The organism is Zwartia vadi (assembly GCF_030410375.1).
GTDB lineage: Bacteria > Pseudomonadota > Gammaproteobacteria > Burkholderiales > Burkholderiaceae_B > Zwartia > Zwartia vadi.
The window spans coordinates 1-57671 of the sequence record NZ_JAUHHE010000008.1; the positions used below are offsets into that span (position 1 = coordinate 1).

A 57671-nucleotide genomic window follows, 5' to 3' on the forward strand; every position below is an offset into this window, starting at 1 on the left:
ATCTAGGTAAATTAGACTCTATGGTTAAGTGCTTCAGTACTAATATTTAACGAAGATAAATGGTAGAAGGATTGCTCAATATGTTCCCATCAGACTTTGTGTATGAGTTTTTTACCTTGTTGGTGATCCTTGATCCGATCGCGACTGTGCCAGTGTTTTTGGCCGTCACGTATGGATTGAAATGGCGTGAAGCTCTCAAGGTCGCCTTGACTGCATTGACAGTCGCGTTTGTGATCCTCACGGCTTTTATATTTTTAGGTCTGGAGTTTTTAAAAGTACTAGATATCCCCACGTCATCGTTTCAGCTTGCCGGCTCTTTTATTTTGTTCACATTGGGCTTGAGCATGGTGACAGGAAAAATGCACGAAGAAATCTCAAAAATGCCGCCTGACGCCTCGATTCTTGAGCGCTCGGTCTATCCACTCGCCATGCCGTCAATCGCTGGAGCGGGCGCGATTTTGACGGTTGTGATGCTCAGTGATAACAATGCACGCGTGATGGCGGAACAATTGCAGACAACCTTCGTGGTGCTGTTGTGCTTGTCCATCCACCTTGCCACATTCATGGCGGGAGGTTTGATCATCCGCTATGTCGGCATGATCGGCATTCAGATCACTACACGCGTATTTGGTTTGATGATTTGCAGTATCGCGGTATCGGGAATGGTGATCGCGATTAAAGAGAGTTTTGGTTTATAGCTTTTAGTGGGTTGCTTTCTATGAGAAGATTTAAAACACATACCGCTTGCCTACAGCCGTTGGCGCTAAAACCTGATCACCAAACGCATGAGACATTGCTGCGATTGCACGCCAGCCTGTGCAGTGACCTGCGCCGATGAGTTTGAGTCCAAACTGTTTCAGACCCTCGACAGTATCAGGGATGATCGCTTCATTCGCGCCTGATAAATGAAACCCACCAAATACCGCATGGATAGGTGTATCGGGAAACCGCTCTTTCGCATCAAGAAGAACATTGATGACCCCCGCATGTGAACATGCAGTAAAAATCACAAGTCCTTTATCTTTGACTTTTACACCGAGCCAACGCTCATCAAGCAGTAGCTCATCTTTTTCCCATTGACCTTGCGCATTTTTCCGGACTTGGCCGGGGAGTCCGCGTTCGTAGGTCGTACGGCGCGGAATTTCCCCACTGACTGCAAACATATTTTCAAGAAAAGAAACAGATTCGCGATGTAATGAAACTTGCGCACCTGCGGCGGTAAGTTGTTCAACGCTGGGTATATCGATCATTTCACGATATTTGCCGTTAGGCAGAGTGGCCGCGCGTTTGTAGAACATATCAGGATGTCCGTAAAACGGTATGGATTGACCCCCGTTTTTTTGCCGGATTGTATTCAATGCCAGCAGCAGTGCACCCGCGTGATCCCAATGCCCATGAGACAACACGACAGATTGAACCTTTCCGAGATCGGCACCCAGGCGACTGACGTTTCGTTCAAACGCATAGTCCTCTGGTCCGGTATCGAACAAGACGGTGCGTTCATCTGTACCTTTGCGCGCAGTAATGAGGCATGACAATCCATGTGCGGCGCAACATAAACAAATCCCCGCCATCATTTGCCCGCCTCTGCTAAACAAGCCCATTGCTTCGCTTGTGACTCCAGGGGGAGTCGTTGAAAGCATGTCAGTGGTATTGTCGACCAGAATCTGCACGTCTAGGGCATCAACAGTATCGAGCAGCATGTCAAAACTCCATAGGCTTTAGATGATATGAAGGAGTTTATAGAAAAACAATATTTTTTTGGCTAAATCTCGTAGATAATCAGCAGTACAGATTAGAAAAATATAAGCAAATCTCCATGACACTATTTTGGAAATTGAATGAAATCAGTCACGATTAAACCTTTGAATGCCAGAGATTTCGCGCCATTTGGTGATGTGATCGAGATGCCCAGTCAACCTGGACGTATTTATTTTCAGGAGAGTTTGGGTAATTTGCGGCCGCATGCATCGGCTTCTTTGTCGACCACACTCAAGGAGCCGAATCGAGATTTGCCAATCGAGATCAATTTGCTGGAGCGTCACGAGTTTTCTTCCCAGTCCTTCATGCCAGCTCATGTGAAAACTTGGTTGATCGTCGTGGCCCCCCATGCCGCTGATGGCAAGCCGGATCTGGATCGTGTCGAGGCATTTTTGGCGGATGGTAGCCAAGGCGTCACGTACAAACCCAATACTTGGCATCATGGATTGACCGTGTTTGGCGAGACTGCGAGATTTAATATTTTTATGTGGAGAGACAATACTTCGGGTGATGAAGAGTTTGTTTCTGTCACGCCTTTCATTGTGAAGCAGCCGTAGTCATTCCACTCGAGTTGAGTCGAGTCCAATCCGCACCCTTCAGGAGTATGCATGAGCTGGCAACCCGAACGAGATTTTGTTGGATACGCGAATACTCCTCCTGATCCCAAGTGGCCGAACGGGGCGCGGCTTGCTGTTAACTTCGTCATCAATTATGAGGAAGGGTCAGAGCCCTCTATTCAGGATGGTGAGGCAATGACTGAAACGGGTTTGACAGAGGCCCATGGATCTAATCAAGTCAAAGTAGGGCGCGACTTAGCAGCAGAAGGGATGTTCGAGTATGGCAGCCGCGTGGGATTTTGGCGACTGGTTCGCTTGTTCGAAGAACGTAAGCTGCCATTGACAGTCTTTGGTTGCGCATTGGCGCTTGAGCGTAATCCGCTAGCCGCGGAGAAGATCAGGCAGATGGGATACGACGTATGTTGCCATGGCTGGAGATGGATCAAACATTTCGAGCTCACTGAGGAACAAGAGCGCGAGCATATCCGTCTGGCGATCGCATCACTTAAGAAAACCATAGGCGAACGACCGCTTGGCTGGTATTGCAGGTACGGCCCCAGTGTCAATACTCGCAGGCTGATCGCCGAAGAGGGAGGATTTTTATACGACTCCGATTCCTATGCGGACGAGTTGCCCTTTTGGCAGACCGTTGAAGGAAAGCCGCATCTTGTCGTGCCGTATTCACTCACAAACAATGATGGCAAGTACGCTAACGTGGCCGGGACGTCTGAAGCGTGGTTTAGTTTTGTGAAAGATGCCTTTGACATGTTGTATGAAGAGGGACGAACGCACCCAAAGATGATGTCAGTCGGGCTGCATATGCGACTGATCGGCCATCCTGCGCGCGCAGCAGGGTTACGCCGTTTGCTTGATTACATCATGACAAAAAAAGACGTCTGGGTGACACGTAGAATCGATATTGCAAACCATTGGATGAATACCCATCCTTACTCTGGTATCAATACTAAAAACCATTGACTTAATTTAATCTCTCTCCTAATCTCCAAGTTGCAAAAAAATATTAGGAGACAGATTATGGTCAGTTTTAAAAAGCTTTTGTCCACAAGTTTAATGACGCTTGGACTCTCGGCAGTTGGTTTATCGACTGCTTTTGCTCAGTCGGACTTTCCAAATAAACCGATCAGACTGGTTGTGCCTTTTGCGCCAGGTGGAGTCACAGACACAAGCGCCCGCATTGTCGCTGAGCACATGGGTAAGCGCCTTGGCAAGCAAATGATTGTTGACAATCGTCCTGGGGCCTCTGGCAATATTGGGACTGGGCAGGTTGTTCGCGCCGACCCAGATGGCTATACATTGCTCTTGGGTTTTGACGGCACAATGGTCATCAATCCCCACGTGTTTGCCAATATTCCCTTTGATACGCTCAAGGATTTTGCGCCGGTGGGCAAGATTGGCGATGCGATCTTGATTATGGTTGCTCATCCATCCGTACAGGCGAACAACCTGAATGAGGTGATTGCCCTGTCCAAAAAAACGCCCGGGGGCTTAAGCTACGGGACATCGGGTCCAGGCAGCACACCCCATATCATGGGTGAAAGCTTGAACGTCAGGACAGGCTCCAATTTGGTACACGTCGCCTACAAGGGCGGCGGCCCCGCCATGATTGATCTCCAGGGCGGCAATATTCCAATTGTCATCACCGCTGTCGCAGGTGCCTTGCCTCACATTCAGGCAGGTCGTATCAAGGGCATCGGAGTTTCCAGTGCCCAACGCGCTTCCTCGCTCCCTGATTTGCCTACATTTATCGAGCAAGGTCAAAAGGACTTTATTTTGAACTCCTGGGTTGGCATTCTTGCGCCTCAGAAGACGCCTGCTCCGATCATTGATAAGTTGAATACAACTCTCAATGAAGTGTTGCGTGATCCTGAAGTGGTCGAGCGCCTGCAGAAGCTTGGCGTCACACCGATGCCAGGAACGCCTGCTCAATTCGGCGCTGCGCTCAAAGCTGACTTGGAAGAGTTCGGTAAAGTGGTGAAGGCAGCAAAAATTAGCCAAAACTAAATATTTCAAGCACCAGCGGTGTTAAAGCTTCGACGTGACTGGCCAAGGATTGACCCAAAGCTGCTCAGCAGCTTTGGGGCTTTTTGTTCTAGCCAGATCAGTGACGCAAGTGAGGATTGCGGGGTGATCGGCGGGCCGATCAAGCGACTGCATGGCAAGGGAGTCGTGATGGGTTCCGCCCTCACAGTTTCGACGCTGGGCGCGGCGGATAACTTGGCGCCTTATGCTGCGCTCAAGCTTGCCAGACCTGGCGATGTCGTTGTGATCGCGAGTAAGTGCTGTGATTCGAGTGCCTTGATCGGCGACAATCTGGCGGGGTTGATGAAGAATGCTGGAGTTCTAGGCGTCATCACGGATGGACTGGTGCGTGATGCCGTAGGCCTGGATGCCGCAGGATTACCCGTTCATGCGCGAGGATATTCTCCAAAAGCTCCGACCAAGCAAGGGCCTGGCACTGTCGGCTTACCGGTTCAGATCGCTGGCATCACTATAGAGGCTGGTGACTTCGTGATCGCCGATGAGGACGGTATTGTGTGCGTGACGCCTGCAAGACTGTCGGGGATGCTGGAAAAATTAACCAATATTCAGCTGAAAGACCAGATAAAAACAAAATTCATTCAATCAGGTGGAACACTGCCTCCTGACCTCGATGCATTGCTCGATCATATCGGTGTGGAATGGCAAGAGACGTAAATGATGCAAAAACTCATTATTGAAGTGCGCGTGAATGAATACACCATGCGACATGAAAATCCCCATGTCCCTTGGAGTGCTAAAGAACTCGGTGTCACTGCACAACAAATTGAAGGCTCGGGTGCGAGCATGGTGCACTTTCATATGAGAAAGTCTGATGGCGCACCTGCTCACGGTATTGAGGCTTATGAAGAGGCGGTCACCGCGATCAGAGCGCATTCTAGATTGCTTATCAATCCTACGCTTGGCCAAATTACGGTTGGTGGAAGCTCAGACAGGATTGCACATTTGGAGCACTTTAAGGACCGGCCTGAATTGCTCCCCGAAATTTGTGGCATTGATCCGGGTTCAACCAATATCGATACGTATGACGCAGCGTCAAAATCATTTAAGACGCTGGATAAAGTCTATGTGAACTCCCATGAAACACTGCAACTATTTGCGCAGCGATTCAAGGCGATGGGGATTAAGCCAGCACTCGCATGTTGGAGTATTCCTTTTTTACGTACGAGTGCAGCCTTGATTGACATGGGCTTGATTGATCCGCCACCTTATTTCACATTTATTTGTACAGAAGGCGGCGTAATGGGCGGACATCCAGCCACGCCAGACGGATTGCGTGCCTATATGGATCACTTGCCGAACAAAACTCAACCAGTTTGGTCGGTCTGTTGCAAGAGCGGAAACTTGTTGCCTCTTGCAATGACGGCTATTGAGCAAGGTGGTCATATCGCAATCGGCATCGGAGACTATGCGTATCCGGAGCTTGGTTATCCAACGAACGCGGCGTTGGTGGACGAGGTCGTTAAGCTTGCGAGACTAGTTGGCAGAGAGGTTGCCTCTCCAGAGGAAGCACGCAAAATTCTCGCGATTAAAAAACCCTCCAGTTGATTAAACTGGAGGGTTTGTCGACACCACACTGCATCTACATATCAGCGTGTTTGCGGTCGAACTCCCAGACTGCTTCAAAGCCCATGAGCTGGCTGAATTTCTTGAAGTCATAGAGTTGTTTCAAGACGGACTGCGAGGAGCCTTCTTTGAGAAGCGTTCCATACACTTGCTCAAGAATTTGACCAACCGCTAAAAATGCTGTGGCAGGGTGGATGGCGATTTTGAAGCCCATTTTCTCAAGATCTGCCTTCGAATGCACAGGCGTTTTACCACCCTCTACAACATTGATGAGTAGTGGTTTTTTGAAGCTTTTGCCAATGGTGACCATTTCCTCTGTCGACTCAGGGGCCTCAACAAACAAAATATCCGCACCGGCTTCGGCAAATGCATGCGCACGATCCAGGGCTTCATTCAGGCCATGAGAGGCGCGAGAATCCGTGCGCGCAACGATCAAGAAATCGTCATGACGACGGGCTTCGACCGCGACCTTGATTTTATTAACCATGTCCTTGAGCGGCACGACGCGACGTCCTGGCGTGTGGCCACATTTTTTAGGAAACTCCTGGTCCTCAAGCTGAATACCTGCCACACCTGCAGCCTCATAACCTTTGACTGTGTGAGCAACATTCAATAAGCCACCATAGCCCGTATCGGCGTCTGCAATGAGAGGTGTCTGACAGCCTTGGGCGATCGTGCCCGCGCGATTGAGCATTTCCGTATAAGACGCCAGCCCAGCATCTGGAAGGCCCAAATACGAAGCCACCACGCCATAACCAGTCATATAGAGGACATCAAAGCCCATTGAGTCTGCAAACTTGGCTGAAATCATATCGAATACGCCAGGGGCGACAATCAGTCCTGGCTCGGAAAAGCGTTGTTTCAAGCGTTTGCGTTTGTCTGCTGCGTCAAGCATTTTTTGAAGTCTCCTGTGGGGCCGATAAGGATCAGCATGGGTTCAATCAAATCACACCAGTTTCTTTGAGTTGCTGGAGCTCGTGATCGGAAAGCATTAGTCTACCTTGATAAATCTCTGCATTATGCGCACCGAGTGCTGGTCCAAGAGAATTCACACGACCAGGTGTTTCCGACAGCCTTGGTACAACGTTCGGGATTGCTTGTTCGCCTGCACGTTCATCATTAAAAAACAAAATATTTTCTCTTGCTGCGTATTGAGGGTCTTCGAAGATCTCGTCAATCCGGTAAACAGGACCACAGGGCACTTGAAAGGCCTCGCAGATATCGATCAGTTCGCCTCGAGTGTGGGATTGCGTCCATGCAGCGACTGTGGCATCAACCTGTGCACGATCAGCATCGCGTTGTTTAACAAATCCCCAGCGATCAGGCAAAGCAAGCTCTGGTTGCCCCATTGCTTGCGCAAGACGCTCAAAGATTTTGTCGCTTGTGCAAGCAATAGCAAGCCATTTTTTATCAGCTGTTGGATAGTGGTTGTGTGGGACGACATTGACTGTCCCGGAGCCCATGCGTTCTCGAACGAAACCACTTCGATGAAAGGCGGGCGCCAGTTCGTCCAGAATCCTGAAGATGGGTTCGTACAGGCCAATGTCGATCATCTGACCAGTGTTGGTTTTCCGCAGAGCTTCAAGCGCGACCATGACGCCGAAGGCACCAAATACGCCTGCCAGATAATCGGGAAGCGTTGCGGAGCCGGGTGTGACAGGCGGCTGATCTGGAAAGCCTGCCAGATAAGAGAGGCCTCCAAATGCGTTCCCGATACGACCAAAGCCGGGCCGGTGTTTATAGGGTCCCGTTTGTCCATAGCCCGAGATACGCAGCATGATGAGCTTTGGATTGGCTGTTTTTAAAACGTCCCAACCCAACCCCCATTTTTCGAGCGTACCCGGCTGAAAGTTTTCAATGAGCACATCGGTGTCCGCCAACAGACGCTTAAAGATCTCGGCTCCCTGAGGCTTGCGCAAGTCCAACGTGATCGATTTTTTATTTCGCGCCTCGGACAACCAAGGCAAAGAGTCTCCACATTCAGTTAGAGTACCGAACTTTCGGAGTGGATCGCCTCCACCTGGTAGCTCGAGTTTAATGACCTCTGCACCAAACTCACCAAGTTGAACAGCGCAAAAAGGACCTGCGATAAAGGTCGAGATATCAACGACCCGCAAGCCAGATAAGGCCTGCGGTGTGGAGTTCATACTCATCACGATAGGGTCATGTTTGTCTTATTTCTTTTTAAGCGAAGTGAAATATGCCAAGGCCTCTTTTGAGGTGAGTAGGTCTGCATATTTTTGACCCATGTCAAAGATGCTGGCGTTATGCGGACCTTCTGCGCGATCACCCACGCAATCAGTCACGACCATTGGTCTCAATCCGTAGGCTGAGGCATCGATCGTGCTGGCGCGTACGCAACCGCTTGTGGTGCATCCTGTAATAAACAAGGTATCCGCACCGACAAAGCTGAGCCAAGAGGCAAGGTTGGTTCCAAAGAAGGCCGAGCTATGACGCTTGAGCGAAACCCACTCACCCTTTTTAGGTTTCACGCTATCCACGAACTGAGCATTTTTGGAGTCTGGTGAAAGTTTTTTAAGCGAGGGCACCTTGATTGCGAAAGTGCCAATATCGACACCCTCGCAGTCGGAGGCAAAGCGAACATGTGCCACGGGAATCTTGGCTGAACGGGCACCTTTCAAAAGCTTGGCTGTATTAGCGATTGCTTCGTTGATGTTGAATCCGCCCAGCACATCCGCGCTTGAAAAGCCTACTTGAAAATCGATGATCAGTAATGCCGATTGACGTCCAAAACCGATCTTTTGACCGAAGTGCTGTTTTTTATAAATATCGAGATCCGACATGAAAACTCCTCAAGCTTTTGAATGAAATAAACAACCTGTCTGTTAGCGAATCGCAAACAGTGTGATGGCAGGGAAAGCAATAAGAAGACCAACGATAATGATCTCCATGATGAAAAATGGCATGATGCCTTGAAAAATTTCACGAACCGTTATTTGCGGATTCGTCGTGGCCACGACGAACACATTCAAGCCAACAGGCGGTGTGATGCAGCCGATCTCGGTCATTTTCACAACAAGAATGCCGAACAACACGGGGTCGATACCTGCTTGCTTGACGATGGGAAATACGACAGGCATGGTTAAAAGAATCATCGACGCTGCGTCGACAAAACATCCCAGGATCAGGAAAGGTATCAACAGGCAGATCAGTAAAATGACCGGATGAAGGTCGAGTCCGATTGCCCATGCCGCAAGGCTTTGGGGTAATTGAGTGGTCGCCAGCGCCGCACTGAATACTCCTGCACCGATAATCAGAAAGAAAATTGATGCGGTGCTTGCCCCTGAGGCTTGAAGCCCACCTTTGATTTCAGCCCAGCTCGTGCCTCGGTAGATGGCGATACCAAGCGCGACAAACGCACCAATCCCGGCCGCTTCGCTGGCTGTCGCGATGCCGGTATAGAGTGTTCCCATGACAGCAATGAAAATCAAAAGAATTTCCCAAGAGGAAAAAGTGATTTTCAGGCGCTCGCGGTAACCCATGCGCGGTTGCACAGTCAGCGTTTTCATCGATGGATCGCGCTTGACCATCACCCAAATGCCGATCGCGTAGACAAGGATTGTCAACAGTCCTGGTACGACACCTGCAATAAAGAGTTCCGGAATGGGCGTCTCGGTGGCGATCGAATACAGTACCATGATCGTTGAGGGCGGTATCAGTACACCGAGTGTGCCACCTACGGCGACACAGGCACCCGACAGCTTTTTCGAATAGCCTGCTTTGAGTAGCTCAGGGATGGCGATTTTAGAAACTGTTGCCGCCGTGGCGATCGAGGAGCCTGATACGGTCGCAAACGCTCCGCATGCGACGACAGCTGAGGTAGCGAGTCCTCCTGTGAAGTGACCAATCCATGCTCTGGCAGCCTGGAATCCCTTTGCAGAGATTCCCGCCGAGTAGGCCATGTGCCCCATGAATAAAAATAGGGGGATCACGATGAAAGCGAACTCCGCAGAGATCGAATAAGGCAAGGTACCCAGCAAATAGTCGGCCGAGCGCCAACCATTCATGGCTAGGATGCCAATCAAGCCTGCGGAGAGTAGTGACAAGGCGATGGGAAAACCTAACGCCAGGAGCCCGAACAGGCCCAGTACTAAATACGTTCCTTGCTCGGTCGGACTCATAGTCTACTCTCGCCTAATTCATCACGGATTTCAGTTTCGAGATCCACGGCATAGGGATGCTCGCCCTTAATAGCAAACTCAATCACTAGCATGATGGTCTGAATAACAAGGATGGTGAAGCCCAGCGCGACAAGTGTACGGCTGGGCCATAGGGGAATTTCAACCATGCCAATCGCGACTTCTTCACGTGTGAATGAGTAAATGGCGCTCCTCCAGGTGAACCACGCGAGCATGGTGATCACGGCCAACTGTAGCGCGAGCAAGGCCGAAGCGACCAAGGTGTCAAGCCACTTTGGAAAGGCATCTGCCACGATTGAGACGCGAAAGTTTTCCCTCAAGGCTAGGGTGGAGGGCAGACCAAAAAAAATCAGCGCTAATAAAAGCAGAACGCTGATTTCCAAAACCCCCCAAATCGCGACACCCGCCATGCCTCGCAGCATGGCGTCGGCGACCACCCCAATCATGAGCGCGATGATTAAAAGACCCGTAAACCGAGCGAGCGCTTTACAGATACGGCTCGATCGCTCGGTCAAGCGGATCAGTTGGTCGCGGCAGCTCATTTGCCTTTCTTCGCCATGTAGCGGTCAACGCCCGTCACGTATGGATACTCTTTTTCATACTTGCGGACCAGGGCAATGTAACTGTCAACGAGTTGCTGACCGTTTGCACCGTTGCGTGCAGCCTTGTCCAGATACTTCTTCAGGACTGCTTCATTGGTGGCATCGCGCCAGCGTTTTTCCTCTGCGGCATCCATCGTTGAGACCTGAACTTTGGTGGACTTCAGCAGAATATCGACTGATTTGTCAGCTTCCTTGCTCTGTTCGCTCACATAAAACATGAGGGCATCGTTAGCCGAGCTTGTGAAAATATCCTTAAGCGGCTTGGGGAATGAGTTCCACTTTTGTAGATTGATACCCGTCACCACTGTCGCAAAGATACCCATACGCGCCGCGTTAGTCAGATAGTTGACCATATTGGGCAAGCCATCCATGACGCCTTGCTCAAAGGGCGTTGTCGAAATCGCATCAACTCCGCCACGCGACAACAGATCGATCGCATCGGTGTAGGGAACCGTGACTGCCGTCGCGCCAAGGGAGGTCAAGACCTCAGCAGGACCGAGCAGCGTACGGATACGCATGCCCTTCAGGTCTGCAGCCGTGCTGACTTTTTTCATACTCCAAAGAACGTTTTCCGCGGCGGGCAGGCTAAGCAGCATGTGGACATCGTTCTTTTGAAATTCTTTTTGTACGGCGGGATTGGTGTTGTACCAATCGCGAAACGCCATACTCGCTGCACCCGGATTTTCAGTGATGAAGGGTAAGGTGATGTCTGAGATTGGATATTCACGTGGATTAAAAGCGGCTGGTACCGAGAAGCCGATATCGACCACGCCGCGACTGATGCCTGGGAAAACATCGGTCGCTTTGAGCAGCACACCGCCGTAGAACCATTCAAACGTGACTTTGCCGCCGGTCTTTTTGGTGACCTGATCAAAGTAATGTTGTTGTACGCGGCTAAACAAGGAGGTCGCAGGATAATTCGACGCGACCTTGAGCTTCATCGGCTTAAAGTCCTGGGCAACGACTGGTGTGCTAGCAAGTAGTCCGCCAATCAGGAGGGATGCTAGGAAATTTCTCTTTTTCATTTGGGTCAGCTCCTTAATAATTAATTTATGTACTCAAGGACTGCAAAAAACAAACTTCTATCGTGTCGAAAATTATTTAGCTTGTAGGAAAGACAGGCTCGCGAAGGTGGTGATCGGTCACTTGCTGAAATGCATGACCGAGTCTTAGCACCGTTTCCTCCGCAAATGGCGCCGCAGCGAGTTCCATTGAAAGAGGCATGCCGTTTTGGGTAAATCCACAGGGCAGTGCAAGTGCAGGTGTGCCCGCTGCTGCAAACACACAAGTGAACTTTGGAATCGCACGTATCGCATTGCCGTAATCCATGCCGGCGGCTTCGGGTGCTGGAAATGGAACAGTGGGATGCAACATGGCATCAACCGATTGCCACACGCGCTCTAGACGCAGTTGAAAATTTTCAATCCAGCGTAATGCTTCGGCATACTGTGCACCCGTGACACTTTTACCAATGTCATAGCGAATCAAGAGGTCTTGACCGTAATCTTTACGTCTGAGAGCCAGCTGTTCATGGTGTACGGCGTAGGCATCGGCCAGAATGATCCGAAATCCCAGCATCTGTTGCGCATTCTCAACGTCACCGAGATCGATATCGACAATTTCAACACCAAGCTCGCGATAGATGCCGATGGCTTTATCTAAACTGGTTTTTAAATCAGGGTGAATGTCGTCAAAGAACCATCTTTTCATGACGCCAATACGCATGCCTTTGACCGGATCGTTTAGCCGACGCATCACTGCAGGTACGGGTCGATCGATCGAGAAAGCATCGCTCGGATCGTGACCGGCAATGACTTCAAAGGTGCGCGCCACATCAGAAACACGTCGCGCCAACGGACCTAAGCTATCAAAGCGCGCGCTAACGGCCACGCTGCCACTGCGTGAAATGCGTCCGATTGTGGGCCGCAAACCAGCTAAACCATTGAATGCCGCCGGGATCCGAATAGATCCGCCCGTGTCACTGCCAATTGAAACAACGCTCATGCCTGCTGCGACCGAGGCGCCTGAGCCGCCGCTTGAGCCACCCGCAAAACATTTCAAATTCCATGGGTTCTTGACAGGACCAAAGTGTTGACTCTGACTCGTGGGCCCAAAAACCCATTCATGCAAATTGGCCTTGCCTGTCAAGATCGACCCTTCCTTTAACAAGCGATCAACAATGAATGCGTTACGCTTGGGTCGATTGTCTTTTAAGATGACAGAGGCAGCTGTCGTAGCTGTGCCCACCCAATCGATATTGTCTTTGAGTGAGACAGTGACTCCACCCAACAGGCCAGTCCATTCGCCTCGCTCTGTCAGCGCATCCATGCGCTGAGCGGACCTCAAGGCTTCGGATGCCGTCACGGTCAGCATGGCATTGAGCACGGGATTCCAGCGCTCTATCTGAGACAAAGCGTATTGAGCCCGATTTTGTGCTGTGTGTGTCACCGCTGCAATCCCCTGATTGAATAACCGACAATTGAGATTCAGATTGTTGGTCTTCAGCTCTCTATCTTTTCATCGTCCCATACTTTCTGAGGCATTGGCAAGCCTTCAAACGTTTCAGGCGGTATCGGACGATCGACCTTTACGGATAAACCTTCTAGCACCCACATCAACTGCCTGGCGTGTTGCGCGCTGTGCCATACGGTTCTTTCCAGAAACTGATGCTGGTTTTGATCACCATAATACACATCGGCTTTTTGTTTCCAGCCAAATTGTTTGCCTGGACCATCAAACCAAGCCGCGACATTTTTTTGAACGTCACGAATATAGCGAAGTATTTCCTCCCGACCGTTGACTTCTGGAGCAGGGAAGCGGTTGTACGATTCAAAGGTCAAGGGAATGCCAGCTTTTTCTTCTAAGAACGCATCTGCATTGTTGAAAATATGATAGACCAGATCGGTGTAGCTTCTTGGCCGGTTAGGCAGCATGGCGTGCAATGCCGAGTCGGGAAGTTGTTGATAGAAACGTTCAGAGGACTCTAAAACCAACATCAGACGACGTTTCAATTCATCAACCGGCAGCATGGTGAGATTGACGCCTTTGATGCCGACCAGATCCGCCACATCTTTAAGGACTTGTCCGTTCGCCCAGTTTTTTCCTTTGGTCACAATCGGCACTTGGCGTAGACCGAACTCGGCGAGTTCCTCAAACGCTTTGGGATCGCCCAGTACGTTGCGAGACTCGAACGGAATGTCGTAGCGGGTTAAAAACTCTTTCGTTCTGAGGCAGCTCGTACAGCCAGGTTGCCAGTAAACACGAATGACTTCTGTTGCGACACTCATTTGTAGTCTCCATCTAAGTCTTGATTAGAGTGAATTTTGTGTCATTATGTCTGAAACACTGTGAAGCCAGCATTCTTCATTTGCGAGGCTGCCTTCACCAACCAAGAGCGCGGGTTTCTACCAGAAGGGGTTAAAAAAATGTCCAAGCTTGATCCACTATCGCTCAAGCTTTACATCTCTGTGGTAACTGAAAAGTCGATCGCTGCAGCGGCGCTTCGACACCACATCGCAGCTACCGCAGTCAGCAAACGCATCAGTGACTTAGAAGAAAGTCTGAACACCGTTCTTCTGCATCGCACCAATCGAGGAGTCGAGCCAACAGATGCCGGCAATGCATTATTTTCTCTGGCGCAGTCTGCCTTGAACGAACTCGAAGGCATCCCGTTGTTGATGCGAAATTTCTGTTCGGGCGGGCAAGGCATTGTTCGGATTTGCGCTAGTACATCAGCGGTCGCACAATTTTTGACTGAGGATTTGTTGTCTTTTTTAAAAGTAAATCCGGGCATTCAATTCCATATCGACGAGCGTACCAGCGATACAGTGCTACAGGCTGTGCGTGATAATGCAGTTGACATAGGCGTGTTTACAAATGCGATCGCACCAGAAGGCGTATGTAGCATTCCCTACGGTGAGGATCGGCTGGTGTTGATTTGTCCAACTGGACACCCGCTTTCAGAGCGTGACAGCTGGCGTTTCGAACAAACATTGGATCATGATTTCATTAGTTGGTATGGCGGGAGTGCCATTAATAAACAGCTGAACACCGCAGCCCTCATGACACAGTCTCAGTGGCGTTTGCGCATGCGAGTGAGTAGTTTTGATACGCTTTGCAGAATGGTGTCCGAGGGAATCGGAGTGGGTATTTTGCCGGCTTTTGCTGCGCAGCAGCGTAGCAAGGTCTTTCCAATTAAAGTCTGTCAGCTTGAAGATGAATGGGCGGTTCGCAAGTTCAGGATTGCATATCGGGATAAGGCCTCTCTCGGCGCAGCTGCGAAGTCGTTGCTCGATTTTTTTCTTAACCAAGACTTTGTCCGGACAAGGTGATAAACTTTACAAAAAAATCACCACAACCATCCAAGCAGGAACGAGACAATGGAAATTCTTGAAGTCGGTCCCAAGCGTTACCGCGCCAGTTACGGTCGTTACCTCGAGGACTTCGAGGTCGGAGCGACCTACGAGCACCGCCCTGGACGCACCATTACAGAAACGGACAATATTCATTTCTCATTGTTGACAATGAATATGCATCCGATGCATTGCGATCATCATTTCGCGGCAAAAAGCGAGTTTGGTCAGCCTTTGGTCAATAGTGCATTTACTCTGGCTGTTGTTGTGGGCATGACGGTGAATGATGTGAGCGGCAAGGCGATCGCAAACCTTGGGTGGAAAGACATTAATTTGCTCGCACCCGTTTTTGCTGGTGATACGTTGTACGCGGAATCAGAAGTGTTGGAAAAACGAGAGTCCAAGAGTCGTCCAACACAAGGCATCGTGACCGTACGTACACGCGGATTCAAGCAGGATGGAACAGAGGTGATCAACTTCATCCGTTCTGCGCTCGTCCCCAAGCGAGGCCATGGTGTAGGTGATGCTTAGTCTTCCGGACGCTTGATTACACCCCCCCCGATACGTTGGAGTGAGACATGAAAAACGATCTGAACCAGGCGGTGGTAGCGACCACGTCGATTTCCGAACAGCTTGCTGCCTTTGCGGCAGGCTTTGACAAGCAAGCCATACCAGAGGCGGTACGCGAGCGTGCGCGACATTTAATGCTCGACTCTCTGGGCATCGCCTTTGCGTCGCGAGCGTATGACTTTGCTGAGAAAGCGATGGCTGGCATTCGGGATTTGAACGAAGGCGGTCAATCCATGGTGATTGGCACAGCAGAAAAGCTTGATACGCGCAATGCCATCATGATGAATGGCATTTTGATTCATGGTCTGGACTTTGACGATACGCATGCCAAAGGCGTGATTCATGCGACCGCGTCTGTGCTGCCTACTGTGCTGGCTGTGGCGGCAAAGTATGACCGCAAGGGCGCAGATTTAGTGACGGCTTATATTCTCGGTGTTGAAATCGCCACTCGCTTGGGAGCTGTTGCAAAGGGCGGGTTTCATCAAGTGGGCTTTCATCCCACTGGCTTGATCGGCACCTTTGGTTGCACTGTTGCAGCGGGATATTTGATGGGTCTGACTGAAGCTCAATACGTGGACGCCTTGGGTTTGGCTCTCTCTGTTGGCTCCGGCAGTCTGGAATTTTTAAATGATGGTGCCTGGAATAAGCGTCTGCATCCTGGTTGGGCGGGCGCCGCAGGTGTTACTGCCGCGACGATGGCTAAGCATGGTTATCGAGGTACCCGGATGGCCTTAGAGGGACGCTTCGGTTTGTATCGCAGTCATTTGCCTGTCGAACAAGATTACGATCTTGCTCTGGCGACGGCTGACCTGGGTCATGTATGGGAAGTTATCAATGTCTCAGTCAAACCACTGCCTGCCTGTCATTTCACGCATGCCGCAATCGACGCAGCGATCAGGATTCATGGTCAAGGCATCGCGTTTGAAGACATTGCTCGCGTCGATGTTTTGGTACCGGCCGAAGTCGTTAAGACTGTGTGTGAACCTGAGGTGCAGAAACGTAATCCGGCCAATTCCTACGAGGCGCAATTCAGTATCCCTTATCTTGTGGGAACCGGGTTAATCAAAGGAAGACTCACACTTGAGGATATCGAGGCTCCCGCCTTGTTTGATCCGCAAGTGTTGGATCTTGCCAGCCGGACTTTCTATCGCAATGATCCGGATACTTCCTTTCCGAAATATTACGATGGTGAAGTCATCGTGACGCTTAAAAATGGAAAAGTCGTACGTGAACGCGAAGCAGTCAATAGGGGTGCGGTGGATCGTCCCCTCACAGCCGATGACATTATTCAAAAATTCCGTCAAAACGCGGCTAGAGAGCTTGGTTCGGAGCGTGTCGTCGCAATTGAACAAGCCGTACTCGGTATGGAAGCACATTCTGCCCGACAGCTGGCTGAAGTTCTTGGGCGCTGAGGTTCAGGCGCATTATCACGCATCAATTTAATAAAGGATCAACACTGTGCAGCACAATCATCAACAGAGTGACACGGGCGATAACGAGGAAGCGCTAATTTTGGATAGCGTGGAAAGGTTTTTGATGCAAGAGGTCAAGCCATACGCTCAAAAACTCGAACATGACGATATATATCCTGCTGAGATTGTCGAGAAAATGAAGGGCATGGGTTTGTTCGGTTGCTTGATTGAGACCGAATATGGCGGATTGGGTTTGTCGACTGTTACCTACGCAAAGATTATTGAAAAAATCTCTACGGTATGGATGTCGGTTGCCGGCATCATTAACTCGCATTTGATCATGGCGATGTGTGTGCAGCGCTGCGGCACTCCCGAGCAAAAAGCTTACTGGTTGCCTAAGTTCGCAACGGGCGAGTTGCGAGGTGGAATCGCCTTGACTGAGCCGGATTGCGGGACGGATTTGCAAGCCATTCGCACGGTCGCGAAATTGACGGGTGATCACTACGTCGTCAACGGTACCAAGATGTGGATCAGTAACGGTATATACGGAAACTGTTTTGCGCTACTTGTTAAAACAGATCCGACAGCCAATCCCCGTCATCGCGGCATGAGCTTGTTGATTGCGGAAAAGGGGGATGGATTCACTGTCAGCCGCAAACTTGAAAAACTTGGTTATAAGGGCATCGACTCTGCTGAGTTGGTCTTCAATGATTACAAGGTTGCAAAAGACAGGCTGATCGGTGGGGTCGAAGGCAAAGGCCTGCAAATGATCCTGGGCGGACTCGAACTTGGCCGTATCAACGTCGCCGCCCGTGGTGTTGGCTTGGCACAAGCCGCGCTCGACGAATCCGTGCGTTACTCACAAATTCGCAAAACGTTTGGTAAACCGATTTGTGAACACCAAGCCATACAGCTCAAGCTAGGTGATATGGCTACCCGTACTGAAGCGGCAAGATTACTCACCATGACAGCTGCCCAGGCATACGATCGGGGCGCACGCTGCGATATGGAAGCCGGAATGGCAAAACTCTTTGCCACCGAAGCTGCGGTCGAAAACAGTTCCGATGCCATGCGTATCCATGGAGGCTATGGTTACTCCAAGGAATATATTGTGGAACGCTTGTATCGCGATGCGCCGCTGCTGGTCATCGGTGAAGGAACCAATGAAATGCAGCGCATCATTATCGCCAAGCAATTGATTGAAAGGAACCCTGCATGACAATGCCGCTGATTGGTTTACGCATTATCGCCATCGAGCAGTATGGTGCGGGACCGTTTGGCACTCAGCACCTTGCGGACTTGGGCGCGGAGGTCATCAAGATCGAAAATCCTCATGACGGTGGAGACGTCGGTCGCAATGTCGGCCCACATTTCTTTGGTCAAGAAAATAGTCATTTTTTTCAAGCCTTCAATCGAAATAAGAAAAGCATCAAACTTGATTTGAAACATCCAGAAGGCAAGGCTGTTCTCCATGCTCTTGTCAAAGATGCTGACGCAGTCTTTAACAACTTGCGCGGCGACTTGCCTGAAAAAATGGGGTTGACTTACAGTGCGCTGAAACATATCAGACCTGATGTTGTTTGCGCCCATTTGTCGGCTTATGGCAGAGAAGGTCAGCGTGCGAGTTGGCCCGGGTACGACTATCTCATGCAAGCAGAGGCAGGTTACTTGTCGTTGACAGGTGAGCCAGATGGTCCGCCTGCTCGCTTTGGCTTGTCAATGATCGACCTGATGACAGGCACAACCGCAGCTTTGGCCTTAGTATCCGCTGTGCTTGGTGCGCGGAAAGTTGGTTATGGACGCGACATAGATGTGAGTCTTTTTGATGTGGCCATGCATAACCTCGCATACTTGGCCACCTGGTATTTAAACGGCGGTCATGTCACAGGTCGAGCACCTCGCTCGGCTCATCCATCCCTTGTGCCAAGCCAGCTCTATCAGACACAGGATGGCTGGATTTTCATCATGTGTAATAAAGAAAAGTTCTGGCCGATCCTCGCTGAAAAAATGGGTCATCCTGAGTGGTCTATGCGTCCAGAGTTTAAAACTTTCAAGGACCGACTCACTAATCGGACACTCTTTAATGAGACGCTTGAGGCTGTGTTTGTCACGGATACAACCAATAACTGGATGAAAAAATTCGAAGGGGTTGTACCTGCCGCGCCAGTCTATGACGTCGCTCAAGCCCTGGACAATCCTTTTGTTCACTCGCGGCAAGGAGTGGTCAATGCGACATCGCCAGACGGTTTGTCCATTGCCGGTTTGGCGGCGCCCATTCGCTGTCCGGGAGAAGTCGCACCCACGCACGCAGCACCTGGACTCGGTGAGCACACTCAAGAACTGCTTAAGCAGGCTGGATTTTCAGAGCAGCAGATTCAGTTCCTTCGGGAGCATGCTGTTATATGAGTTCTGTATTATGAGTTCTCTAGCCAGTGCAAATCTTGGCACTAAACCTCGCTATGTTCAGTTGGCAACGACTTTGATGCGCGAAATCGAATCGGGTCGCTATCCAATCGGCGGACTCTTACCAACAGAGTTTGAGCTGTGCGATCAATTTGGTGTGTCGCGATTCACTGTACGTGAAGCAGTCAAGCTTCTTGTTCAGCAGGGCCTTGTGGTCAGACAGGCTGGCGTGGGGAGTCGCGTGCAGTCTGCTCCAGTGGATGCGCGCTACACACAAACGATGTCTGGTTTGGCGGATTTGCAGCAGTATGTGGACGAGACAACTCTAGTCGTTGAGAGTAAGCAGATCATAGAACTCACCGTGAAACGTGCCGAGCAATTGCGAGTCTCCCCCAAAGAGACCTGGCTGCATGTTGAAGGTATGCGATTTGCGCGAAATGAACGATTACCCATTTGTCATACAGAGGTTTTTATTGCCCCGCATTTGAGATCGGTTACTGGCATTCACTCCCGTACAAAACAACCTATTTACGCGATTCTTGAAAAGGAGTTTGGCGTCAAAATATCGAAGGTTGAGCAAGAGATTGGGGCAATCACCTTGAATCCTAAGATGGTTGAACGCTTAAAGACTTCAGCCCGCGCACCGGCGCTTTGGGTCTGTCGACGCTACTTTGACGAACGTGGCGACTTGATTGAGCAAGCACACAACACGCATCCCGCAGATCGATTTACTTATAGAGAGGTGTTCCAAAGAGATCATACGGTTCTTTGAAAAAATATTGAACGAAGTGACCAAAGAAGGGGCATACCTTCGGTTTAAGCAGCAAATAAAACGATAAAACCACAAAACTATATAACCACAAAATTACGGAGACACATATGACTACTAAACACCTCGCCCCTCAGCAATCGCGTCGTCAACTCCTCGCTTTGAGCTGCGCACTTGCGCTCGCTGGCGTATTCACGGCAATGCCCTCTGTTACGCACGCTCAAACAGAAAACTGGCCAAACAAGCCGATTCGTATCATCGTGCCGTACTCTGCCGGCGGAGGCACTGACATCATCGCACGTCGATTGGCGCAAGGTTTAGGTCCCTTGCTCAAGCAAAATGTCATTGTCGAAAACAAGCCGGGTGCCAACGGGATTATCGGTACGGACGTTGTGGCAAAGTCCGAGCCTGATGGCCATACTTTTGTGATTGTGGTGTCCACACACTTAATCAATCCCATCGTCACCAAAAATATGCCATACGACACGTTCAAGGATCTTGCTGGCGTGACGGTTGTGGCTGATTCGCCTTTGATATTTGTCACGTCTTCCCAGTTTCCCGCCAAGACGATGGCAGAGTTCACCAAGGCGATGCGAGAAAAGCCAAAGACATATTCTTATGGCAGCTCTGAAAATATGACCAAACTTGTTGGTGCGATGTACGCAAACGCACAAGGTCTAGATATGGTGAGCGTGTCCTACAAAGGCGGGGCGCCGTTGATGACTGATGTGGTTTCAGGCGTCACGACAGTTGGTGTGACGAGCATTCTGACAGCACGTAACTTGATGAATGCGGGTCGTTTGACGCCCCTCGCGGTGACAAGCGCGAAACGCTCCGCAGCTGTTCCGGATGTCCCCACGATGCAAGAGTCGGGCCTGAAGGATTTTGACATCACCATGAGCTATGCGATGTATGCGCAGGGAAAAACACCCATGAAGCTCCTCGAAGCGATGCAAAAGGCGGTGAATCAAGTCGCGCATTCTCCCGACATGAAAGCCGCGCTTGCCGACCAAGCAGCCTGGCCTGTTGCGCAGCCTGTTCCTGAATTTCACGAGCGTATCAAACGCGAATCTGCATTCTTACAAGACCTGGCTAAACGTATCAATCTCCAGGGCGATTAAATCATTGCATCAAGGAAATGAATATGACACAGACACACACATCCCCGCTTGGCTGGAAACGGGCGACTTTGGAAAATGACCATTCGTGGGTTCATCATCTGACTGAGCAAGAAATTGAAGACCTCGAAGCAGGTTTACGCCATGTTTTAAAGCTTGGCAAAAATGAGTTCGAGCTCTCTGCTTCAGATTTTCCTGTGACACCTGTCACGGAAAAATTACTTGCCCAGACGATGGACGCCACCCAAACGGGCTTTGGGTTGTGTGTGCTGCGCGGTTTCCCTGTTGCGCGCTGGACTAAAGAAGAAATGCGCACTCTGTTTTGGTGCATGGGCTTGCATTTTGGCGTCCCGCGTCCTCAAGGCAAACAAAGTCAGTTCGTGTCTGATGTCATGAATGCGGGCGGCACTTATCGTGGCGGCACAGGGCGTGGCTACAACACCAACTCGAAGCTTGATTTCCATTCGGATGGTAGTGATGTGGTGGGCTTAATGTGTCTGCACACTGCTAAAAGCGGAGGAAAGAGTTTGATTTCAAGTTCTTTAAGTGCGTATCAGGAACTCGAGCGTCGTCGACCTGATCTGGCTAAAGTCCTGACCGAGCCCTTTTATTTTAGTCGTCAGGGTGAGCATGCACCCGAAGAGCCACCTTACTACCAAGCTTCCATTGTTGGTTTTAAAGATGGCCGTTTTGCTTGCCGCCATATCCGCAATCATATTACTGGCGCGCAGATTACTTTTGATGAGGTCCCGCGCTTGAGTGCCCTGCAAACAGAGGCACTTGATATGTTTGACGAGCTGCTGGCAAGTGAGGAAATTTGTTATCACATGGACTTGCAGCAAGGTGATTTTCAATTTTTGAACAATCATGTGGTGTTGCATGCCCGCACCGAGTATGAAGATTTCCCCGAGCCTGAGCGCCGCCGTCATCTTTTGCGCTTGTGGTTGTCTTTGCCTCAGGGTCAGCCTCTTCCCGATGAGTGGAAAATTGCGTATAAAGACACATCCACGCGCTCCCTGCGTGGTGGGTTTCGTGGCATAGGGATTACCCCTGAAATCAGAGCCTTTGAGGAGCGCTTGTGCGCTGAACACGAAATTGCCTGTCGAGTGTATCTAGATAGAGACCAATTGACGACATGAATATTTACGAACAAGACTTGCCTAAAAACCCAGCTAACTACGCGGCACTCACGCCGGTTGATTTTATTGTCCGTGCCGCTGAGGTTTATCCCACAAGGACTGCGGTTGTTCATGGTTCCATCCGCAGAAATTGGGCCCAGACTTATGCGCGGAGCATGCAATTGGCGCATGCGCTGCGCGCGTTGGGTATAAAAAAGGGTGATACGGTCACCGCAATGCTTGCGAACACGCCTGAAATGATTGAAAGTCATTTTGGCGTGCCAGCGATTGGCGCAGTCTTGAATACGCTCAATACAAGGCTGGATGCTGCGAGTTTGACCTATATGCTCAATCATGCACAGTCAAAAGTTGTATTGATCGATCGCGAGTTTTCGAAAGTAATGAAGGAGGCGATAGCACAGGCAGACGTTGAGCCGATCGTTATCGACATCGATGACTCTCAGTATCAAGGCGATGGACAACGAATCGGCTCTCACGAATACGAGACCCTGCTTGCAGCACAGGCTGAGCGTGCCGCGCATCATCCTATCCATTTTGAAGGCGATGAATGGGATGCGATTACTTTGAACTACACCTCGGGTACCACGGGTGAGCCAAAGGGTGTCGTGTATTCTCATCGCGGCGCGCATCTCTCTGCGATCAGCAATATTCTGGAGTGGGATTTACCAACACATGCGGTGTATTTATGGACACTGCCCATGTTTCATTGCAATGGATGGACATATCCCTGGGCGATTGCAGCGCGCGGTGGTGTGAATGTTTGTTTGCGCAAAGTCACACCGGAAGCTGTATTTCGAGCGATCAATGAGTACGAGGTGACACATTTTTGCGGTGCACCGATTGTCCACAGTATGCTCGTGAACGCACCGGACGCCATTAAAAAAGAAGGTGTGAGTAAGTTGAACGGACGTCGTGTTCAGGCAATGGTGGCAGGGGCTGCGCCCTCTGCAACCCTGATTGAAAGCATGGAGTCTTTGGGCATTACTTTGACTCATGTGTACGGTTTGACTGAAGTGTATGGACCATGCACAGTATGTTCTCCCCAAGAGGAGTGGAACGCGCTCCCCATCGCTGATCGAGCGGTCTTTAACGCGAGACAGGGAGTGCGATATCACCTGCAGGCCGGAGCCGATGTTGTGAACCCTGAAACGCTTGAGCCGGTCCCTCGAGATGGAGAGACAATTGGTGAAATCGTCTTGCGTGGCAACATGGGGATGAAGGGATATTTGCGCAACAAAAAAGCGACAGAAGCCGCTTTTGCCGGGGGCTGGTTTCGCTCGGGTGACTTGGGTGTTCGTTTTCCTGACGGTTACATCAAGATCAAAGACCGTAGCAAGGATGTCATTATTTCCGGTGGGGAAAACATTTCAAGCATCGAGATTGAAGATGTTCTGTACAAACACCCCGCTGTTTTGGCGGTAGCAGTCGTTGCCAAGCCCCATCCGAAATGGGGTGAAACGCCTTGCGCTTTTATCGAGCTCAAGCCAGGCATTCAAGTCAGTATTGAAGAGCTCATTGCACACTGCAAGAAACACTTGGCTGGTTTTAAAGTACCCGGTGGAATCGAGTTTGGTGAGTTACCTAAGACTTCGACCGGGAAAATACAAAAATTTGAACTGCGCAAACGTTCGGGCGCAGTCAATGCAATTGATGTCTAAGTCGAGCGTTCTTAATTAAAACCCCACCGTATTTTTAGCGCACATCCCGGGGTTGTGACATGCGCGCTCTGAGCGAATCATAAATCGGCTCACCACGCATCAGGCTGGCGACCAGGCATGCCATGACGCTTGCGACAATCAACGGGGCCACTAGACTTACACTACCGCTCATTTCGATAATGAGCAAGACGCCAGTGAAGGGGGCTCGGACAACGGCAGTAAAAAATGCGGCCATCCCGACGAGTGCGAAAGCGATTGGATCCAACACAAAGGGAGCTGTCACGACAAAGTTCAGACTCGTTGCAAAGAGTGCGCCCGACGTGGCTCCAATCAGGAGCAAAGGGGCAAACAAACCTCCTGGTACGCTCATTGAATAAGAAACCGGACCCAGAACCCAGCGTACTAGAAACAAAATGATCAGTGTGTTTAATCCGAGCTGTCCAGCCAGCACTGCATTGACCTGTGTTTCCCCGCCGCCTACCCACTGTGGCTGCCAGTAGGCGATCAAGCCAATGCACGCGCCCAGGACACCTGCTTTGATGATGGGCGACACATTAGGCGCCGTGTGCGTGAATGTGTTGAGTCCCAGCAGTACGCTTTTGTTATAAATCACGCCAAGAGCGCCAATCCATGCTCCCAACAGCCCAAAGGCGACAAGCTCGGCTATGGTGCCTGGCAAAATATTTGCGACATTGAACTCAACGAGATTTCCAAAGTAGGCGCGATATATCGTGATGGCTGTTGCAACAGCGATGAGTGTGGCCAACAGTCTTCTCATCGTGGTGCGATGCGCGACTTCTTCGATGACGAAGGCCGCTCCAGCTAACGGAGCATTAAACGCGACCGAAAGACCGGAACCTGCGATCGCGGTGTAAAGCAAGGAGCGATCACTGCTTTTGAAGCCAAACAATTTGCCGCATTGCGTGCCAATCACAGCTGCCATTTGTATGGTGGGGCCTTCACGTCCCAGTGCGAGCCCCGGAATCATCGCCAACAGACCACCCAGAAATTTAATGGGTAGCACTCTAAAAGAGGCGGGTGCGGCCTCCTCGCGCATGACGGCTTCGACGTGCTGTACACCACTACCCGCTGCCGTTGGTGCGAAAGTCACCAGCCAACGCGCCAAACCTACACAGATTCCGACAACGATCATCGCGATGAGCCAGCCAGGTAGACCTAAAAATCCCTCAGCTTTCCAATGCGCAAGTATGTCGGCGAAACCTTTGCTGCCGTGCACGAGCAGCCAGTGGAAACTGCCGCCGATTAAGCCAACCAACGCACCAGCGAAAGCTGAAACAAGCAAGAGTTGGCTCAGTCCGCGAGTGCTTTGTTCAGGTGAATCATCTTCTTGTTCGTGAGAATTGGTATTCATGCGTGTCTATAAGCGGAAAGATTATCTGATCGTAACGTATAAAGATATTTTTGTTGTGTACGACATTGAAGCTGCTGTGCCATTCGGCATAGCACTAGGGATTGGCAAAGAACTCTAAGGCAGCCTGTTTAAAGTTGGAAATAATCGTCGTGGCGCGATCCTCCCTCCAGGCAAGTCCAACGGAGAGTCTTGGGGGAGTCTCTTTGAAGTGATGATACTTAAGGCCAGGAAATTGCATGGAGGTTTGTGACTCCGGAACAGGTGCGCACCCCAGACCTGCTGCAACAAGTGCCAACGCGGCATGCATGGTTCTGACCTCGATAAAGCCCGAAGGCTTGACATGATGTCTTTGTAAATAATCACGAAACAGGCTGCGAGTGCTGCGCTTGTCGTCGTGACTGGGATAGCCAATCAGCATTTTATCGTGCACGGCGTTGACAGTGACCGGGGACGTACGTGAGAGACGCCATTCTGCCGGAGCGGCCAGTGCATAAGGTTCTGTGAAGAGTCGAAGTGTTTTGAGTGAGGGGTGACTGACCGGCTCTCGTATCAGTCCGACATCCACTTGATCACTTAGCAGAGTATCGACCTGTTCACGCGTGGTGTATTCGAATAATTCGATTCGAATTTCAGGTTGAGCCTTCAGGTAGTGTCTGAGTAGATTCGGTAAAAAAGTGTACGTATGGGCATGCAAAATTCCCAGACGCAAGAGCTGTTTTTGTTGAGTGTGCGCTTGTTGAACGACCTGCATGCACTGATCCATGTCGCTCAGGATTTTGCGTGCATGCTGGAGGAGTGCCATGCCTTCCGCAGTGAGCGTGACGCGCCGTGTGGTGCGATGCAAAAGTTCAGTTTGCAGAAGTCGTTCGAGCTGTTGAATATGATCGCTCAGCGGCGGCTGGCTGATTCCCAGCCGGGTCGCAGCGCGGCCATAGTGTCCTTCTTCGGCGACGGCAACGAAATATCTAAGTTTCTTAATATCCAGCATTGTTCTGATTTTCAAATGAATAACAGTCTAATAATATATTGGACGCTTCTAATTCGACTAGTTAAACTTTGTCGATTCAGTGTGAGGAGAACACCATGGAAGTTAAAAAACTAACCGGTACGATTGGCGCGGAGCTCTTGGGCGTTGATCTGTCGAAAGATCTTTCCGCCGCGACAATTAAGGATATCCGACAGGCACTACTGGATAACCTAGTGATTTTTTTTCGTGACCAAACACTGACCCCCGAGCAGCAGATTGCCTTTGTGGAAAAGTTTGGTCCCATCAGCACGACGCCTGTATATCAGACACATCCCAAATATCCGCAAATCATGCCTGTCGTAAAAGAAGCGACGGATAAGGATGTGATTGGAGATACCTGGCACACCGATGAAACTTATCACCCCCAGCCTCCGATGGGCTCTGTGCTGTATGCACGCGATATCCCTGCTGTAGGTGGAGATACACTCTGGGCAAACCAGTATCTTGCCTACGAGCGTTTGTCTGATGCGATGAAAAAGCAGCTTGAAGGTTTGTATGCGATTCACTCAAACGATTTTCTCAATGCGAATGCCCGTCTTCGTAACAGCACCCGCTCAACAAAATTACGCGAAGACGTAGGTCGTATCGATAGCCGTCACCCCGTCGTGCGCACGCACGAAGAAACTGGCCGCAAGAGTTTGTTTGTGAATCAGCCATTCACATTTTGCTTCGAGGGCATGACGCGCGATGAGAGTCTGCCTCTTTTGCAGTATCTCTATCAGGTGAGCAGCAAACCTGAGCTGACCTGCCGGTTCCGCTGGCAGCCTGGTTCGATGGCTTTCTGGGATAACCGCTGCACGATGCACTATGCCATCAATGATTATCCCGGTCAGCGTCGAGAAATGCATCGCATCACGATTCAAGGTGTGAGCCCAACATGAGCGCAGGGCGTTTCGCGGGGACTGTGACCCTCATTACAGGTGCGAGCAAGGGAATCGGCCTTGCCACCGCGCAGCGCGTGGCGCAGGAGGGCGGTACGGTGATTGGCATTGCGCGTTCCGCGGAGGGTGTGAACTTTCCCGGGCCATTTTTCACAGCCGATCTCACTTCTGAGTCTCAGACCGCGCAGGTTTTGGCAGATATTACCCAGAAGTTCGAGATCGACCATTTAGTTAACAACGCTGGAAAAACTACTTCTAGTTTGTTGACTGAAACTACCGGGCAGGAATTTGCGGAGTTGATGCAGATCAACATGCGCGCCCCGATGCAATGTTTGCAAGCTTGTTTGCCTGCGATGCTTCGCAAAGGGCGGGGACGGGTCGTCAATATTTCGAGCCGCGCGGCACTCGGTATGGTCAAAAGAACGGCCTATGCAGGCGCCAAGAGCGGCTTGATCGGGATGACGCGTACCTGGGCGTTAGAGTTGGGTGCGCAGGGTGTCACGGTCAATGCGGTTGCGCCTGGACCTGTTGCAACTGAGCTTTACTTGAAAAACAACCCGATGTCACCTGAAAAACGAGATGAATTTGCCTCGCGAATTCCCCTTAAGCGAGTGGGGACTCCGCCGGAAATCGCCAGTGCAATCGCCTTTTTCTTGTCTGATGATGCAAGTTTCGTGACGGGACAAGTGCTGTATGTCTGTGGGGGATTATCGGTGGGCGCAACCCCTGTTTAAGAGGCATTGTTCTTAATCAGTTTTCTGATGTCAAAAAAAACGGGCAATCAAAATATTGCCCGTTTTACATGCAGCGATAGCGTTAGTCCTGTGACAAGCCTGTCTTTTTGATCACAGCGGCCCATTTATTGACTTCGTCCTGCGTTCTTTTTGCGAGCTGCTCAGGCGTGTTGGGAGCAGGGGGTAATTCAAAGCCTGCGCCTTCATAGGCCTTTTTGAGCTCTTCAGAAGCCAGTGCTTTGTTGACTTCTTTGTTGAGCATGTCGATCACGTCTTTCGGAGTTCCTTTTGGTGCATAGATCGCGAACCATGCCGACACATCGAAGCCAGGTACGCCGGACTCGTTGACTGTAGGAATGCCGGGAGCAAAAGGCGACTGTGCGGCGGAGGTGACTGCGAGTGCACGAAGTTTTTCTGCACGAACTTGACCGATAGCGGACGGCAAGTTGTCGAACATGGAGTCCACCTGACCACCGACGAGATCGATCACAGCTGGACCGCTACCTTTGTAGGGAACGTGCAGGAGCTCAACACCCGCTTGCATTTTAAAGAGCTCGCAGGAAAGGTGAATGGACGAACCGGCGCCAGACGATGCGCATGTCGCCTTGCCCGGATTGGCCTTGGCATAGGCAATAAACTCTTTTACATCCTTGACGGGCAGTTTAGGATTGACCACCAAGATATTTGCAATCGTGGTCAGCGTGACAACGGGCGCAAAGTCGGTCAGGATGTCATGGTTCAGTTTTTTGTAGAGCGACTTGTTAATTGTGTTGGCAACCGAGCCCACATAGAGCGTGTAACCATCAGGCTTGGCTTTTGCAACCAGATCGGCGCCAATGTTGCTGTTGGCACCCGCACGGTTTTCAACCACAAAGCTTTGCTTGGTTTGTTCGGACAGGGCTTTTGCAACCAAGCGCGCCACACGGTCAGTCGCGCCACCAGGGGCATAACCAACAACAAGGGTCACAGGCTTATTTGGGTAGGCTTGAGCGTGCGCAGCGCCTGCGCTGATGACAAAAGTCGCCGCGACGGCGCTTGCCAGGGGTAGAAATTTCATTGTGGTCTCCTACAGTTAAGTGAACCAGAGCTAGTCAGAATCGCCAGATCGCTCGTAAACAAGCTGGCAATGCTAACCGCTGCCGATGCGTTTAGCATTTGGAGTTTACCCTGTGCCCGGGGCGGGTCGTTTAAAAGTCGTAAAGCCTTGCTGGATTATCGACTAGTATTTTTTGAACGGTTACTGGATCGCCAGCCCATCTGGCAATGCGCGTCAAGGCAGCGAAATCGTCTTCTATCCTGAAGTGTTCAATCACATTGGGGTTGCGTTTGACGCCTTTTGGGGGCATGGGATGAGGCCAGTCCGTTCCCCAGACCATGCGGTCCGGGTTCGCTGCGATCAGCGCGCGCGCAAAAGTCTCGCCATTTGAATAGTCCGGCAGTTCAGAAATACGGTAGGGCGCGGAGAGTTTGACGTAGACCTTGCCAGACTGAACGAGGTTACAAAGTGCGTCAAAGCCTGCTTGGTTTAAAGCCTTGCTCGCATCGAGTTTGCCAAAATGATCCACAACCAGTGTTGTTGGCAGTGTACGGATGGCGTCTTGCATGCCAGCGATCACGTCCAGATTTGTGTAAACCTGAACGTGCCAACCGAGTGGTGCGACCTGTTCGGCAGCTGTCCTGAGTTGTTGAGCGGCTGAAGCGGGATCGCTGTGCCCATGCGTTTCGAGATTCACGCGTACCCCGCGCACACCAGAGGCATGAAATTTTTTTAAAGTGTCTAGCGTGAAACTCTCGTCGATCACCGCTACGCCACGTCCACGCGCAGGTCCCCAGGATTCGAGTGCATACAACATGCTGGTGTTATCGGTGCCATAGGGACTCGGATGGGCAAGCACCACGCGATCAACGCCCATTGCAGCGTGCAAGGCATCAAGGGCATCTAGTGTGGCAATCGCGGGCGTGTAGTTGCGTTTATCTGCAAACGGGAACTGGCTGGCGGGAGGAAAGATATGTGTGTGGCAATCGCAAATGCCAGCCAGTCCAAGTTTTTTAAAGTCGGCAGGAACAGTGAAAGATGGTTGCATAACGCGTGTGAAATTCTGAGTCTCGTTGCATGGCGCTCGTTCAAGTGATGATCATACCGGAACTCCTATATAGTATTGAAAAAAACTCAATCTCTTCAAACACCAATTTACGAGATAGCGATGGGCGACATTAAAAAAATAGGATTTATTGGCTTAGGTGTCATGGGTGAGCCGATGTGCAGAAATTTGGCTGCTAAACAAAAAACACCTGTGCTGGCGTTTGATACTCAACAAGCACCGTTAGACCGTTTGGGTCAGGCAGTGACTGTCGCACAATCAGTTGGCGCGGTGATGAGAGAGGCAGATCTTGTATTTTTATCCCTTCCTTCAGGTGAAGTGGTGGCCAAGATCTGTGAGCAGGATGATGGACTGCTGGAGAACTGCCGGAGCGGTCAAGTCCTGGTTGATTTGAGCACTTCGCCTGTCGAGCTCACGAGAGCATTGCACGAAAAATTTAAAACTAAGGGTGTCGTGCTGATTGATGCCCCAGTGGCAAGAACTCGCGCGGCGGCGGAGGCCGGGACCTTATCCATTATGGTTGGGGCGCAGCAAGAAGCATTCGATCGCATACAACCCTATCTCTCAACCTTTGCGACAGAAATCACGCTATGTGGGCCAGTGGGTTGTGGTCAGGTCGTCAAGATACTGAATAATATGGTGCTGTTTGAAACGGTCGCAGCGCTTGCTGAGGCGAGAGCCATCGCGCAGCAAGCTGGCGTTGATCCTAAAAAGTTATTTGAAACCTTGGCACTCGGCTCTGCGGATAGTTTTGCACTCAGAAATCACGGACTCAAAGCCATGATCCCCGGCGATTTTCCAGAGCGCGCTTTCTCCGTCGAATATGCTGCGAAAGACTTGCGCTACGCGTTGGATTTGGCTGAGCAGACTAAAGTCGATGCTGCAGGTGCTCGCAATGTTAAGCGACTGTTTGAGTTGGCGGTGGCGCGTGGTGACGGCGCGCTCTACCATCCTGTGATTGGTAGAGTTTTAGAGTCAAAGCATTAATCAAGTCAGTCCGCGAGCCAGCGCTTCAATCGCGCGTTGGCGCGCAGGACTATCATTAAAATCCTCTCCAATGGACGACCAGTCCGGATGCGCGCGCGCAAGCGCAATCACTTTTGTCAGTGATGGATTGTCTAGAGAAAGGTGGGGAGCCTGCTCCAGGCGTAACGGACTGAGCGCGGCATGACCGCGATGCTCCAGCCCATTTAAAAGTTGCATTTGCCGCAGGGCAAGCAGCTGCAAGATGGATTGATCGACTGTGAGTTCTCTAAACCCGCGGATTTGACCAAAAATACGGTCACCCCAACGGTCGATGGCTTTCCATGCACCACCGGCAATCGCACCAATTGCCATACCCGTTCCGAGGCTCAGGCCAGCACTTAGTACGTCGACGGTTGCGCCAGCTGCAGCCCCTGCGGCGATACCCATACTCACATGCACGCCAAAGTGTTGCAGCGCCTCTGGGTTAAACAGGTCGAGCTCCCAGCGTCCTTCGCTAAGAGGCAAAGGGCTCGATAAATAATCGTCCTGACGAAATTGAAAGAGGGTCAGTAGTGCGTTGACACACGCTTGCTCGCGTTCGCGCACACGCGTCTGTTGTAGCGCGATCTTATTGTGGAGAACATCGGTTTCTATGGTGGTGCGCATACGCAGTGCGGCAACATCTATCAACATACTTGCAATCAAGATAATGGAGGCGTCATGTCTAGACTGGCGTTGCCTCGCTGATTGTTCCTGCAATGCTGCAAGGATGCTCTGATGGGATGACAGCATCAATCCGAGTGTCTGATAAAGTCTTTCCTCACCGTCCAAAGGCGGACTCACGCTGTCAAATTCGATTGCAGCATGAAAACCAACACGCGCCAGCGCCTCTCGCCATTCTTGAGTGCGGGCGTTTTGACTGGCGACAAAATTCAGTATTGGCAGCAAAGGCCGTGCGCAGCTTGACAGTATTTCAAGCTCGTCTCGATGCTTAGCGAGAACGGGCTCTCGCACATCTGCGACATAGAGTCCAGCATGACAGTGCAGCAGTTTTTGCAGAACGCGAGATTCTTGTTCGTAAAGGGAGGAGGCTTCAGGACTATTTAAAAAGAGTCGGATTCGCTCTGGGCCGTCCAGTCGCTGAGTATTGCTTGTTAATTGCTCAAGATAATCCAGCAAACCGATACTGTCCTCTATACCGGGGGTATCAAACAGCATCATGACTGTTTGATGACCGAGAGTAATCGGTGCTGCTTGAACTTGTTTAGTCGTCCCCGGAAGATCTGCCACATGTCCAAAATCAACATCGCGTGTCAGTGTACGGAGTAAAGATGTTTTGCCTACGTTTGCGTGCCCAACGACGGCGATTTGCAAAATGGACTGGTCAGTCATGATGGCGCTCCAGCCATTGCATGACGTTTACAACATCATCGTGAAGCTTCAATTCAATTTCGGGCATGCCGCGCAATTGCGCAAGCCATGCCTCGGTGTGTGCGCCACTTGCTTGGGTATACCTCAACCAGAGCAAAGTTCTCTTGGAAAGCTCGGAGAGATCTCTAATCAAGCGAAGGGTTCCGCGATCCGGAGAGTGTCTCGCATCACAAGCTAAAACGATATTGCGCGGTCGCACGTGCATCATATTGATCAAGACCTGTTGACGCGACGCGCGCGAATCGACAGGTTCCGCGCAGGTGACCGCATGTCCGATACCGTTAGGTGGCCATGTCTCTTTAGGGTCTAGCTCGATGGCAATCAGTACGTTTTTTGTTTCCCATACCGGATTTGAGACAGTTTCCGGTTCAGTCAGGTTTTCTTTATTGTCTGGGTGACTCCCCTCTGGCAAGAAGTCAGACGGAGATATTCTTTTAAGAACCGCTTGGTAGTACGGTGATGTCAGGTCGGGGTTGATTCGACGGCTGCGCTTGAGAACGACTATTAAAGAGAGCATGAATAAAAACGCTCTCGGCAAAATACCGTAAATAGTCAAACAGCCTAGCAACCATTGTGACCAAAGAAGTCGTAATGCTTCGGTATTGTCTGTTGATAGGGTGCCACTTATCCGGATGGATTCGCTATCGGGTACTGCGAAGCCAAACCAGCTTGGAATCACGCTCAGCCATCCAATCAATTGGACAAAAAAACTAGAGGGTAAAACAGTTGTTTCCCACACAAAATCATATTGGCGGGTGGATAGCGTAAAAAGCATGACTACCGCAGCGGACAGCAATATCGTCATCCAGAGGAAATGTGTGCCAAGGCTCAATATCCAACGCGATGCATGCGCTTGACGCCAGACGCTCCACCAGGCTTGAACGGCTAAGCCCAGATCGGGACCGCGTGCCAGTTTCCGGGTCAGCCAGGGCCAGAGCTGTGCAAAACGGCCGCCTGATGCCTTGGGAGAAAACAGTGCAAGACACCAGATGAGAAGAGTGAAAATATTCAGACCCAAGAGTGTGAGTAGCGCCCACACGATATTGACAGGCCGTAAAGCGTTTCCAAGGGCGGCAAGCGCCAGACTACCTCCGGCGATACTAGCCAGGATCAGCATCAAGAGGAATGCGCCCCATCCCGCATGGAAGAGTTTTGTAATAGTTGTAGTCAGGCCGCTTGACTGGCTCAGCTCCAGCGCACGGCGTACGACCTTTGCCAGGGGCGTTAATTCGTTTTGAGCGAGCCGTCTCGCTTTACTATCGTCGCGAGGGCCCCACTGACTTTCGCGCAAACGCATCGCTTCGCAGAGCCATGCTTGCTGAAACGTGATTGGCTCCGTTTTTTTCATATTGAGCTTATTGTTTTCTTTGTCGCAGTAATGCGATACCGACAAACAAGGCAGGGAGAGAGCAAACAATAAAGCCAATGCCGTAACTGTTTGTCATCCCCAGCAAAAGGGAGAAAATCGATGGTGCGGTCAAGGCGCCAACTTGGCCAAAGGACAATACGCCTCCCGTGACTGCTCCGCGTGCGCCCTCGGGTGCTTCGCGTGCCGTTTCTGCCAACAGAACACCATGCCAGGAGAGGGCGGTCGCACTGATCAGTGTCGCGACGATGCCAACAATAATCGTTGGCCAACCTTCGCTGCATATGCTCAGCAGTACCATGCTAATCGCCATACCAATCGCAAGTGCTGCCATCATGGTGCGTGGATGGACGATAGAGCTTCCGAGTAGTCCCCAGATAATACGACCAGGCACTGCGACAGCGACGGCGATTGAAAATACGAAGCCCGCAGCCACGAGCGTGTAACCCATCGTTGTCAGGTAAACCACAAAATATACGGTAAAGATGGTCTGTACCGCATTAAAGGCGAAACAGGCAAAAGAGAGATTGCGTAATGCTCGGGTACCGATGACTGCGCGCAGCGTATTGCCAAAATCCGAAAAATGAAACTGGCGGGTAGGGTCGCGATCATCATCGAATTTTTTACGCAATGGTTCGAGCATCAGTGTAAAGACGATACATGCCAGGGCGCTGATGAGCATGGTGTATTGCCAGTTCAACCATTCAGTTATTTGCGGACCGAGAATCCCAGCCAGCAGAAGACCGGCAGGTACAGCAGTTTGTTTAATTGAAAAAATTAAAGGCAAATAGCGTGGCGGTGAACAACGACCGAGTAAGTGTGAACTCGAGGGTGTCGAGACAGCGGCTCCGCCTCCGCTCAGGATGGCGGACAAGACCAGCGCGACCGGGTGACCGATTGTCGCTAAAGCCATACCGAGGGCAAGGAGTACGAGAGCCAGTTGGCTCATGCGCATGGCGCCATAACGGATAATGAAACTTCCGCAGCCAAGCTGTGTGGAAAGTGCGGCGGTCGCAGCGATCGAGAAATACACACCGATCCATGCTGAGTCAATCAAGAGGTCCGCAATGATGGCAGGTGCGATCACAGCCGGCAGTGCGCGTCCAATCGCCGCGAAAGTTTGCTGTAAGAACATTGCCACGAGGGCAAGCAGGAGGTGATTCACGGAAACTCAGAATGTGTTGGTTATGTGAGCCTCCATAGGATAGCGCAAATCAAAATGCTATGTTTTAAGTGGTGTGAGGGAGGTTTAAAAAATCTCTGATGGTCCATGTAATGGACTTTGTTTGTGGTGAGCCGGGTACGGCCCGCCAGGCGAGATGGCCTTTGGAGGAGTCGACTGCTGCAAAGCGCGCATCGTGAATACCCGCCGCAATTTGTTTAGCACCCTCAAGGCTCAATAGCCTTTCTTGTGTACAGGGCAGGACGAGCGTACGCGCTTTGATACTTCCCAGAGCATTGTTGAGCTGCCCCTTAAACGGGACGCTCACATCGTGTCTAGATGAGGTTTGATAGCGTTTGAGTAGACTCCAGGCATCCCAGCTTGCAAACCAGTTTCCTGCAGCGAGAGCCTCTTGCTCGATCACATTGAAGTCAGTCTCGGCAATGTATTGATCGGTAACGGTCCAGGCAAAATAGTATTTTCCCGCCAAAGATAAGCCATCGACTGGCTGCAGTTGGTATCGGCCGTTGTTCCAGCGCGAATCGAGTTTGACGATATCGATCATGCGCTGCGTGGCAAGCTTGAATGAATGGCTGGCATGCCAGTCCGGTACAAGCAGCACGGCAGCCTCCACCATGTCAGGATAATGAATGATCCATTCGAGTGCCTGAAAGGCGCCCATCGAAGCGCCAGCAAGAACGGCAATGGGTTGTTGACCAAGATGCAGCCCCTCTTTCACGAGTTGAACTTGAGCATGCACCATGTCACGAATGGAGTAGTCGGGGAAGGCTTCACCCAAGCCATCAGCTGGCTTTGAGGAGGCCCCGCCTCCGATAGCGTCTGTACTGATGACGCAATAATGGTCAGTGTCATAGGCCCTGCCTGGACCGATGTGCTCGATCACGCTATGTCTGAGATTGCCTGTTCCCGGAAGAATCAGCAGCAGATTGTCACGTCGAGCGTTGAGTTCGCCATATCGCACATAGCCGATCGTGAGCTCTGCAAGAGTCTGACCGGATTCAAACGTAAAGTTTCGCAGAGTAAAAACACCCTCATGGGCGACTGGGCGTGACGTGTGAGAAATCATGAGTATGGAAATTTTGGCGAAGAAGCGCATTAACAATGATAGCCACTGTATGCCTGGCAAAGCGATTTGTAAATCGTGTTATTTTTTACGCAAACGATTAAATATTAAAAAGAAGGAGACGTCATGAAAGGTGTTGTCGTATGTCCGCAGCCGCGTGCCGCCGAGGTGGGTGCTGAAATACTCGAGAAAGGCGGCAATGCTTTTGATGCTGCCTTGGCGACCGCGTTTTCCCAAATGGTCAACGATCCGTTCATGTGCGGTTTGGGTGGGATGGGAACACTGCACTATTACGTCGCGCAAACTGGCAAAAGCGGGATGATAGATTTCTATAATCGCGCCGGCTCTAAAGTGCGTCCTGATATGTGGGAAAAGGATTGCAAGGGGCGAACACCGATCTCTGGTTATAGCTTGTTTGACGACTTCAGAAGCGAGATCGGTTATACCGCCATCATGACGCCTGGTACGCCCGCAGGCTTAGGTTTGTTTCATGAGAAGCTAGGGTCAATGGCGTGGGCGGATCTGATCACTCCAGCGATCGAGCAAGCTTACGAGGGCATTGTTGTGACGCCAAATGGCGCAAGTGTCTGGAGTGGTTATGCCCAGCCCGGTATACCGGACGGTCTCACTCGCATACGCAAAACAGCTGAGTGTGCGCGGATTTATTTACATCCTGATGGTCGGCTCTATCAAGTGGGTGATGTCATGCGCCTGCCCGACTATGCCCGTACGCTTGAGCGTTTGGCAAGTGGTGGCTGGCGTGAGTTCCATCAGGGTGCTCTGGGCGATGAAATCGCACGCGATCTTGAGTTGAATGGGGCCTATGTGACCAGACAAGACCTGGCTGATTATGAACCCGAGGAGAGTTTGCCATTGGTGGGACATTATCGTGGGTATGAAATCCGCTCCAATCCTCCTCCAGGAAGTGGGGCAACTTTGATTGAAATGTTGCAGATTCTTGAACACTTCGATCTTGCCGCACTTGACCATGGTTCTGCGCAGCACCTCGATTTGGTTGCGCGCGCGATGGCAGCTGCGCACGTTGATCGCAACGCCTATCTGGGCGACCCGCGTTTCGCCGATGTGCCGACTGACATGTTGATTTCAAAAAAGCGTGCGGCCTACTGGGCTGAGCGCATCAAGAGCGGGCACTATGCAGGCGGCCAGGAAGAGGCCCCACCTGGCTGCACCACGCATTTGTGTGTGATGGATGCCGCGGGGAATGCTGTGTCGATGACGCACACACTAGGCACTGCAGCGGGCGTAGTGACGCCAGGTTTGGGATTCAATTACAACAATTCAATGAAGTTATTTGATCCGGTTCCAGGAAAAAAGAATTCAATGGCTCCCGGCAAGGCACGTACGACAGGGATGGTACCGACCATGTTGCTCAAGGATGGCAAGCCTGTACTATTGGCTGGTGCGCCTGGCGGTAGTGTCATTATCAGTGCGACGTTGCAGTCGATTTTGAATATTGTTGATTTCGGTATGTCCCCGGTCGAGGCCGTGACAGTCCCCCGCATTCATTGTGAGGGCTTGGGGATTCATACCGAGGCAACTGTTCCGCGCGCAGTGATTCATGCCTTACGCGCGATGGGTCATATTGTTCATCAAAGCGCGCACAGCTTTGAGCCCAGTATGTCGCGTGCACATGTGATTTCGACCATCGGGGGGAGTATGCGCGGTGGCGCTGATCCTCGTGGCGGCGCAGGCGTGGTGTATGCCCGATAAATGCTGTGCAGGTCTATGAAAGAGAAGCATAGATCCAAGCCTCTCTTGGATCCAGCGATTTATACAAGCGATTTATACAAGCGATTTAAATGAGCCGCTTTAAACAAGCGCTTTAAAAAGAGTCGTCAAAATCGTCAGCAACGGGATCTGAGTCGCAGCCACAATAATCATCGGGAGTGCGATCGGTACGAGAATCGGAACAATACAGCTCTTTCCGATCGGAACCACGCGCATGTTTTTGACGGCTGTGTAGATTGTTTCGATATCCGCCGAAGGACCGAGTTCTGGCGAATCGAGAATGTCGCGTTCACCAATCTTTTCACCCAGGATCCATTTTTTATGGACAAGCCGGCCATGCTCGGATAAGAGCGCGCTGTACTCACGCATGGCTTTTTTGCGAGTTGAAATCATCTTTCCCGAAAACACAAAAAGCGGGGCTAATACAGTCAGTCCCCAAAGCACGGCGAAAGAGAGCAAAGGCAGTTTGAGCGTATCGAGTGCGATCTGATGAAACAGCGAATCATGGATCCATCGAGAGGCGAGAACTGCCGACATCGCCAGCGTGACCAGAACAAAAGCCTTGGGAAGTTTTTGCAAAAAACCCAAACCACCCATTCCGTCCGGATGTGCGGGAACTAGAGCGAGATCGAGTTTGGAAATTTGATGGAAGAGACGGAATAATAGACCGATACGCCATAACCAGCCGAGCAGAAGAATCGTGAATACGGGTCTGACAATATATAAGAACCACCAACCGCCAAAGCCGATGCCTGCATCGAGAGTCGCCCATGAAAGTTCATGCTCATGAATGCTGTTGGGTACACCGATTAACCAAAGCAGAGTGAGCGCAAAGACAATGACCCAGGGAAAGCTCTCGTCACGTAGGCGCATCGTATCTTGAATGATCTGCGCAAAACGCTCTCGCTGACTATCAATGATCAAACCGTTTTCGATGAATTGTGAAACGATTGTGCGCACAATTCTCAGCGCCATGCCCTCGGCCAAGATGAGCAGAGGAATGGCGACTAAACAACGCACATGAACACCGTAATGGGCAAGCAAAGGCTCTCCGGTCGCACGATCCAGGAGTCTGCTTTCCAGAGCGGCCCAGACAATGATCGGGAGCCAAGTGAACATTGCGAAAAACAGAGCCCGTCTTGCCACCCCTAGACCATTCTCAGGCGCCAAGCCAATTTTGCGTTGCCAGCGGATCGGCAGATCATTTCTGACGATGATGAAATCGAGCGGGGCGGTGTGGGAACGTTGTTGTGGATCTTTCATTTTGGCGTATTGCAATGCAGATCTAATAGTCCGGTGCGTAACAGCGTACCGAGTTGCCGAGCCGTGTCAATATGCTCGGTTCTTATCTTCGGGTGTTTCATCAGAATATTGAGCGTTCCCAAGCAGTGTGTATCGCTGGTAATGGGAATGTTGATGATTGACTGCAAACCCAGGCGGGTGATGGTCTCATGGTCGTCAAAGGACTGGCGAATCGCGTCGATCCCTTCTCCCACGAATACTTTTTGGTCGATGAGGACATGTTGTCCCCAAGCGGTACCTCGCTTTTGCTTTCGGCCACCAGTCGGATAGGCTTGGGGGTTAGAGCTGAATAATCTCTCGAGCTCCATCTGCTCTGGATGAAAGAGATTGATCGTTAACAACTCTCTTTCAAGAAGTGCCATGGCGATCTCATCGACGCCATGGCAGAGCTGTTGCACTTTCTTATTGAGTGCGTCTTTCAAGCTTGGCCTCTTACTTTAATTATTCAGCTGAAATATTGAGCTCTTTAATCAGCTTGGTGTAGCGATCCGTATCGGCCTTGAGAGTTTTTGCGAAACCCTCTGGTGTGGATTGAACAACTTCGACGCCGATGCCTCTCATTTTTTCAATCACGGCTGGCTGAGCGAGAGTCTTATTGATTTCTGCGTTGAGCTTGGCTGTGATGTCGGCAGGCAGATTTTTAGGACCAAACACGCCATACCAGACGACCATTTCATAGCCTGGTAATGTTTCTGACACGGTGGGTGTATCTGGCAGCAACTCCGCACGCTTGTCTTCTGTTACGGCAATGAGATTGAGCTTACCCGTTTTGACATGAGGCAAAGTCTGTGTGCCGGCGCTAAAGAGAACCTGCGTTTGACCGGACACCGTGTCAAGGACCGCTGGAGCACCACCTTTGTAAGGTACGTGGTTCATTGTGATGCCCGCTGCTTTTTCAAACATCGCGGCGCTGATGTGGTTGGTGGAGCCAACACCCGCAGAGGCATAGTTGAGTTTGCCGGGATTGGCCTTGGCATAGGCGATCAGATCCTTGACTGTCTTGGCCGGTACAGACGAATTCGTCACCATGGTGTTGGTGACGAGCGCGATCAGTGCAATGGGTGTGAAGTCATCCACAGGATGAAAAGGCATTTTTGAAAAGAGGGCGCCATTCATTGCATGCGTGCTCATTGAGCCCACCAGCAAGGTGTAGCCATCAGGTTTTGCTTTGGCAACGGTGTTGGAACCAATGTTGCCAGAGGCACCGGGCTTATTTTCCACGATGAAACTCTGACCGAGTGTGCGTGAGAGATTCTCTGACAACATGCGCGCCAAAATATCAGTCGAGCCGCCAGGTGCCCAGGGCACGACAACCGACACAGTTTTTTCTGGCCATGCAGCCTGCGCGGGAGCAAGTGTGGCAACGGAAAGCGCGCTTGCCAATAGCAGGCGTGTCAAAGATTTATTCATTCAGAACTCCGTCTTTAAATTGTTTGATAAAAATAATGCTTATTACAACTAATAATGAATTGAAATGTAATGAATCTTAACGCCCAACTGCATAGCCTTGCATGCCACGCGGGTTTGCACCGGCGCGTAAAATGAATTGACCATTTGGACCTTGTTCACGTGTGCAAGCAGAAATCCTTCCTTCTGACCATGCTGGGCCGACCTTCACCTCATGCCCGGCCTGTCTGAGCTGCTCAAGGGTTGCTTCAGGCATGCGGGACTCAAGCGTGATTCGATTCAGTGTCGTCGTACGCGGCCAGAAAGAAGAAGGGTAATGATCAAGATGCCAAGAGGGCGCTTCGATTGCTTCCTGCAAATTCATGCCATACAGAGCGTGGCGTAAAAAGAAAATGAGCGTCCACTGATCCTGTTGATCGCCACCTGGCGTGCCAAAAGCCATGTAAGGCTTGCCATCGCGCAAGGCCATCGAAGGCGATAGCGTGGTGGTGGGTCGCTTACGAGGCTGAAGCTGACTGGCGAGCCCGTTATCGAGCCAGGTCATTTGCAGGCGGGTGTTAATCGAAAAACCAAGTTCAGGAATCACCGGACTCGAAGACAGCCAGCCGCCCGAGGGCGTGGATGAAACCATATTGCCTTGTTGATCGATCACGCTTAAATGGCAGGTATCGCCCACAAAAATTTCTTTATCCGCCCACTCGCGCACGGGTGGTAACGCCGCAAAAGTAGGCTCGCCAATGCCGTAGCGTGTATCCGAGATGGCCAGAATCCGTTCGCCAAGTGCCAGGTCAGGCATTGCGGGTGAGCGACCCTCTGGCTGACCCGGGCGCAGAGAGTTGGATGCCTGCGCGGCGATTTGTGCGAAACGTTGCTTGCCATAATCTGTGCTTAACATCGCTGCAAGTGGAACGTCCACAAAATCCGGATCACCCAGCCATACCATACGGTCAGCGAGCGCAAGTTTGGCGGCTTCCGCGACGTGATGCACAAACTCGAAGGAATCCGGCGCGTGTTTGTGCAATTCAGCGTTGCGCAGAATAGTCAGTTGCTGCAAGAACGTCGCACCTTGAGACCATGGACCGCACTTGGCAACGGTGTAGCGTCCAAAGTCGACCGTGATGGGCTCGTCGTAGGTTGCTTGCCAGTTTGCGAGGTCATCGTAACGTAGCAAGCCTTTATTGCGTTGGCCGGTAGTGTCTCTTATTTCCGCATGGGTGTAGTAATCATCAATGGCGCGGGCAACAAAACCTTTGTACCAGATGTCATGTGCGGCTTCGATTTGTTTGAGACGATCGCTTCCACCTTTTTCTTTTGCTTGTGCGAGGATTTTTCGGTAGGTCTTGGCCAATCCGTTTGATTGAAACAAGGCCCCCGGTGCGGGCACGCTGTCATGAGGCAACCAGACATCGCGCGAACTATGCCATTCCGCACGGAATAAGTCTTGCACGGCCATGATGGCTTGCACCACACGCGGGACAAGCGGAAAGCCTTTTTCAGCATAGGAGATGGCTGGAGTCAGGACCTCATCGAGCGTCATCGTCCCGTAATCGCGCAACATCGTGAGCCATGCGCTCCAAGCCCCTGGAACAGTTGCGGGTAGAAGACCAATTCCGGGAATGAGCTCAAGTCCTTTTTGCTGAAAGTATTCAGGTGTGGCAAGAGCGGGAGCGCAACCTTGTCCACAGATTACGCGCATACGCTGCTCTTTTTCACTCCACAGCATGAGGGGCACCTCACCGCCCGGCCCGTTTAGATGGGGTTCGACGACCTGTAAAACAAAGCCGCCCGCGACAGCGGCATCAAAGGCATTGCCGCCTCGCTCCAGGATGGACATGGCAGTTTGAGAGGCTAGCCAGTGCGTGGAGGAAACCACACCGAAGGTGCCGACAATTTCCGGGCGAGTAGTGAATGAGTCCATCTGGCTGAGGTATGAAAATTAAATGTTGGAAGTAGACTAACCGCTTGGGCTGGCCTTGAGGCGCAATCGATATCGTCTCAAGTATAGAGTCTGGCATTTTTTGTAGCGAATGGCGTACTGTAAAGAGGCAAACGGTATTTTTCGGTCAGAACCTAGGGTTTTCCTAGGTTTTGGTTTAACTGGGCGCAATATAATCACGTCTGTATCATTATTCCTTTTAAATTTTGGGCCGACGGAGATTGCGCCATGGACCGTAGATCGTTTATTTCTAAAGCAGGTATTGCCGGCGCCGCCGGACTTTCAACAGTTGCTGCGCCAGCTATTGCGCAACGCAAGATTACGTGGCGCATGGTCACGACATGGCCCAAAAACTTCCCCGGAATGGGTGTGGGTGCGCAGCGTCTGGCGGATCGTATTACCGCAGCTTCCGCTGGTCAGTTGACTGTGCAGGTCTTCTCCGCCGGAGAGTTGGTCCCCGCGCTTCAGTCTATTGATGCCGTGATTGATGGTGGTGCCGAGATGTCTCACGGTGCCGCGTATTACTGGCAAAACAAAAGTGTCGGCCTCTCTTTCTTTACGGGTGTGCCCTTTGGTATGACCAGCCGCGAACTCGCAGCATGGGTGCGTTACCTGGGTGGTCAGCAAATTTGGGACGAAGTCTATGACCAGTTCGGTCTCCAGGGCTTTTTGTCTGGCGACACAGGCACGCAAGCTGGCGGTTGGTTCCCCAAGGAAATCCAGAGCCTGGATGACATCAAGGGCCTGCGTTTCCGCACGCCTGGTCTGGGTGGTCAGGTGTGGGGCAAGCTGGGCGCTTCAGTGACCAACATGGCTGCTGGCGAGATTTTCCAGGCTTTGCAATCAGGTGCTTTGGATGCAGCTGAGTTCGTCGGTCCCTATAACGATTTGGCACTTGGTTTCTACAAAGCTCGCAAGATTTATTACACCTCCAGCTTTATCGAGCCAGGCTTGGCGACTGAACTGGTGGTGAATAAAAAGAAATATCAGGCACTGCCTAAGAACTTGCAGGATCTCGTGCGCGATGTCTGCCAGGCTGAGTATGATCAGGTTGCCTCGGACTTTGCTGCCAACGATCCACGTGCTCTGCAGGTCCTGGTCAAGGATCATGGCGTCAAAGCCATCCCTCAGTTCCCTGATAGCGTGGTCGAAGCCGCTGCTAAAGCCTCGGCAGAATTGTTTGCTTCGATTCGTGACAAGGGTGACGCCTTGACCAAGAAAACGGCAGAAAGTTATGTTAAAGCTTTGAATATTGTGCGTACCAAGACTGAAGGCACGGATGCCCAGTTCATTGCTGCCCGTACCAAGTATTTCAAAGTTTAAAGAGACGAGAGTTTTCAGGGCCTTTCGCAAACAGAGGTCCTGAAAGACATAGCAAAGCTCTAAAGTTAAAAGCCCGGAAATCTTGATGAGATCTCCGGGCTTTTTTTCCGTTTGTCATTTCACATCGTCAAGTTACCTAGTAAAGAAATTTCGGTAACCAAGTCACAAGCTCCGGGAAGATAAACAGGAGTGCCAAGGCAAAGACCTGAAGAAACACAAAGGGGATGACGCCTTTGTAAATCATACCTGTCGACACACTATTTGGTGCGACGCCCCTTAGATAAAAGAGGGAAAAGCCAAAAGGAGGTGTGAGAAAGCTGGTTTGCAAGTTCACACCCACCATCACACCTAACCAAATAGGATCAAGCCCCAGCATCAGCAAGATTGGCGCGGTAATCGGTATGACGATGAAAATAATCTCAAAGGTGTCCAAGATAAAACCAAGGACAAACATGATGATCATCACGACGATCATGGCACCGATCGCACCGCCAGGCAGTCCCGAGAGGAACTCGTGCACCAGATTGTCTCCGCCCATTTGACGGAAAACGATCGAGAACACGGACGCACCAAACAAAATGATGAAGATCATCGAGGTGATGGTGGCAGTCGATATGGCTGCTTCGCGCAATACCTTTAGGGACAAGCGCCACCTTAGGGCAGCGAGGACTGTCGCGCCGACTGCGCCAACAGACGCGGCTTCGGTCGGTGTGGCGATGCCCGCCAAGATTGAACCGAGCACCGCGATGATGAGCAGCAGCGGAGGCACCATTGCAGTGATGACCTCTTTGAAAATGCCTTTTTTCTCCTCGTCACTGAAGGGTGTAGCCGGACATGATTTCGGGTCGAAAATGGCTTTGAAAATCATCCACCCCAAATACAACAGTACAAGCATCATGCCGGGAATGAAGGCCCCCGCGAATAAATCACCCACGGATACGGGGGTGGGTGCGAAATTGCCTTTAGCCATCTGCACTTGTGAGTTGATGCCCGCAAGCATATCGGCCATGAAGATCAGCACGGTGGAGGGGGGGATAATCTGTCCGAGAGTGCCTGAGGCACAGATCACACCACTGGCCAGCTTGGGGTCATAGCCCGCTCTGAGCATGGCGGGTAAAGAGATCAGACCCATGGTGACGACTGTTGCACCCACCACGCCCGTTGAAGCGGCGAGCAGGGCGCCTACCAAAATCACGGAGATCCCCAGGCCGCCACGAACATTACCAAAGAGTTTGCCCATCGTGAGCAACAATTCCTCGGCGATCTTGGAGCGCTCCAGCATCACACCCATAAAGACAAATAGGGGAACGGCTACAAGGACCTCATTAGTCATGAAGCCAATGTAGCGTCCGGCGAGTGAGGCCAAGTTCGAGAAGTCAAAGACCTCAAGGTAGTAGCCGATCGCCCCAAAAATCAATGAGGTGCCGGCAAGTGAAAAAGCCACTGGAAAGCCCAGCATGAGCATGCCAATCACGCCAAAGAACATCAGTCCAGCAAGAATTTCACCAATCAGAACGTGATCCATGTCCATCACTCCTTACCTGTCGCATGCGCGATTGTGGGGTAACGGAAGTCTTCGGGTATGAGCTCGTCCCGCTTGGCGAGTACTAAAACAGATCGGATCACCATCGCGATTCCTTGCAAGGTGACAAGCGTCACAAACACGAGAATAAAGCTTTTCAGCACATAGAGTCCGGGCATACCACCGACGTTGGCGGAGTTTTCCATCAGGCGCCATGACCGTTGCACATAAGGCAATCCGATGTCATAAATCGCATACATGAAGGGAAATAAAAACAAACAAACGCCGATCAAGTCAGCGATTGCTTTTTTTCGAGGGGCAGAGGGTCGATAAAAAATATCCACCCGCACATGGTCCTCGCGAAACAGGGCAAAGCCCGCCACGGCAGTAAACATCACGCCGTTGAGCCATACATATAAATCTTGCATCCATAATCTGGTTGAAGAAAAAATATACCGCTCCACAACCACTGCAAAGCAGACCAACACAATGGCCACAGCGCACCAGGCAAATACGTTGCCGATGACCTTGTTAAGACCATTAATTGATCGCATAATCGCCGCTAGGATGTTTAGCATGCGGTTCTCCAATTGGACTTTCAAACCGGCAATTTTAATGCAGTGGCATGTATAGACCGCACTTTCGCGGGTTTGCCCTAGGTTTGAGTAAGGGATGAGACAGAATGAAACGTATTACTTTGCGTGAAATCGCGCATTCCAGATCGGGCGAGAAGGGTAATCACTCGAATGTGTCTGTAATTGCTTATCGGCAAGAAGACTACCCGCTACTTGTAAAGCTTGTGACTGTCGAGGCTGTCAAAAAGCTGTACGGACCCATCACCAAGGGGCAGATCACGCGTTATTTGGTGCCTTTGATCGGTGGAATGAATTTTGTGCTTGAGGATGTTCTCGAAGGGGGACGCTCCCGTACTTTGGCTTTCGAGGAGTCTGGCAAGGCGCTTTCATCATTGATGCTCACCATGGAAATTGAGGTTCCAGATGATTTTGTCGAACGATCCGTACAAGTCAAAAAAGGAGTCGCCGCATGAAGAAGATTCGCTTAGGCTCCGCGACGGGTTGGGCGCGAGACCGTTTTGAACCGGCTAGCCAGTTGGTGCGGGATGGCAAGGTTGATTACCTTTGCTTTGATTCGATGTCAGAGGTCACCATGAGCGCCGCACAGGTGCAAAGGATGGAGGATGCCCGGACCTTGCCTTATGACCCGTATCTTGAGCCTAGAATGGAACCCATTCTGCGAGACTGTAAAGAAAAAGGGATCAAGATCATCACCAATCAGGGCTGGCTGGATCCTGAGGCTGCGATTGACAAGGTGCTGGAGATCGCCAAGCGCAAAGGCATCACGAACCTGAAGGTTGCCGCAGTCTGTGGCGGGATCATTGCTGATCGTATCGCCGATATGGGGCTGAACTTTATTGAAACGGGGGCGCCAATCGCACAGCGCCGTGAGGATATTGTGTCGGCTGAAGTCTATCTGGGCGCCCGAGGCATCGTTGAGGCTTTGAAACAGGGAGCGGATGTAGTGATTACCACCCGAGTCGCTGATGCGTGCGTCTACCTCGGGCCGTTGGCCTATGAGTTCAATTGGGATTTCAACGACCATCACTTGATGGCTAAAGGGATGATCATTGGGCACCTCCTCGAGTGTGGCACGCAGATTAGCGGTGGTTATTTTGCAGACCCTGGTTACAAGGATGTCCCGAATCTTCATGACGTCGGTAATCCGATCGTCGAGGTGACTGAAGATCGGGTCATCATCAGTAAATTACCGGGAACGGGTGGCGTTGTTTCAGAGCAAACTTGCAAGGAGCAACTCATCTACGAAGTGCAAGATCCGAGCCGATACTTTTGCCCTGATGTTATTGCTGATTTAACTAAAGTGAGTTTTAAGCAGATCGCGAAAGACGAGGTCGAGGTCTTCATTCATGAAGCGGGTTTGCCCAGAACACCAACCCTCAAAGCCCTAGTGGGTTTGAATGAGGGTTTTATGACCGAGGAGATGGTGCTGTTTGCGGGGCCTGGTGCGCTTGCGCGCGCTGAGCTCACCAAAGATATCCTGAGAGAGCGTTTCAAGCGCGTCAATTTAGTTGCGCAAGAGCTGCGTATGGACTTCGTAGGTATGAATGCCGTCCATCGCGAGTCCTCTCCAAAGCCAGAAGTTGAGCCTTACGAGGTTGTTTTGCGTTTGGCATTGAAAACAAAAACGCGGGCTGAGGCAGACAAGTTGCGCAGGGAGGTTGATCCGTTAGCCGTCAATGGTGCGTCCGGGACTGGGAAATGGGCGACGAGTTCGCCAGGTTCACGGGTGAGGCCCGTGGTGGGTTTGTGTTCAGCACTCGTGCCGCGGGAGCTGATTCCCGCGACACTCGTTGTGAAGGATCTGACAGGCCGGCGTCAAGAAAGTCCTGTACCGGACGCCTGACCTTTCAGTGCGCAGACCGCGTTACTGGGGCTCGACACCTGCTTTCTTGAACAGATCGGCCCACTGGGGGACTTGCTGTTTAACTTTGGCGTCCAAGGCAGCGGGGTTGGCTTCTTTGGTCAGAACTTGCGCACCGAGGCCAGCCATGCGTTCCTGGAACTTTGGATCGGCCAGACCGGCTTGCAAAGCTTCTAGAAGCTTTGCGCGAACGGGTGCGGGTGTATTTTTGGGTACCCACATACCGTGCCAGATGCCGACCTGGAAGTCTTTAAAGCCAGACTCATCCATGGTTGGTAAATCAGGCAGGGTCGCGACGCGTTCCTTGCTTGTCACAGCGTAGGCTTTAATCGTATTGGCTTTGATTTGTTGTGTTGTGTTGGTCGTTTGGTCACACAGCAAATCCACTTGCTTGCCAACCAGATCATTCATCGCTGGACCTGTGCCTTTGTAGGGAACAGTCAGCAGATCAACGCCCACGCCGTTGGCAAACATGACTCCGCACAGATGGGAAGCTGCACCAATACCCGCATTGGCCAAAGAGACCTTGTCTTTGTTTTTCTTGACGTATTCCACCAACTCTTTGATGTTGTTGGCCGGGAAATCAGAGCGACCCACGATTGTCATGGGAACATCTACTACCAAACCAATTGGCTCAAAGCCTTCAATCGGGTGGTAGTTTGGTTTTTTGTAGAGAGAGGGGGCAGTGGTAAATCCCACGTGCATCAGAAGAACCGTATAACCGTCAGGATTGGCTCGTGACACATAGGAACTGCCGACTGTGCCGCCCGCACCCGCTTTGTTCTCGACGATCACGTTTTGCTTCAAGGTAGGACGCATGGCTTCAGCCAGTGAGCGGGCGACGTTGTCTGTGGGGCCGCCAGCGGCGAAGGGCACTACCATATTGATGGGTTTGGAGGGGTAGTTGTCTGCGCTTTGTGCTGAAGCTGAAAACGCCACAACAGACAACAAGGCACCAAGGGTGAGTGAAAACGTTTTCATCGTGGCTCCGAAATCAACTAATGGAATAGGGAAATTATTGTTAGCGAGCTGAATAATTTTTATAACGACAGAAATAACGACAGAAAAAATACAGAATTAGTATCTAAAACCTAGATCAGGTGGCACTAAATCGCGAAAAATTATAACGAATGAACGTTTTAGGTTCAGGTAAGAACATAAAAAGTAAGGGCTTTGGCGTACGCCTCTTCGAATAGGGGTGCCTCAGAGATGATTTGTGTCTTTAAGAGCAGAGAATGGGTATAGTCAGTCGTTAACGAAAAAATCATTCACAAAAACAGAGACTATTCCTATGACGATCCAGTTTTTTTCATTCGATACACCGAACGGACGCAAGATTTCCGTGGCACTCGAAGAAATGGGCCTGCCCTATACGGTCACACCAGTCGATATTGGCAAGGATGAACAGTTCAAGCCTGATTTCCTGAAAATCAGTCCAAATAACAAAATCCCGGCGATCATTGATCCGGATGGCCCGGATGGCAAACCCATCAGTGTTTTTGAGTCTGGCGCGATTCTGATCTACCTGGCAGAGAAAACCGGTAAGTTTCTTCCAGCAAAAGGTGCGGCTCGGGTTGCGGTGCTTGAATGGCTGATGTTTCAGATGGCGGGTTTTGGACCAATCCCTGGCCAAGTTCATCATTTTCTAGGTTTGGCCAATGAGGACGACAAGCGCTACGGCGTCCAGCGGTTCATGAATGAAACGCGCCGTTTGTATGGTGTGATGGACCGCAGACTGGCTGAGCACGCTTTTTTTGCGGGCGAGATCTCCATTGCTGATTTTGCAATATTGGGTTGGGTATGGAGGCACCCCCGTCATCAGGTCGACTTGGCTGACTTTCCAAATGTGAAACGTTGGTACGAGGTCATGATGGCGCGTCCAGCCGTGCAGCGCGGTTTTGCCGTGGCATTGAAATAATTATTTTTGGCGGTTTCAAGTTCAAAGGAGACAACAATGAAAATGAATGGATTCAATCTCAAGAAAATTTGTGCAAGCGTGCTGTTGCTGACAGGCGTTTCACTCAACGCCAGTTTGTCCCACGCGCAAACGGCTGATAACTATCCAAGCAAGACGATCAAGCTAGTCGTTCCGTTTGCGCCTGGTGGCGTGACGGATACAAGCGGTCGGATTCTGGCGGAAGGATTATCCAAGCGACTCGGGCAGCAAGTTGTCGTGGAAAACAAACCAGGCGCCTCTGGAAATATTGGTGCGCAAATGGTGGCGACATCTCCGGCTGACGGCTACACACTCTTTCTGGCGCTGGATGGCACGCTTGTGATCAATCCGCATGCGTATTCCAAAATCGGCTTTGATACGATCAAGGATTTTGCGCCTGTCGCAAAGATCGGTAACTCAGTCATTATTTTGGCCGCTAATCCCGCTGTGAAAGCAAAGAATTTGAAAGAGCTGGTCGCTCTCGCGAACGCCACGCCGGGTGGGTTGTCTTACGGGACTTCCGGTAACGCCAGCATCGTGCATCTCGCGGGTGAGTTGCTCAAGCAGCAGTCGAACTCCAATTTTGTCCACGTTGCCTATAAGGGTGGCGGTCCAGCCGTGGCCGATGCATTGGCCGGTCATATCCCGTTGACGTTTGCTTCCGCGGCGTCTATCAATCAGCATCTGAAGGCTGGAAAACTGGTTGCTCTGGGCGTGCCAAGCGCAACGCGTTCCGCCGCCTATCCCGACATTCCGACATTTAAAGAGTCGGGTATCCCCGGTATTGAATTGAATTCCTGGGTCGGTATCATGGCTCCGGCAAAGACACCTGCAAACATCATCGAGAAGTTGAATAAAGAGATCAATGCGGTCCTGCAAGATCCTGCAGTCAAGGCAAAGCTGCTTGGTTCTGGTATTGAGGCTTCGAATGTCACGCCTGCGCAGTTTGGCCAGGAAATTCAACGCGATTTGGAGATGTACAAGCCCGTCGTTGAAAAGGCTGGGATCAAGGTAAATTGATGTAAAGATCGTCAGGAGACAAGAAATGAAATTAAGAAAAATGAAACAATTGAGTGCGGTCGTAAACATGAGTCTCGGCATGGCCACACTGATAGCCGGCGGTTTGCTGGCTGTTGTGCCGATGACTTCTGTTGCGCAAGACTTTCCCAATAAGCCCATCAAAATCGTGGTTGGGTTCCCACCTGGAGGTGGCTCAGATTTGATGGCACGCTCGGTGGGTGACAAACTCTCTGCAGCGGTCAATCAACCCGTGATTGTCGAAAACAAGCCGGGAGCGGGATCTTCGATTGCTGCTTCTTATGTGGCGCAGTCCAAACCCGATGGCTACACCATTCTTTTTGCGCAAGCGGCCAATATGGGGATTGCGCCTGCGTTGCGCACCAACCTGAATTACGATCCGATTAAAAGTTTTGCTCCGATCACACGCTTGGTATCAGCGCCGCTCGTCATCGTGGGTCCCGCATCGCTTCAAGCCAAAACGTTGAAAGAGCTGATTGCCATGGCTGCAGCCAAACCTGGAGCACTGAGCTATGGCTCACCTGGTTCAGGCACGGCGGGTCATTTAGCGGGTGAGATGTTTGGCTCGGAAGCAAAGATCAATATTGTTCATGTGCCTTACAAAGGACAATCGGCTGCCATCACGGACATGATCGGTGGTCGTATCGAGATGTACTTTAGTACGCTCGCGGTTGTCAAGCCTCACGTTGAGGGTGGAAAAATCCGAGCGTTTGCTGTGACTTCGGGCGAACGATCACCTGCGTTTCCGACTGTACCAACAGTGGCTGAAGCTGGCATTCCAGGTTTTGAAATTGAAAACTGGTATGGACTTGTCGCACCTGCCGGTACCCCTCCAGCGATTGTTAATCGCTTGAATGCAGAGATTCTGAAGATCTTGAAAGATCCCAAGCTTGTTGAAGAATTATCCAAAGAGGGCGGCAACATCAGACCTGACACACCAGAGCAATTTGCGAAATTTCTGGATGTGGATGTGCCTCGCTGGAAGAAGATCGTAACGGATGCGAAGTTGTCAACAAACTGATGGGATGACTCGCCATTCGCTGCCTAATTTTGGGTATAGTTTATTTTTTTTCGGAGACACTCATGAATAACAGTCGTACCACTCCTTTCATCAAAACAGCGAAATGGGCTGCGGGCGTACTGTCTGCCGTTGCCTTGACTTTCGGCATGACAGGTGTGCAGGCACAGCAAGCCTATCCAAATGCACCGATCCGGATTGTGGTTGGTTATGCTGCGGGTGGTACGACTGATATTCTGGCTCGCTCGCTCGGTGAGCAGCTGGGCAAGATTTTGGGTCAAACAGTTATTGTCGATAACAAACCCGGTGCGGCCAGCAACATCGGTGCAGCGTTCGTTGCGCAGGCCAAACCCGACGGCTATACGCTTTACATGGCAACTGTGGCGAGTCATGGCATCAATCCTGCCTTGTATCGCGGCAAGATGACTTTTGATCCGATCAAGGATTTTGCACCGATTTCGCTCGTGGCATCGATTCCTTTGATGCTCGTGGTCAACCCGAATTTGCCTGCCAAGTCGATCAAAGAGTTGGTGGACTACGCGAAAAAGAATCCAGGCAAATTGAACTACGCTTCGAGTGGAAATGGTTCGCCCGGCCATTTGGCGGCGGCCGTGTTTAATGATGCGACCAAAGTCGAGATCGAGCACATTCCTTTTAAAGGCGGTAACCCCGCTAATACGTCTGTGCTAGCTGGAGAGACGCAAATGACATTCGCAACCGTGCCGGGCGCCTTGCCCCATGTGGTGTCTGGTAAGCTCATTGCCCTTGGCGTGACAACCAAGCAGCGTTCGAGCCAGTTGCCCGACGTACCGACGATTTCAGAGGCCGCGGGTCTGCCCAACTACGACATTAGTACTTGGAACGCATTGCTCGCGCCAAAAGGTACACCAGAAGCGATCGTGACCAAACTCAATGCCGCGATTGTTCAGGCAATGAAGTCGCCCGAGTTGCGTCAACGATTCGAAAAGGAAGGCGCAATGCCGATGACAAGCACCCCGAAAGAACTCAGCGACTTCATTGTGGCTGAGGTCGATCGTTGGGGGAAGGTCGTAGACAGCACGCCAATGAAGTCGAATTAAACAAAGCGCTAAACGAACTTTCCTGTGAGTCCGCCGTCGACGACTATTTCTGTGCCAGTGATGTAAGAGGCTTCATCACTCGCCAGAAAGGTCGCGACACTGGCGATCTCCCAGGGGGTTCCCATGCGACCCATGGGAACCTGACGATCTCGTGCACGACGTGTGTTGTCCATGTCGGCGTTTGCATCAAATACTTTCGCCACATTTTTTTGAATACGTGGTGTATCAATCAAACCCGGAACAATTGTGTTGGCGCGAATGCCATCGCCCGCGTATTGCTGGGCGAGCATTTTGATGAAGTGCGTGACGGCAGCTTTGGTGACGCTATAGGCCAAGTGCGGATAGCCGAGATAACGCATGCCGGCAACTGAAGATACGCCAATAATCGATCCAAAGCCTTGTTTGACCATGATGGGGGCGACGAGTTTGGCCGCGATCAAAATGCTTTCGACATTGACTTTTTGAATACGATCCCAGTCTTCGAGTGAGGTCTCTTCTGGACCACCGACTCGTCCGATCCCGGCATTAATCTGCAAAATATCGATTCGTCCGAAGTCCTGCATGACCTGTGTAATGGCGGTTTGCATAGCATCGAAATTTGCAACATCGGCTTCATAGGCGATAGCTGTGCCGCCCAGTGCTTGAATTTCTTGAACCACCTCTTGCGCGGCGCCTAGATTGAAGTCTAGTGCAGCGACTGCGGCACCTGCGCGAGACATTGCAATAGAGCTAGCTTTGCCAATACTCACACCAGGCGCACTGGTTCCCGCACCGAGAATCAGGGCGACGCGGCCAGATAAGCGCTCAGATTGCGCTGGCAGAGCAGAATATGCGGGAGTGCTCATGCGACCTGTCCCAGTCCGACAGTCATACCTCCACAGACGTACAGTACTTGACCGGTAATGAAACCAGCCCGGTCGTCGAGAAGTGAAGCGACGGCATGGGCGATATCCTCAGGCTCGCCCATTCTCTTGACTGGAATTGATTCGAGAATTTTCTTCGTTTTAGGCGAGTCGGGTGGGTTGCCTGAAACAAACAATTCGGTTGCGATCGGTCCTGGACCAATCGCATTGACGGTCACTCCGTAGGGAGCGAGTTCGAGTGCCCAGGTGCGCGTCATGCCAAGTAGGCCTGCTTTGGTGGCCGAATACACTGTACGCAGTTCTTTTCCTAGCGCTGCGCGACTCGATATGTTGATGATCCTGCCAAAGCGTGCGGCTTGCATCAAAGGCTGTAAGCCTTGGGCTACCAACATAGGCGCGCGAAGATTGAGTGCGCAGACCGCATCAAAATCTTCCAGTGTTGCATTCTCAAGCGTGCCGGGACGTATAAAGCCTGCATTATTGATGACGCGCAGCACTTGATGATCGCGCGTGATACGTTTCAAGATATCCCGGGTGGCTTGCGCATCCGTTAAGTCTATCTGGTAATGCGTCTCACCTTTGAGTAATGTTTTGGGGGCGAGCAGATCGAGGTTAATGATTTCATATCCATCTTCGATGCATCGGCGAATGATGGCGCGGCCAATTCCGCCGCTGCCGCCCGTGACGAGTACGCTTCGCTCAGCCATTTAACTTTCCTCCTGTTCCTAGGTGATGACCAATATAGGGATTCGTCTCATCCTTGGTATTTCAGATGAAACAACCCGCAGGGTTGTGGTGATTCAGTGTAAGGCAATGTTCCATCAGCGTGCGGCGAGGTGGTCGCGAATGGCTGTCTTGAGCACTTTGCCCACAGAAGACCGGGGCAGTTGTTCAAAGAAATGAATTTTTTTAGGTGCATGCACAGAGCCAAGCAGGTTTTTGATATGCGCAATCAGGGCTTCAGGTTCGCACGTCACACCTGGATGAAGTTGCACTGCGGCGTGTACAGCCTCACCCCATTTTTCATCCGGCATGCCAAATACGGCGCATTCATAGACCGACTCATGCTGTGACAATACATTTTCCACATCGGTAGGGTAGATATTGAATCCGCCTGTGATGATGACATCACGGATACGGTCTTTCAGAAAGAGGTATCCACGTTTATCGATCAGGCCTACATCGCCCGTATGCAGCCAGCCGTCGATAATCGTTTCGGTGGTTTTTTCGGGCAAACGCCAGTAGCCTGTCATCACGAGGTGTCCGCGCACCACGACTTCACCGACCTCGCCTTCGGGCAAAATTTTGCCATCGGGCGCCATGATTGCCATATCGGATAGCCAGGTGCAGCGCCCGACTGAGCCTCGATTGAGAGGGTCTTTGAACCCGCTCGGACGCATCATCGTCACGATTTGTGGTGCTTCAGTTTGTCCGTAAGTGGTGCCAACAACGTCACCAAAGAAGGCTCTGAGTTGATCGACTTTTTCAGCGGGCATCGGCGCGCCGCCATAGATCAGATTGCGCAGTTTTGGGAAATCAGATCGCGACACCCCTGGGTGAGCCATCACCATGTAAATCAAGGTGGGTGGCATGAAGCTCATGGTCCCGCCATGTTCGCGGAAGGCTTGAATGACGGAGGCTGGATCTGTCTTGTCCAGAAAAAGGAGTTTGGCGCCTTCGGCCAGCATGGGTAACAGATAGGTGGAGGTGCCATGCGTCACCGGCGCTGTCACGACAAAGCAGTCGTCCTGCGTGATCTGCCATCCGCTGACCTGGTTAATGATTCCGGCAGTCCACGCGCGATAAGGCTGCATGACGCCTTTGGGAAGCCCCGTGGTGCCGCCTGTGAATTTAATCGCTTGCGTAGCGTTTTCACCCGCACAGTTTGCTACGGGTATTTGGCCTGTATAGCGTGTCACCAAGGATTCAACGCTCAGCGCAGGATCTGTCCCGCTGTCATCGAGTCGCAACCAGCAGGCAGAACTGCTTTGCAGCAGCTCCGCCCCTTTCGCGTCAGACATCATGATTGACGGCTCTATCGTATCCGTAATGCGTTTGATTTCGGTTGGTGTGCTGCGTGCATTCAGAGGTACCCATACTTTGCCCGCGGCAAGGACTGCAAGGATCGCAGTCGCATGGTCGACAGTATTGGCTGCACAAATGGCCACACGCGTCTGAGGCTGTGGGTCGATCGCTTGTAACGCACAAGCCAAAGCGTTGACTTTTGCGGCCAGGGCTTGGTAGGTCAGGGTACGGGCGTGACTTTGAAGGGCGATACGGTCAGGATAAAGTTTTGCTGCTCTAAAGAAAAAATCGATTGGATACACCAGATTGTCCTGTTACATGCGTTGAGTATGCGAGTCTCGCGAAAAAATAATTGCTGAGTGCGTGATTGGACCACTTTTTATTGAGTCTTTGTCGCCGTAATGACTGTTGTCGGCGAGTCTTTCAGGCTGGCATTGATTTTTTTACCAGCCACTTCTCCGACGAGTGTTTGAGTCTTGTCGTTTGCATCTTTGTAAGTCAAGGTCAGTTGTGACCCGTTGAGCTTTCCGCTGACACGCTGTGAGCGGTTATCCCCGAAAATCAGTGTACCTTCAGTTTTTTGGAACTTTTGTTCCAAGTTTAAATTTGCTTTAGTGATACCAGGCAAGCCAGTCAAAGACCAATCTCCTTGCACCTTGGCCGGGACAACCCAGTAATAGCCGCGCCCGCCAGCCTCCGGGTTGATGATTTCATCCGGCTCCCAGGAGCCCATCATGAAGGAGTTAGACACGACTCGAGTGCCAGGCTTCATGTTGAGAATGGTTGGCTTGAGTTTGAGGTTTAGGCTCGTTAAAAGATAGAGTGTGACAACAGTGGCATTTGAGAAGTCTTCTTCAAAGATATCGCCTGTTACGATCGTGACCTTATCCGATACCTTGGCGCGCTCGGCATTTTGACGTGCGAGATTAGCCATGTCAGGATTGAACTCGATACCTACCGCGCGTGCGCCAAACTGCCTCGCAGCCTGAATGGGTATCTTTCCGTCCCCAGCGCCGAGGTCATAGACAAGATCATTTGAATTGACTTTCGCGGTCTCAAGCATTTTGACAACTAAATCATTTGGAGTCGGGACCCAGATCACATCTTTGCCTGGTTGAGCGATAGTGGGTTCGTAGACCTTTTTATCGCTTTGAGCGGAAGCTCCATTCAAGAAAAAGAAACTGACGGCAACAGCCGAGGTAATGACCTGTTTCAGGCGTAGCCCGAAAAGTGCTTCATGAGACATGGAAATAACTCCAGATAATAGTTATCACAAAGAGTATGACTGTGACTTATGCTATGTTCCGATGGGTAAAATTGTCCAGAAGTTTTTTGCATTTTTTGTATTGCTGATATGGAGTTTATTGTTATGCGTAATGGATTACGTTTCTTGGCCGGAGCCTTGGCCGCATTGTCTATCGCCGGTGTAGCGCAGGCACAAAGTTTTCCTTCTAAATCAATTTCGTTTGTCGTGCCATTCGCCGCGGGCGGGCCTGCAGATCTGGTGGCCCGGGAAGTCGCACGTTTGATGGGCGATGAGATTGGTAAACCTGTGATTGTCGAGAATCAACCTGGCGGTTCGGGCGTTGTTGCGCTCAACACGATGGGTCGTGCAACGGCGGATGGCTACACCTTATTATTTGCCGCGTCAGGAACAGTCGTGATCCATCCGCTGTTGACTGGCAAATTCGAGTCAGTGACAAAGCAGTTAATGCCAGTCAGTTTAGTGTCGACGAGTCCGCACGTGTTGGTGGTGACATCCAAAA

At 51.2% G+C, this 57671-nt stretch carries 55 protein-coding genes (1 of these 55 running past the window's edge); 27 read left to right on the forward strand and 28 right to left on the reverse strand.

Annotation, left to right across the window (positions count from 1 at the left end):
- Positions 1-80 precede the first annotated feature (80 nt).
- Complete coding sequence (locus QWY27_RS08200; RefSeq protein ID WP_290196564.1) at positions 81-698, forward strand: MarC family protein; 618 nt, start codon at positions 81-83, stop codon at positions 696-698.
- Positions 699-728: 30 nt separating this feature from the next.
- Here the strand turns inward: QWY27_RS08200 and QWY27_RS08205 are convergent, their stop codons facing one another.
- The gene (locus QWY27_RS08205) at positions 729-1703 is read right to left on the reverse strand and encodes an MBL fold metallo-hydrolase (RefSeq protein WP_290196566.1); all 975 of its coding nucleotides are present in this window, start codon (positions 1701-1703) and stop codon (positions 729-731) included.
- 138 nt (positions 1704-1841) lie between these two features.
- Here QWY27_RS08205 and QWY27_RS08210 point away from each other — a divergent pair, with 138 nt between their 5' ends.
- From QWY27_RS08210 to QWY27_RS08230, 5 genes are read left to right on the forward strand one after another with little or no spacing between them, the layout of a single operon-like run.
- Positions 1842-2318: an ureidoglycolate lyase gene (locus QWY27_RS08210; RefSeq protein WP_290196568.1), complete on the forward strand. Its 477-nt coding sequence runs from the start codon at positions 1842-1844 to the stop codon at positions 2316-2318.
- Positions 2319-2369: 51 nt separating this feature from the next.
- Complete coding sequence (locus QWY27_RS08215) at positions 2370-3296, forward strand: allantoinase PuuE (RefSeq protein ID WP_290196571.1); 927 nt, start codon at positions 2370-2372, stop codon at positions 3294-3296.
- A 57-nt stretch (positions 3297-3353) separates the two neighbouring features.
- Positions 3354-4340 carry a Bug family tripartite tricarboxylate transporter substrate binding protein gene (locus QWY27_RS08220; RefSeq protein ID WP_290196573.1) on the forward strand — a complete coding sequence of 329 codons (987 nt, stop codon included), beginning with the start codon at positions 3354-3356 and terminating at the stop codon, positions 4338-4340.
- A gap of 18 nt (positions 4341-4358) precedes the next feature.
- Positions 4359-5033, forward strand: coding sequence for an RraA family protein (locus QWY27_RS08225; protein ID WP_290196575.1), 675 nt, complete (start codon positions 4359-4361; stop codon positions 5031-5033).
- Positions 5034-5924: a beta-keto acid cleavage family enzyme gene (locus QWY27_RS08230; protein ID WP_290196577.1), complete on the forward strand. Its 891-nt coding sequence runs from the start codon at positions 5034-5036 to the stop codon at positions 5922-5924.
- Positions 5925-5958: 34 nt separating this feature from the next.
- Here QWY27_RS08230 and QWY27_RS08235 read toward each other — a convergent pair whose 3' ends face one another.
- From QWY27_RS08235 to QWY27_RS08270, 8 genes are all read right to left on the reverse strand, one after another.
- Positions 5959-6837 carry an isocitrate lyase/PEP mutase family protein gene (locus QWY27_RS08235; RefSeq protein ID WP_290196579.1) on the reverse strand — a complete coding sequence of 293 codons (879 nt, stop codon included), beginning with the start codon at positions 6835-6837 and terminating at the stop codon, positions 5959-5961.
- A 46-nt stretch (positions 6838-6883) separates the two neighbouring features.
- Positions 6884-8095 carry a CaiB/BaiF CoA transferase family protein gene (locus QWY27_RS08240; RefSeq protein ID WP_290196581.1) on the reverse strand — a complete coding sequence of 404 codons (1212 nt, stop codon included), beginning with the start codon at positions 8093-8095 and terminating at the stop codon, positions 6884-6886.
- Positions 8096-8116: 21 nt separating this feature from the next.
- The gene (locus QWY27_RS08245; RefSeq protein WP_290196582.1) at positions 8117-8746 is read right to left on the reverse strand and encodes an isochorismatase family protein; all 630 of its coding nucleotides are present in this window, start codon (positions 8744-8746) and stop codon (positions 8117-8119) included.
- 42 nt (positions 8747-8788) lie between these two features.
- Positions 8789-10084 (reverse strand): TRAP transporter large permease, encoded by a 1296-nt coding sequence (locus QWY27_RS08250; RefSeq protein WP_290196584.1) that lies wholly within the window; start codon positions 10082-10084, stop codon positions 8789-8791.
- The gene (locus tag QWY27_RS08255; RefSeq protein WP_290196585.1) at positions 10081-10644 is read right to left on the reverse strand and encodes a TRAP transporter small permease subunit; all 564 of its coding nucleotides are present in this window, start codon (positions 10642-10644) and stop codon (positions 10081-10083) included. Before QWY27_RS08255 ends, QWY27_RS08250 begins: the two co-directional genes overlap by 4 nt.
- Positions 10641-11729, reverse strand: a complete 1089-nt coding sequence (dctP, locus tag QWY27_RS08260) for a TRAP transporter substrate-binding protein DctP (protein WP_290196587.1) — start codon at positions 11727-11729, stop codon at positions 10641-10643. Before dctP ends, QWY27_RS08255 begins: the two co-directional genes overlap by 4 nt.
- Positions 11730-11805: 76 nt before the next feature.
- Positions 11806-13152, reverse strand: coding sequence for an amidase (locus QWY27_RS08265; protein WP_290196589.1), 1347 nt, complete (start codon positions 13150-13152; stop codon positions 11806-11808).
- Positions 13153-13205: 53 nt separating this feature from the next.
- The gene (locus tag QWY27_RS08270; protein WP_290196591.1) at positions 13206-13991 is read right to left on the reverse strand and encodes a glutaredoxin domain-containing protein; all 786 of its coding nucleotides are present in this window, start codon (positions 13989-13991) and stop codon (positions 13206-13208) included.
- A gap of 138 nt (positions 13992-14129) precedes the next feature.
- Here QWY27_RS08270 and QWY27_RS08275 point away from each other — a divergent pair, with 138 nt between their 5' ends.
- The 9 genes from QWY27_RS08275 (at position 14130) to QWY27_RS08315 (ending at position 24125) form a co-directional block, all read left to right on the forward strand.
- Positions 14130-15035: a LysR family transcriptional regulator gene (locus tag QWY27_RS08275; RefSeq protein WP_290196593.1), complete on the forward strand. Its 906-nt coding sequence runs from the start codon at positions 14130-14132 to the stop codon at positions 15033-15035.
- Positions 15036-15083: 48 nt separating this feature from the next.
- Complete coding sequence (locus QWY27_RS08280) at positions 15084-15587, forward strand: MaoC family dehydratase (RefSeq protein ID WP_290196595.1); 504 nt, start codon at positions 15084-15086, stop codon at positions 15585-15587.
- Positions 15588-15634: 47 nt separating this feature from the next.
- Positions 15635-17038: an MmgE/PrpD family protein gene (locus QWY27_RS08285; RefSeq protein ID WP_290196597.1), complete on the forward strand. Its 1404-nt coding sequence runs from the start codon at positions 15635-15637 to the stop codon at positions 17036-17038.
- Between the two features lie 46 nt (positions 17039-17084).
- On the forward strand, positions 17085-18257 hold the full coding sequence (locus QWY27_RS08290; RefSeq protein WP_290196599.1) for an acyl-CoA dehydrogenase family protein: 1173 nt from the start codon (positions 17085-17087) through the stop codon (positions 18255-18257).
- Positions 18254-19444, forward strand: coding sequence for a CaiB/BaiF CoA transferase family protein (locus QWY27_RS08295; protein ID WP_290196601.1), 1191 nt, complete (start codon positions 18254-18256; stop codon positions 19442-19444). Before QWY27_RS08290 ends, QWY27_RS08295 begins: the two co-directional genes overlap by 4 nt.
- Positions 19445-19454: 10 nt before the next feature.
- Entirely contained in the window at positions 19455-20213 is a 759-nt protein-coding gene (locus QWY27_RS08300; protein ID WP_290196603.1) for a GntR family transcriptional regulator, read from the forward strand.
- 107 nt (positions 20214-20320) lie between these two features.
- Entirely contained in the window at positions 20321-21331 is a 1011-nt protein-coding gene (locus QWY27_RS08305; RefSeq protein ID WP_290196604.1) for a tripartite tricarboxylate transporter substrate-binding protein, read from the forward strand.
- Between the two features lie 23 nt (positions 21332-21354).
- Complete coding sequence (locus QWY27_RS08310) at positions 21355-22467, forward strand: TauD/TfdA family dioxygenase (RefSeq protein WP_290196606.1); 1113 nt, start codon at positions 21355-21357, stop codon at positions 22465-22467.
- Entirely contained in the window at positions 22464-24125 is a 1662-nt protein-coding gene (locus QWY27_RS08315; RefSeq protein ID WP_290196608.1) for an acyl-CoA synthetase, read from the forward strand. Before QWY27_RS08310 ends, QWY27_RS08315 begins: the two co-directional genes overlap by 4 nt.
- Positions 24126-24159: 34 nt before the next feature.
- Here QWY27_RS08315 and QWY27_RS08320 read toward each other — a convergent pair whose 3' ends face one another.
- Entirely contained in the window at positions 24160-25497 is a 1338-nt protein-coding gene (locus tag QWY27_RS08320; protein ID WP_290196610.1) for a ClC family H(+)/Cl(-) exchange transporter, read from the reverse strand.
- Positions 25498-25591: 94 nt separating this feature from the next.
- Positions 25592-26485, reverse strand: coding sequence for a LysR family transcriptional regulator (locus tag QWY27_RS08325; protein ID WP_290196612.1), 894 nt, complete (start codon positions 26483-26485; stop codon positions 25592-25594).
- A gap of 95 nt (positions 26486-26580) precedes the next feature.
- Here QWY27_RS08325 and QWY27_RS08330 point away from each other — a divergent pair, with 95 nt between their 5' ends.
- Together QWY27_RS08330 and QWY27_RS08335 are read left to right on the forward strand one after the other, a co-directional pair.
- The gene (locus QWY27_RS08330) at positions 26581-27405 is read left to right on the forward strand and encodes a TauD/TfdA dioxygenase family protein (protein WP_290196614.1); all 825 of its coding nucleotides are present in this window, start codon (positions 26581-26583) and stop codon (positions 27403-27405) included.
- Complete coding sequence (locus tag QWY27_RS08335) at positions 27402-28139, forward strand: SDR family oxidoreductase (protein ID WP_290196616.1); 738 nt, start codon at positions 27402-27404, stop codon at positions 28137-28139. The genes QWY27_RS08330 and QWY27_RS08335 overlap by 4 nt, the downstream gene beginning before the upstream one ends.
- Before the next feature lie 82 nt (positions 28140-28221).
- On the opposite strand, the gene QWY27_RS08340 is transcribed toward QWY27_RS08335, so the two are convergent.
- Together QWY27_RS08340 and QWY27_RS08345 are read right to left on the reverse strand one after the other, a co-directional pair.
- Positions 28222-29196 carry a Bug family tripartite tricarboxylate transporter substrate binding protein gene (locus QWY27_RS08340; protein WP_290196618.1) on the reverse strand — a complete coding sequence of 325 codons (975 nt, stop codon included), beginning with the start codon at positions 29194-29196 and terminating at the stop codon, positions 28222-28224.
- Between the two features lie 130 nt (positions 29197-29326).
- The gene (locus QWY27_RS08345) at positions 29327-30223 is read right to left on the reverse strand and encodes an amidohydrolase family protein (protein ID WP_290196620.1); all 897 of its coding nucleotides are present in this window, start codon (positions 30221-30223) and stop codon (positions 29327-29329) included.
- Between the two features lie 120 nt (positions 30224-30343).
- Between QWY27_RS08345 and QWY27_RS08350 the strand changes: the two genes are divergently transcribed.
- Positions 30344-31228 carry an NAD(P)-dependent oxidoreductase gene (locus tag QWY27_RS08350; protein WP_290196622.1) on the forward strand — a complete coding sequence of 295 codons (885 nt, stop codon included), beginning with the start codon at positions 30344-30346 and terminating at the stop codon, positions 31226-31228.
- On the opposite strand, the gene QWY27_RS08355 is transcribed toward QWY27_RS08350, so the two are convergent.
- From QWY27_RS08355 to QWY27_RS08370, 4 genes are all read right to left on the reverse strand, one after another.
- The gene (locus QWY27_RS08355; protein ID WP_290196623.1) at positions 31229-32599 is read right to left on the reverse strand and encodes a GTPase/DUF3482 domain-containing protein; all 1371 of its coding nucleotides are present in this window, start codon (positions 32597-32599) and stop codon (positions 31229-31231) included.
- The gene (locus QWY27_RS08360) at positions 32592-33986 is read right to left on the reverse strand and encodes a DUF2868 domain-containing protein (protein ID WP_290196626.1); all 1395 of its coding nucleotides are present in this window, start codon (positions 33984-33986) and stop codon (positions 32592-32594) included. The genes QWY27_RS08355 and QWY27_RS08360 overlap by 8 nt, the downstream gene beginning before the upstream one ends.
- A 7-nt stretch (positions 33987-33993) precedes the next feature.
- On the reverse strand, positions 33994-35169 hold the full coding sequence (locus tag QWY27_RS08365) for an MFS transporter (protein WP_290196628.1): 1176 nt from the start codon (positions 35167-35169) through the stop codon (positions 33994-33996).
- A gap of 64 nt (positions 35170-35233) precedes the next feature.
- Positions 35234-36283: an alpha/beta fold hydrolase gene (locus tag QWY27_RS08370; protein WP_290196630.1), complete on the reverse strand. Its 1050-nt coding sequence runs from the start codon at positions 36281-36283 to the stop codon at positions 35234-35236.
- 93 nt (positions 36284-36376) lie between these two features.
- Between QWY27_RS08370 and ggt the strand changes: the two genes are divergently transcribed.
- Positions 36377-37981, forward strand: coding sequence for a gamma-glutamyltransferase (gene ggt / locus QWY27_RS08375; RefSeq protein WP_290196632.1), 1605 nt, complete (start codon positions 36377-36379; stop codon positions 37979-37981).
- Between the two features lie 99 nt (positions 37982-38080).
- Here the strand turns inward: ggt and QWY27_RS08380 are convergent, their stop codons facing one another.
- The 4 genes from QWY27_RS08380 to QWY27_RS08395 all read right to left on the reverse strand — a co-directional run bounded on the left by QWY27_RS08380 (position 38081) and on the right by QWY27_RS08395 (position 42626).
- Positions 38081-39262 carry a hypothetical protein gene (locus tag QWY27_RS08380; RefSeq protein ID WP_290196634.1) on the reverse strand — a complete coding sequence of 394 codons (1182 nt, stop codon included), beginning with the start codon at positions 39260-39262 and terminating at the stop codon, positions 38081-38083.
- Positions 39259-39723 carry a GAF domain-containing protein gene (locus tag QWY27_RS08385; RefSeq protein ID WP_290196638.1) on the reverse strand — a complete coding sequence of 155 codons (465 nt, stop codon included), beginning with the start codon at positions 39721-39723 and terminating at the stop codon, positions 39259-39261. The genes QWY27_RS08380 and QWY27_RS08385 overlap by 4 nt, the downstream gene beginning before the upstream one ends.
- 19 nt (positions 39724-39742) lie before the next feature.
- Positions 39743-40711 (reverse strand): Bug family tripartite tricarboxylate transporter substrate binding protein, encoded by a 969-nt coding sequence (locus tag QWY27_RS08390; protein ID WP_290196640.1) that lies wholly within the window; start codon positions 40709-40711, stop codon positions 39743-39745.
- A gap of 76 nt (positions 40712-40787) precedes the next feature.
- Positions 40788-42626 carry a gamma-glutamyltransferase family protein gene (locus QWY27_RS08395; protein WP_290196642.1) on the reverse strand — a complete coding sequence of 613 codons (1839 nt, stop codon included), beginning with the start codon at positions 42624-42626 and terminating at the stop codon, positions 40788-40790.
- Between the two features lie 246 nt (positions 42627-42872).
- Between QWY27_RS08395 and QWY27_RS08400 the strand changes: the two genes are divergently transcribed.
- Entirely contained in the window at positions 42873-43967 is a 1095-nt protein-coding gene (locus QWY27_RS08400; protein WP_290196644.1) for a TRAP transporter substrate-binding protein, read from the forward strand.
- A 136-nt stretch (positions 43968-44103) separates the two neighbouring features.
- Here QWY27_RS08400 and QWY27_RS08405 read toward each other — a convergent pair whose 3' ends face one another.
- Complete coding sequence (locus tag QWY27_RS08405) at positions 44104-45492, reverse strand: TRAP transporter large permease (protein WP_290196646.1); 1389 nt, start codon at positions 45490-45492, stop codon at positions 44104-44106.
- Positions 45493-45497: 5 nt separating this feature from the next.
- Positions 45498-46067: a TRAP transporter small permease subunit gene (locus tag QWY27_RS08410; RefSeq protein ID WP_290196648.1), complete on the reverse strand. Its 570-nt coding sequence runs from the start codon at positions 46065-46067 to the stop codon at positions 45498-45500.
- Positions 46068-46171: 104 nt separating this feature from the next.
- On the opposite strand from QWY27_RS08410, the gene QWY27_RS08415 reads away from it, so the two are divergent.
- Together QWY27_RS08415 and QWY27_RS08420 are read left to right on the forward strand one after the other, a co-directional pair.
- Positions 46172-46537 carry an AtuA-related protein gene (locus QWY27_RS08415; protein WP_353958769.1) on the forward strand — a complete coding sequence of 122 codons (366 nt, stop codon included), beginning with the start codon at positions 46172-46174 and terminating at the stop codon, positions 46535-46537.
- Positions 46534-47928 carry an acyclic terpene utilization AtuA family protein gene (locus QWY27_RS08420; RefSeq protein ID WP_290196650.1) on the forward strand — a complete coding sequence of 465 codons (1395 nt, stop codon included), beginning with the start codon at positions 46534-46536 and terminating at the stop codon, positions 47926-47928. The genes QWY27_RS08415 and QWY27_RS08420 overlap by 4 nt, the downstream gene beginning before the upstream one ends.
- Positions 47929-47949: 21 nt before the next feature.
- On the opposite strand, the gene QWY27_RS08425 is transcribed toward QWY27_RS08420, so the two are convergent.
- Positions 47950-48927, reverse strand: coding sequence for a tripartite tricarboxylate transporter substrate binding protein BugD (locus tag QWY27_RS08425; RefSeq protein WP_290196652.1), 978 nt, complete (start codon positions 48925-48927; stop codon positions 47950-47952).
- Between the two features lie 310 nt (positions 48928-49237).
- Here QWY27_RS08425 and QWY27_RS08430 point away from each other — a divergent pair, with 310 nt between their 5' ends.
- The 4 genes from QWY27_RS08430 (at position 49238) to QWY27_RS08445 (ending at position 53017) form a co-directional block, all read left to right on the forward strand.
- Positions 49238-49864 carry a glutathione S-transferase family protein gene (locus QWY27_RS08430; protein ID WP_290196653.1) on the forward strand — a complete coding sequence of 209 codons (627 nt, stop codon included), beginning with the start codon at positions 49238-49240 and terminating at the stop codon, positions 49862-49864.
- 36 nt (positions 49865-49900) lie between these two features.
- On the forward strand, positions 49901-50902 hold the full coding sequence (locus QWY27_RS08435; RefSeq protein WP_290196655.1) for a Bug family tripartite tricarboxylate transporter substrate binding protein: 1002 nt from the start codon (positions 49901-49903) through the stop codon (positions 50900-50902).
- 25 nt (positions 50903-50927) lie between these two features.
- Positions 50928-51941, forward strand: a complete 1014-nt coding sequence (locus QWY27_RS08440) for a Bug family tripartite tricarboxylate transporter substrate binding protein (RefSeq protein WP_290196657.1) — start codon at positions 50928-50930, stop codon at positions 51939-51941.
- 62 nt (positions 51942-52003) lie between these two features.
- Positions 52004-53017: a Bug family tripartite tricarboxylate transporter substrate binding protein gene (locus QWY27_RS08445; RefSeq protein WP_290196659.1), complete on the forward strand. Its 1014-nt coding sequence runs from the start codon at positions 52004-52006 to the stop codon at positions 53015-53017.
- Positions 53018-53025: 8 nt separating this feature from the next.
- Here QWY27_RS08445 and QWY27_RS08450 read toward each other — a convergent pair whose 3' ends face one another.
- The 4 genes from QWY27_RS08450 to QWY27_RS08465 all read right to left on the reverse strand — a co-directional run bounded on the left by QWY27_RS08450 (position 53026) and on the right by QWY27_RS08465 (position 57151).
- Entirely contained in the window at positions 53026-53862 is an 837-nt protein-coding gene (locus tag QWY27_RS08450; protein ID WP_290196661.1) for an SDR family NAD(P)-dependent oxidoreductase, read from the reverse strand.
- Positions 53859-54587, reverse strand: coding sequence for an SDR family oxidoreductase (locus QWY27_RS08455; protein ID WP_290196663.1), 729 nt, complete (start codon positions 54585-54587; stop codon positions 53859-53861). The genes QWY27_RS08450 and QWY27_RS08455 overlap by 4 nt, the downstream gene beginning before the upstream one ends.
- Before the next feature lie 114 nt (positions 54588-54701).
- Positions 54702-56207 (reverse strand): class I adenylate-forming enzyme family protein, encoded by a 1506-nt coding sequence (locus tag QWY27_RS08460; RefSeq protein ID WP_290196665.1) that lies wholly within the window; start codon positions 56205-56207, stop codon positions 54702-54704.
- Between the two features lie 77 nt (positions 56208-56284).
- Positions 56285-57151, reverse strand: a complete 867-nt coding sequence (locus tag QWY27_RS08465; protein ID WP_290196667.1) for a methyltransferase domain-containing protein — start codon at positions 57149-57151, stop codon at positions 56285-56287.
- Between the two features lie 123 nt (positions 57152-57274).
- On the opposite strand from QWY27_RS08465, the gene QWY27_RS08470 reads away from it, so the two are divergent.
- A protein-coding gene (locus QWY27_RS08470; RefSeq protein WP_290196669.1) for a Bug family tripartite tricarboxylate transporter substrate binding protein crosses the window boundary here: on the forward strand, positions 57275-57671 show its beginning. 572 nt of this gene lie beyond the right edge of the window; the window shows 397 of its 969 coding nt (coding positions 1-397); it begins with the start codon at positions 57275-57277; its stop codon lies off the right edge, out of view.

Coding starts and splice junctions, on each gene's coding strand:
- QWY27_RS08310 (WP_290196606.1), top strand. CDS start 21,355: ATGACACAGACACACACATCCCCGCTTGGCTGGAAACGGGCGACTTTG.
- QWY27_RS08215 (WP_290196571.1), top strand. CDS start 2,370: ATGAGCTGGCAACCCGAACGAGATTTTGTTGGATACGCGAATACTCCT.
- QWY27_RS08450 (WP_290196661.1), bottom strand. CDS start 53,862: ATGAGCACTCCCGCATATTCTGCTCTGCCAGCGCAATCTGAGCGCTTA.
- QWY27_RS08350 (WP_290196622.1), top strand. CDS start 30,344: ATGGGCGACATTAAAAAAATAGGATTTATTGGCTTAGGTGTCATGGGT.
- QWY27_RS08335 (WP_290196616.1), top strand. CDS start 27,402: ATGAGCGCAGGGCGTTTCGCGGGGACTGTGACCCTCATTACAGGTGCG.
- QWY27_RS08235 (WP_290196579.1), bottom strand. CDS start 6,837: ATGCTTGACGCAGCAGACAAACGCAAACGCTTGAAACAACGCTTTTCC.
- QWY27_RS08240 (WP_290196581.1), bottom strand. CDS start 8,095: ATGAGTATGAACTCCACACCGCAGGCCTTATCTGGCTTGCGGGTCGTT.
- QWY27_RS08360 (WP_290196626.1), bottom strand. CDS start 33,986: ATGAAAAAAACGGAGCCAATCACGTTTCAGCAAGCATGGCTCTGCGAA.
- QWY27_RS08415 (WP_353958769.1), top strand. CDS start 46,172: ATGAAACGTATTACTTTGCGTGAAATCGCGCATTCCAGATCGGGCGAG.
- QWY27_RS08250 (WP_290196584.1), bottom strand. CDS start 10,084: ATGAGTCCGACCGAGCAAGGAACGTATTTAGTACTGGGCCTGTTCGGG.
- QWY27_RS08325 (WP_290196612.1), bottom strand. CDS start 26,485: ATGCTGGATATTAAGAAACTTAGATATTTCGTTGCCGTCGCCGAAGAA.
- QWY27_RS08370 (WP_290196630.1), bottom strand. CDS start 36,283: ATGCGCTTCTTCGCCAAAATTTCCATACTCATGATTTCTCACACGTCA.
- QWY27_RS08355 (WP_290196623.1), bottom strand. CDS start 32,599: ATGACTGACCAGTCCATTTTGCAAATCGCCGTCGTTGGGCACGCAAAC.
- QWY27_RS08285 (WP_290196597.1), top strand. CDS start 15,635: ATGAAAAACGATCTGAACCAGGCGGTGGTAGCGACCACGTCGATTTCC.
- ggt (WP_290196632.1), top strand. CDS start 36,377: ATGAAAGGTGTTGTCGTATGTCCGCAGCCGCGTGCCGCCGAGGTGGGT.
- QWY27_RS08315 (WP_290196608.1), top strand. CDS start 22,464: ATGAATATTTACGAACAAGACTTGCCTAAAAACCCAGCTAACTACGCG.
- dctP (WP_290196587.1), bottom strand. CDS start 11,729: ATGAAAAAGAGAAATTTCCTAGCATCCCTCCTGATTGGCGGACTACTT.
- QWY27_RS08275 (WP_290196593.1), top strand. CDS start 14,130: ATGTCCAAGCTTGATCCACTATCGCTCAAGCTTTACATCTCTGTGGTA.
- QWY27_RS08380 (WP_290196634.1), bottom strand. CDS start 39,262: ATGAAAGATCCACAACAACGTTCCCACACCGCCCCGCTCGATTTCATC.
- QWY27_RS08405 (WP_290196646.1), bottom strand. CDS start 45,492: ATGGATCACGTTCTGATTGGTGAAATTCTTGCTGGACTGATGTTCTTT.
- QWY27_RS08270 (WP_290196591.1), bottom strand. CDS start 13,991: ATGAGTGTCGCAACAGAAGTCATTCGTGTTTACTGGCAACCTGGCTGT.
- QWY27_RS08305 (WP_290196604.1), top strand. CDS start 20,321: ATGACTACTAAACACCTCGCCCCTCAGCAATCGCGTCGTCAACTCCTC.
- QWY27_RS08220 (WP_290196573.1), top strand. CDS start 3,354: ATGGTCAGTTTTAAAAAGCTTTTGTCCACAAGTTTAATGACGCTTGGA.
- QWY27_RS08390 (WP_290196640.1), bottom strand. CDS start 40,711: ATGAATAAATCTTTGACACGCCTGCTATTGGCAAGCGCGCTTTCCGTT.
- QWY27_RS08340 (WP_290196618.1), bottom strand. CDS start 29,196: ATGAAATTTCTACCCCTGGCAAGCGCCGTCGCGGCGACTTTTGTCATC.
- QWY27_RS08200 (WP_290196564.1), top strand. CDS start 81: ATGTTCCCATCAGACTTTGTGTATGAGTTTTTTACCTTGTTGGTGATC.
- QWY27_RS08280 (WP_290196595.1), top strand. CDS start 15,084: ATGGAAATTCTTGAAGTCGGTCCCAAGCGTTACCGCGCCAGTTACGGT.
- QWY27_RS08455 (WP_290196663.1), bottom strand. CDS start 54,587: ATGGCTGAGCGAAGCGTACTCGTCACGGGCGGCAGCGGCGGAATTGGC.
- QWY27_RS08465 (WP_290196667.1), bottom strand. CDS start 57,151: ATGTCTCATGAAGCACTTTTCGGGCTACGCCTGAAACAGGTCATTACC.
- QWY27_RS08395 (WP_290196642.1), bottom strand. CDS start 42,626: ATGGACTCATTCACTACTCGCCCGGAAATTGTCGGCACCTTCGGTGTG.
- QWY27_RS08345 (WP_290196620.1), bottom strand. CDS start 30,223: ATGCAACCATCTTTCACTGTTCCTGCCGACTTTAAAAAACTTGGACTG.
- QWY27_RS08255 (WP_290196585.1), bottom strand. CDS start 10,644: ATGAGCTGCCGCGACCAACTGATCCGCTTGACCGAGCGATCGAGCCGT.
- QWY27_RS08295 (WP_290196601.1), top strand. CDS start 18,254: ATGACAATGCCGCTGATTGGTTTACGCATTATCGCCATCGAGCAGTAT.
- QWY27_RS08245 (WP_290196582.1), bottom strand. CDS start 8,746: ATGTCGGATCTCGATATTTATAAAAAACAGCACTTCGGTCAAAAGATC.
- QWY27_RS08425 (WP_290196652.1), bottom strand. CDS start 48,927: ATGAAAACGTTTTCACTCACCCTTGGTGCCTTGTTGTCTGTTGTGGCG.
- QWY27_RS08300 (WP_290196603.1), top strand. CDS start 19,455: ATGAGTTCTCTAGCCAGTGCAAATCTTGGCACTAAACCTCGCTATGTT.
- QWY27_RS08400 (WP_290196644.1), top strand. CDS start 42,873: ATGGACCGTAGATCGTTTATTTCTAAAGCAGGTATTGCCGGCGCCGCC.
- QWY27_RS08320 (WP_290196610.1), bottom strand. CDS start 25,497: ATGAATACCAATTCTCACGAACAAGAAGATGATTCACCTGAACAAAGC.
- QWY27_RS08430 (WP_290196653.1), top strand. CDS start 49,238: ATGACGATCCAGTTTTTTTCATTCGATACACCGAACGGACGCAAGATT.
- QWY27_RS08210 (WP_290196568.1), top strand. CDS start 1,842: ATGAAATCAGTCACGATTAAACCTTTGAATGCCAGAGATTTCGCGCCA.
- QWY27_RS08230 (WP_290196577.1), top strand. CDS start 5,034: ATGATGCAAAAACTCATTATTGAAGTGCGCGTGAATGAATACACCATG.
- QWY27_RS08410 (WP_290196648.1), bottom strand. CDS start 46,067: ATGCTAAACATCCTAGCGGCGATTATGCGATCAATTAATGGTCTTAAC.
- QWY27_RS08330 (WP_290196614.1), top strand. CDS start 26,581: ATGGAAGTTAAAAAACTAACCGGTACGATTGGCGCGGAGCTCTTGGGC.
- QWY27_RS08420 (WP_290196650.1), top strand. CDS start 46,534: ATGAAGAAGATTCGCTTAGGCTCCGCGACGGGTTGGGCGCGAGACCGT.
- QWY27_RS08435 (WP_290196655.1), top strand. CDS start 49,901: ATGAAAATGAATGGATTCAATCTCAAGAAAATTTGTGCAAGCGTGCTG.
- QWY27_RS08440 (WP_290196657.1), top strand. CDS start 50,928: ATGAAATTAAGAAAAATGAAACAATTGAGTGCGGTCGTAAACATGAGT.
- QWY27_RS08445 (WP_290196659.1), top strand. CDS start 52,004: ATGAATAACAGTCGTACCACTCCTTTCATCAAAACAGCGAAATGGGCT.
- QWY27_RS08205 (WP_290196566.1), bottom strand. CDS start 1,703: ATGCTGCTCGATACTGTTGATGCCCTAGACGTGCAGATTCTGGTCGAC.